The following is a 48,948-nucleotide window of genomic DNA, read 5'->3' as shown; positions in this document are numbered from 1 at the left end:
GAGGATCTGTAATTGAATTAAAATGTTTCAGAAAAGTAGTGCTCATATTTATGCGACCAAGTAATTATTATGCCTTGATCTGATCACTACTTGCTCTATAAGTTCAATTTATAATGATCTTGCCGTGAGCCATTAGCTTTAAGTGAGATTTTATTAGTAATTATTATAAGACTTCTTTGAAGGGAGTTATGTTGGATTGCTTCTAGCCTTTCAGGTAGGAAGATATCAGAGGTGTTATTTTAGTGCACTGTAATTTTTCAATTCCCAGATTTAATTTGAAATAATGAGCCTATGAATAATATGGAGCTCAAAGATGGAACACCGAAAATCACTAGACCTATGGCTTATCGATAGGCCTTTAGATCATTTCCGTAAGTATTACTTATTAGCGCTACTTTCGTTGATCGCTTCTGCTTGGCTGGTTAACCAGTGCATACCATTACTCATTGACGTTTTGCAGGTTATAAACATTGATTATAGCGTTCTTTTTGTATCAGCAGGATTAGGGTGTGCAGTTATATTTATATCCTTTATAGCAGCACAAATATTCGCATTAACTCAAAATTATGAAGGTAAATAAAGCCAATTTATACGGGAAAGAAGGAAATATGTTGAAAGACAAGCTATATAAATACGGGGCTGCATTTTGCATAGCTTCTTTAGTTGGGCTTGGTGCTTTTGTATATTATGTCCCTACTACAGATATACCTACCTTGACGTTTAGTGTGGACGGACAAATCAAGCAAAGGCTAAGGGATTTAACTCCTATTAGTGTAGAAAAAAACACGGCTTATTTTTCTATAGAATGTAGAAATTATAATACTGGTGCGCGTAGCTACTACGTAACATCGAAAGGTACATCAAGGTATGATGAAAAAGCCATGCTAGATTGCCCACGCGAGATGCACTACCTAAACTGCCCTAACTTTACAGTCAGTTTCAAAGATGACTCTGCGGTAGTCAACGTTTTAAGTGGATACAAATCTCAATTTTCGTCTCAGGCAGTTAAAAGCTGTGCTACCAGCGCGATCCTTAATGCTCCGGTTATTTATAGCTACCGGAATAATGAAGATAATTTAATACAGGAAAATATTAATAGTTGGAATTAGCTCCAGAGATAGATGGGCCACGTTGCACTAAACATTCGATAACAAAATAAACGAACCAAAATTTGCTTCTCATACAATTGAATCATAGAATAGCTGTATATTAAAACAGTGGTATTTGTATGCAACCAATTCCAGTTATGAAATCGAATAGCTTATTTTCTCTCTCCGAGTTTAAAGCAGCAGCAGGCTTTCCAAATCCTGCAGAAGATTGTTTATCCAAACCAATTAGCTTGGATACATTGCTGATGGCGCGGCCAAATAGTTCATTTTTGTTCAAGGTAGCTGGGGATAGCATGATCCCCGACATTCAAGACGGCGCAATTATCGTCGTTGATAAATCTTTAAAAGCCACTACCGGTCGAATAGTGCTTGCAACACTTGATAATGAGTTTGTTGTTAAGCGTTTAAAGTTAGAGCCCGAAAACAACAGGGCACTATTTGTAAGTTCGAACACAGAGTACGATCCAATCGTGGTCGAATTTGATGATGAGAATAATTGGGATGAAAATGTTATATGGGGCGTTGTGACCAGCGCTCTCAGTATTTTTTAATGTGGGTCCTCTGTGATATTAACGCTGCATATGTTTCATTTATTCAGCTATTCAACCCTCAATATGACATTAATTCCACTCCGCTTGGTGTGTTAAGTTCAAACCAAGGCAATGTTATAGCGCGAAATCAGCCTATGAAAGCGCTAGGCATAAAAATGGGCGAGCCCCACTTTAGAATAAAAGAATTGATTCAAAGCAGTAATGGCCATGTGTGGGGCAGTAATTTCACTTTATTTGGTGATATGAGCAACCGGTTTCACACAGAACTAGAAGAACTAATGTTTGACTGCCACCGCTACTCAATTGATGAAAGCTTTGGTCGTATTGATTCAACCATGGCTCCAAACCCTAAATCATACGCATTACATATTAAAAATACGTTGGCTAAGAACCTGGGCATTGGTGTTGGTGTCGCTCATACGAAAACACTTGCCAAGTTAGCTTCTCATGCTGCGAAACTTAACGAATGGAAAGCTAAAACAAATGGGGTTGCTGTGCTCGATACACCCCTTAAAGTTGATTGGGTACTGCAAAGAGTTAAGACCAGAGATGTTTGGGGGGTAGGTTCTAAAACAGCCGAAAAGCTCTCTTCACTGGGAATAACGTCGGGATTAGAATTAAAGAATTTAAACGTAGTAGAAGCAAAACGTAAATTCGGTGTTGTTTTATCTCGGACTATACAAGAACTCAATGGTGTGAATGCAGTGGAGCTTAAGGACCTAAAAGAAGGTCGCGATAGTATTTGTGTTTCTAAAAGCATGGGTAAGCTTGTTTCTGATTTAAATGAGCTTAAAAGCGCACTTTCTTCACACGTTTCAACAGGATCAATGAAATTAAGACGGTTTGAATTATTCACCAACAGCATGACAATATTTGTTTCGACGGATGTTTTTAGGTCTTCTCAGCCACAACTGAGTAAGAGTATACAAGTAAACTTGCCGTTCCATTGTACTGACTGTGATGTGTTGATCAAATACGCAATGTTTAGCTTAAGTCAGATATACCAGGAAGGTTATTTATTCAAAAAAGTTGGTGTGATCTTCAACCAGTTATTGTCAAAGAATGACCACCAGCAACTCAATCTGTTTAATGATTCAGGTATTTCAAACGTCAATAAAAAGACTACCGTAAGTGATGAAATAAACAGTAAATTTGGCAACAATGTTATCAGATTTGGCGTGCAGGGCTTTAAGCAGGAGTGGAAGCCAAAAGATGGTTTAGCGCCAAAGAGCTACACAACAAACTTAAAAGAATTACCGGTTGCACTTGCTAAGTGATAGTACGTGGCCAATTAACAGGAGAAAACCGATGCTACTCAATTTCATTAGTAAGTTATTCGATAAACCAGCAGCTAATGCTGTAGAAGTTGAAAACAAAATTAACTATCAAGAAGCAACTCAATCTATGGCAGAACCTACACCTATCAATGAAATGTTATATGAGCATTTTTCAAAGCTTTCAATGTACCAAGGTCAACAAGCTTCAAACTTATACCATGGTGGAGCGCATAAACCAGGATTGCCAGTTAAGGGTACATTGTGGCTTAGTAACAATCACGCTGAGGCAAATAGATACGCGAACTTTGGGTGTAGCAATATACCTAACCTTGAGCCTATTGTTTTTAAAACTCAACCAAGAAGAGCCTTAAAGCTATTAAGTTTTCCGGGGAATCATGTAGACATCTTTATGGAAATTTATGGTGGAACATGGTCTCACTCAGAGTTACATAAAGACATTGTTCAAATCTATAATGCAGGGAAAATAGATTTTGATGGTTTTTATAGGCCTCGTACAAATGAATATTTTGTAATAAATGTAGAAGATAATTTGGACTTTATTGAGGAGCAATGCATAAAAGATTAAAATATCGTTTTTGGTTTTGGCGCTTATTTTGTCTTCGCAGGCTGCGCCAGAACCATTCTATCTAATTCTAAAAATCCATCCAATGCCATCAGTAGGTACTAATCTAGGTCGCATTTAATTTGTCCCTTCCGTGTCTATAGAAGTGGAAAAACTGCCAGGCGTATATTGCTTAGCTGAAAAATTGCAACCAGGATAGGGGCATGAGTAGCGTTCTCTCTCTCCACCAACACCGTTTGGATTATATTCTGTTAGCAAAAAATCTTCTCGACAGCCGGGGCATGTAATCTTCTCTTCGCTGGTTTCCATAAATAATACTCTGTTAATAAATTTGGATGTAATAGTACCAAATAATTCAATGGGTACATAAATAAGTGCTTCTTATAAATAATAAGTTTTACTACAGCTTATTAGCTAGTCTATTTGGATAAACAAAGTCAGAACAATCAATGCATTTTATTTTACGTGCATCAGGATGTTGCGGGTTGATAATAAAATTATATTCTTGCGGGCATAGGCTTGATGGTACTTGAAGCACTGCAGAGTCTCCATTCATTAAAAAGTCACTTCCAAGTGACTGAGTATCTGCAGCATAAGGGTACGCGTTCCAACCGGTAGGAAGCTCACCCTCCACTAACCTTAGTACCTTTAACGTATCTGGTATTTGAATAAGAACGACACTCAAGTTTTCTTTTAGTATTTCTTGTGAATCATTAACTAAGCGTTCAAGCATACCAAGCGACCGCGTTGAGGCGGTATAAACGATAGGGGCACCTGCATAATGCCACCGGCCTTCTGCGACCATGCCGCCTAATCCAGAAAGGCAGTTGCTGACATTGTTATATTGTTTGGGGCCGATACGGTACACAATCATTAAGCAGTGAATCCATACTGTAGCCCGTTAATAACTCTGCGTATCAATTCGCGGCCACGGATGCTGTTCATCATTGAACGCGGTGGTTGGTTATCAAATTGGACGTTCGGCGTGTCTAGCCACGTATTCCAGTTGTCGATATTACCGAAATATGCCGCACCAAAGCTTGATAGCCTTGCGACTTCAAGCGCATTCTCACTGATCTGTTTATTTAAGGGTTTTTCTTTGTTGCGTAATAAAGTGCGTTCAGTCGTTCCCAATGCTTTGGCTATAACACCCATTTCCCAATGCATTAACGTAGAAAATGCACGTAAACCGGCTGTTGTGATCCCGATTTGTGCTGTGGCTATTTCAGCCATTGGGTTTGAGTGCGTATTTAATTTGCCAAGCGTCACGACATTGAGAAAGTCTGGCCGTGTGCTCTTTTGTTGTAGCTCGCTCATTATAAATTTACCACTTAAGACATTTGTCTTTAATTGTAGTGACAAGTGTCTGCTTTGGCAATGTGAAAATTTATATATGCCTAGGTGATAGATAAGAATATTACTTTAAACCACTATTCCAATATGACCAATAAAAACAATGCTTATAGTTTTTGGTGATTATTTAATATACCATATTGGAATTGGGTGTTGTTTGGAAATTATATGCCATTTGAGAAAGGTCATAAGCCTGTTAGACGTAGGCCAATATCAGAAGCAGTAAAGCGACTTGAAGCAGGCAGAAAAGGCGCAGGGAAAATCGAAAGTAAAGCGCAGCTAAAACACATACTTGCTAATGCTAATCGTGGTGAAACCGCAGAGAGAAACGTAGCGTTAATTTGGTTCTTGTTCGGCTCACTAACGCGCATTGGTGAAACTTGCCAGTTGCTAGTTAAAGATGTTTTTACTAAATCAGGCGAGCTAAAATCTATTTTTAGAATGAGAGCTGATTACACCAAAACGAATCAAAGCCGTGATTGCGCTCTGGTTTTAAAGCAACAAAGGCAAGCCGTTTTAGCTTGGCGGGATAGACGCATTAGAGATAAAGCTATGCTATCTGTAGATGGTAGTTATGGTGGCTTAAATGGAGATAGCCCTTTATTTTTAGCTAGAAGCGGAAAGCGCTGGGTAACTTTGTCTTTTAACGTCAAAAAGTATCAAACTCAAGACGGGCAAAAAGAAACGCTAGTTTGCTCAAGCATGGAGAACTACGTTAGAAACCTGTTTAAGAGTTGCGGCTTTAAACAAGGCTCAAGCCACTCAGGGCGTAAAAGTACCGCCAGCCTACTATCTGATGCTGGTGTCGATTATGACGTTATACAAATGGCTATAGGCCATGTTAGTGATGATATGACTGATACATACATCATCCCTGATCCACAGCGATTAACTGATGCACTGAATAACTTGTATAAGTCAGTGCCGCCACTAGGAATAAAAGAATAAATGATATTAGAAGGACATTAGCCAGTTGAAAAAGTTTAAGTTTATAAACAATCAATCAAAAAAAGAGTTTCTAGCGTTGCCTGATAAAATTCAAAAGCGCTTTGCAAATGATTTAAACGCAATCTGTCAAAACAAAGAGCCATTTAGCAAGTTTAAGCACTTAAAGGAAAGTGTAGGTATTGGCGCGGTTGAACTAATAGAAAACGGCAGACCAGCATACAGAACGATTTATGTTGCTAAATTTGCTGACACTGTTTTTATTTTGCACTCATTTACCAAAACCACTAACGGAGTAGATAGGCAGGCAATGGACACTGCGAAGAAACGATACAAATTAATGGAAAAAGAAATTAAGTGACACATATCACCACTTGTATATATATCAATGCTGATATATAGTGATTATAAGTTAAACAATAAGGTTATTAAGATGACTCTTGAATACTCAAATATCTTTGATGCAATCACAGAAGATAAAGCAGAAGCCTCTGAACTACAGACGCGCTCAGATCTGATGATTGTTATTCGTGACATTATCAATGCTAAAAACTGGTCACAGGCCGATGCAGGGGTTAAATTAGGGCTAACTCAACCTCGCGTAAGCGATTTGGTAAATGGCCGAATTGATAAATTCAGCATTGATAAATTAATGACTTGTTTGTTTCGAATTGGTTTTCGCTTTAAACCGTCCTTTGCAGATGACCAGTTAACAATGGCTGTTGAAGCTGTTAAAGCACACTAGTTGAAGAATTTTAAGGATAAATAATGGATGACAAAGAGCCTGTTTGGGCTGCATCTTGTATGGTATGCGGTTTTGATAAGAGTTATACCGAAGAAGCAAATATACCTGAGTCTTGCCCTAAGTGTGGTGAGCATAAAAATTTTGACATAGTGCATTTACCATCACTCTATGAGTAAAGCGGTAACTAGTTGGATAAACAAAATATTGGAATGTGTTGCAAATATCAGAGGCTATTAATAATGTCTATTCAAGAATAAAAGTAACAGGGCAATAAGGTGTGTTTCAGAATTTATTGTTCGTCAGAAACAAGTGAGCCACCCCAATTGGGATGGCTCTTAAACTCGCTACCTGTTGTCAATACTCATAGAGCGTAAGAGGACAGGGCTATCACAACAAGAGGCAATGCCTCAGTTGTTGTAATAATACCTAATAAATTTAATAAGGGCAAATAATTTGGATCTTGCAGAAATAAAAAAGGGTCTATCTACGGAAAAGCTTGAAACATATCGTCAAGTATTCTCCTGTAAATCTGACCATGAATTAATAGCTGTTTATATGTCAATGCAGAGTATTATGAGTCATTTTTTCACAGTAGTTCAACTACTTGAAGTTACATTAAGAAATTCAATACATCAGTCTGCGTCAGAGCAGTTTGAAGATCCAGAATGGTTCAAAACAAAGGCAATTAGTGACCAATCAAAAAATCAAGTGACCCAAGCAGAGCAGCAGTGCTTGGATGAGGTGGGAGCTAAATACACGACAAATGATTTAGTGTCGCGGCTACCATTTGGGTTCTGGGTTCATATGTTATCGAGAGACTATAATAATTCAAGAGATAAAGATCATAATTTATGGCAGTTCAAATTTAATCAATGCTTTCCCAACGCCAAAGCAAGTAAGGTTTCCTTGAATACCATTTTTCAAAATTTTGGTACTTTAAATAAATTTAGAAATAGATTGTTCCACCACGAGCCAGCTTGGAAAGGACGTTCTACTAGAAATAGGGAGCAGGCAATAAATAACATTATCAAAAAATATAAGGAGCATTTAGAAGTAATTAGGTATTTGTCCTCTAGTAAGTATCAGTTAATAACCGCGCTAGGGTTTGAGGATAGATTTCTAGCGGAATGTGATATTGCTAACTTAAAAAAATTTGAGAATATATTGTTATCACCGGAGACTCAAAATGATTAGCATTAAAAATAATTTTACAGAGTTATTAAATGACGCATAGTAAAACAAAAACTAGCTTATATAGGCGAGCTTACGTGACTTGGTTGATTAGCACAGGTGTTAACACTGTGCCAGCAATTATAGAAGCTACTGGAATGCCAAGGCGAACGGCTCAAGACACATTAGCGGCAATTCCAGAGCTTTCTATAGCGCTTGAAAACAAAGGCGGTTCGTACTCGGTTGCAGATTGGGGAATGCTGAATAAAACTTGGCTAAAAAACAACTTAAGGCACGTTAGAGACGTGCTATCATATCCATAAGTTAAGAAATCTTGGAATAATTTTTAAAATCTATATAACCCAAATAAACAAAGGCTGAATTGAACGTCACGTTTTACTAAAGAAGATCTGTTTAAAGATGAACAAAGCTGGTCAGGGTTACATGATGTGATCGTTAATGTAGTCCACATCGCTCCGTCAAAAGAGCAGGCCGAAAATATATTTGATGACCTGCCAGAGATGGTAAAAGAGTTGGCTTATAAATGGGGCTTAAATGATACCGATTTTCGCGAAGAAGCATTTGAAGCCATCGAGCTGGAAGTAGATCCGGATGGCGAATAAGAAAAACCCCAGCAGTATATTGGAAAAATAGCTATGGCGCTTGAATGGTTGTACGAACACTGGAAGTCTGAGTTTTTAGCCAACGGCTTTAATGAAGATGTAGCTGAAGAAGAGTATCAAACATGGTGCGAAGGTTTGGGTGGCGAACTGGATAATGAATATCAGCAAACAGCGTATTCGGTAATGATGGCCGCCAAAGAAACTGTTATCGAGTTGCAGCAAATCTACTAATTGGAAATCAGCTTTTGCCAGTGGCGTTTAATTAAGTGCTACTCACAAAAGTAAAATGTTCAACTGGCTTAAAGGGAAAAATAATGGCTGTAATAACGAAGAAAGATGAAAAAATCGAAAATGTGGTTGGTGAGTTAAACGAAGGATATTTATTTGATGACTTCATTAATAAGTTTCAAGAGCTTTACCCGAAGGATTGGAGCAAGATTGAGCGTGAACATGCGAAACATGAACGCAAAACCAAGCCAGGGAAAACACATCCTATGCCTGAGCCAATTCAGTACCTCAAAAACGCTCTGAACGTATGGAATAAAAAGAACAAATAGTTTAATTGGAATACAGGAATAACGAGGAATTAGAAAATTATGGCAAGTAACATTAAGTTCTTTGAAGCTAAAGCAACGTTTGTTTACACAGTAGGTAAGCAACAGGGCAGTATTACAGTTGGTGCTAAATCATCAATTTCTAAAAATGAAGATGACTGGAAAATAAGTTTGGCATTACAAGCTGGTCAAGAGGTGTCAGAAAAGTTAGATACTGTGCTTAGTGCTATTTCACTGTCTTTTCAGTCTATGGAGCTTATGGACGAAGACGATTAACTAATATTGGAATGAGGAGAGCGTAATGGTGGTAGAAAGCCGAAAATATGGTTCAGTAGTCTGTGGTATTAACGGCAATGTCATAGCTCTACATGGCAAGGTTGCTATTGGTGATAAGGTCGAGTGGCTTGGTCGCAAAGAAGGTAGCTGCATAAACGATGATAAGTTTGTTGTCGGCGAGCACTATATTGTAGCAGCCATTTGTCCAATCAATTTCGATCTGGAATTACAAGGTAGTGAGGACGAATGCACTATCAGAGCAGGTAAAACTGAATACAAGTTAGTGAAATTGGATTAAGGGTTTATATGGATGGTTCGTTTGCACAAATGAGTCATTGCTATGAGTTCATTGAGTCAAGACAGAGTGATGAATGCAGTTGTCCAGAAGAGGACTGGATCGTAGGTAATCGTCTAGCAAAGTGCACCTGCCAGTAATTCGTCAAACCGATTAAGCTATTTCTTAATTTCAATTAGGAGATAGCCATGAGAAAAACACGTAGCCTTGAGCAGTGGCGTAACATTATCGAAGAACAACAAGCCAGCGATTTAACTATTACTGAGTTTTGCCAGCAACATGCCTTATCTAAAACAAGCTTTTATGCGGCACGAAGTAAGCTTAATACTGAATCCAGTCGTTTTGTTCAAGCAAAAGTCACTAAACACGTCGCCCCCACTGAACAGCAACTGCCGATCATGCTTACTATCGGCAGCGTGAAAATTAGCTTCCCACCCACAATGCCTGTCGCTTATTTGAGTCAATTGTTGCGTGAGCTTGCCTTATGAAAATGTTTGTTGAACCCGCGCGTATTTACTTGCATCGTGACGCCGTGGATTTTCGAAAGTCCATTGATGGTCTGGTCGCACTCGTTGAAAGCGAGCTTGAACGTGACGCTTACACTGGCGCATTATTTTTGTTCTGCAATAAATCGAAAGATAAACTCAAGCTGGTTTACTGGGATAAAACGGGGTTTGCTTTGTGGTACAAGCGTTTAGAAAAACAAAAGTTCAAATGGCCAAGTAAAGTCAGTTTGCAAGAATTTGAACTCAGTCCTGGGCAATTGGATTGGTTGTTGTCGGGATATGATGTGCTTGGTCATGAAGAATTGCAGTATCAATCGATCATATTGACAGTAAATGATCGTTGCCACACCGCCTGCTTTATCTTTGCGTCAAACAAGAAAACAACGTCAAATTCTGTTAAATTGCGAACATGAAAATTGATGCACACTTACTTCCTGACGACCTAGAACAACTCAAGCGCATGGTGCTTGAGTTGTTCTAGGTCGTTGCTGAAAAAGATGCGCAAATTCACGAATTACTGCAAGCTTATAACGCGAAGCTTGCCAAAGAGTATGCGAAGAAATCTGAAAAGATGCCCGGTGCTGGAGAGCGCTTCAATGAAGCAGAAAACATTCTTGATGAACATGATAAAGCGCTATTGGCCACATCGCCCTTAGTAAAGAAAGAAAAAGCCAAACCGAAACGCCGGCCACTGCCAGCACAGTTACCACGAGTCGAGGTGGTTGTTGACCTTGATGAGGATGAAAAAGTGTGTGATTGCTGTCAAAGCCCACTTCACAAAATGGGTGAAAGCAGCAGTGAAACACTCGAATTTGTGCCAGCGCATATCAAGGTTGTCAAAACTATTCGCCCTAAATATACGTGCCGTCACTGTGAGCGTGAAGGGATTGAAAGTGTAGTGAAAACGGCAAAAATGCCCGCAACACCTATTCCAAAAAGTATCGCCACGCCCAGTTTACTGAGCCAAATAATCATGTGTAAATACCAGTTTGGCTTGCCGCTTTATCGCCAAGAAACGTTATTTTCTGATATCGGTATTGAGTTGAGCAGGCAAACCATGTCGAGCTGGATGTTACGCTGTGCTGAATTGTTGTCACCGCTCTATCAGCGTTTAAAAGAAATCTTGTTATCTCAAGCAGTTATTCATGGCGATGAAACCTCGTTAAACGTTATTAACGCAGAGAAAGCGACCAGCTATATGTGGCTGTACTGTTGTGGCGATGATAAGCCGGGTAAAGACACTAATATTGTCCTGTTTGATTATCATAATAGTCGCGCGGCCCACTGTGTAGTTGGTTTTCTTGACGGTTATCAAGGCTACATGCACGTTGACGGCTACAAAGCATACGAGCAAACGAAGGCAACACTGGTTGCGTGCTTAGCTCATATACGCCGTAAGTTCATCGAGGCCAAAGGCAATAATAAAAAAACCGTTAAAGCGGATGTAGCACTTAACCTTATTCGCAAACTCTATGGTATTGAGCAAGCCATCAAAGGTAAATCGGTCAGTGAAAAATTCACCGTTAGGCAGCAAAAAGCCAAACCAATCGTTGATGAATTGTATCAATGGTTACTCAAACACAAAGATAAAATCCCTCCCCAAATGGCGCTAGGGAAAGCAATTACCTATGCGATAAACCAGTTTGAGAAATTCAGGCGTTACCTCGATGATGGCAGGCTCAGTATTGATAATAACCGAGCAGAGCGAGCCATAAAACCGTTCGTAATAGGGCGGTTTTATGGCTGTTCTCAAATACCAGTAATGGCGCGCATGCCAGCGCCATACTCTATAGTCTTGTTGAAACCGCAAAGGCAAATGATCTTGTAGTGCATGACTACATCTCAATGTGCTTGCAACATATTGCAGAGCAGCCAAGTAACCTTGAGCCACTGCTACCTTGGAATATTAAGCAAGGCTAGGTGTCGTTAGCTATACGCTTACAGCAGAAGTTACTATTTGAGTGTTTTGGCTAAAAATGTTTGTATTTTTTGATCTATAGCGGACATGGCTGAAAATATTCTTAATTGTCTAACATAGAGTATTAGATTAAATATATTTTTGAATTATTATACATTCTAATAACATTTACACTTCATAAGCTCAAGTGCTGAATAAATACACCAGCCCATATTAAAGTTGCGATGATAACGCTCACCATCACAGCCAAAGAGCCTAAGTCTTTCGCTAAACCTGACAGCGGATGAATTTCCGCGCCAATTCTATCGACTACTGCCTCAATAGCGGTATTGAAGATTTCTGCCAACAATACGAATAATAAAGCGCACCAAAGAAACACGTACTCAAAAAGTGAAAATGGAAAGAATAAACAGCCCACAACGAGAAGAACTGACAGCCAGAATTCTTGTTTAAACGCTGCTTCATTTGCTATCAGCCATTTAAACGCTCTGAGTGAATGCCCCGCTGCTAGGTATATTCGTTTTATTCCCGTCGGCTTTTGCTTAGTACCCATTGATTGGCTCCTGTTGGCTATTCTTAGCATTAGGTTTGGAATTAGGAAAGTGTAAGGTACGAAACACTACCGCGGCTATCAAACAAATGATTAACCATGACAACGTCATCGTTGTTAGTGTGTGACTTAAAAAATGGTCACCTATCGCCATCTTATAACTCCCCATAATCCAGCCAGTAGAAACAGCAAACGCTATCGCAATACATTGGTATTTCGGACGATAAAACAAAAAGAATAATGACATTAAGGCAAAACCACCGCTGGCATGACCCGCAGGAAAGCACTTGTACTTTTTAGTTGACTCAAACGATTCAGGCATTAATTCAAACGCCTTAACATAAGGGACATCGCCGCCATATAGTTCAAGCTGCGCAGGACAAGCACCATTGGTTGTTGCTTTTAAACCGCCGATGACTGACGGCACTAACATCAAAGAGAAAATAACCACTAATAATCGCTTTTGAAAGTGCTTAGAGTACTTGCGTCTACAAGCGATAACGTAAAAAGCAATGAGCGACAGTGCCAACAAAATAATGCTGTATTTAGGCAACAAGTAAAAAATAAAACGATAAGGCTCTTCATATTTATCAATTAACCACGTTTGGTTGGATGCATTGAATAACAAATTTTGAAGCCAAATATCGCTATTTGTTGTTTCAAATAAAAAAGCAATAAGCGTTAATGCATACATTGAATAAAGCAGGTGTTTACTCAAGTTCAAAACAATTCTCCATTTGCAAGGTGTTCCCTACTACCACTTCTATGGTCGAGTGGTGAATACCGTATTGAGCTGCGAGCAAATCTTTAATTGGCTTAAGATCTTGGAATTGTTCCATCGTTTTTAAGTTAACACTGGTTTCTAAATACACTTCGCTATCATCTAATTGCCACACATGAATGTGTCTTACTTTTTCAACATTCTCCATTGATTCGATATCCTTACAAATCTTATCGATATCGATATCAACGGGGACCGCTTGCATTAAAATACGAATACTTTGCTTAGCTAAAATAATACCGTGGTACACCACATAAACCGAGATAAGTATGGTTGCCAATAAATCGACAACATACCATTGATATAAAATGATCAAACTACCCGCAACAATGACAACGACAGAAGCAAAGGCATCAGATAAATTATGAATAAATGCCGCTCTGAGATTCAAGTTATTCTTCGCGCCTGCTTGATAAGTCAACCACGCGGTTATGGAATCAATCGCTAAGGCTATTGTCGCAATCCAAACAACAATCCAACCATCAATAGGTTGAGGGTTAAAGTACTTCTCAACTGCGGCATAAATGAGATATATACCAAGAATAATAAGGGTAGTAGTGTTGATTAATGCCCCGATAATTTCAGCCCGTTTAAAACCAAAAGTCATTTGGCTATTAGCGGGTTTTCTTGCAATTTTTCTCGCAACAATCGCAATAACGATAGCGCCTGCATCACTGAGGTTATGAAGCGCATCAGCAATCAAGGATAAACTACCTGATAAAACCCCGCCGATAACTTGGGCCACAGTAAGTAAAATATTGATAAATACTGCCATGCTTAATTTTCCGTCATGGTTATGTGCATGGCTGTGCGTATGGTTATTATTTGACATTTACTCTTCCTCTTGCATAACAAATAGTGGTGATGGCGCTTTTTCAGGCAATGACATATCTGTGCTGATATTTAACGCATGTAGTAAAGAAAAAGAAAAAGCATCGTGAGAACTTTCTTTTTTACTTTGTTTGACCGTACTTTCCATATCAACGTGTGATGAAGAGCCGAACCAAGCAATTAAAGGTACATGAGTCTGTTCTTCAGGCGCCAGCATGTAAGGCATACCATGTAAGTAGAGTCCGTTCTTACCTAACGATTCACCATGATCGCCAATATAAAACATGGCAGTTTCAAAGTTGGTATTGTTCTCTTCTAATAAATTAATGGTTTCATTGATAAAGTAATCGGTATAGAGAATGGCATTATCATACGCATTAACAATTTCGCTAGTTTCACAGGCGGAGAGTTCGCTTGTTTGACAGGCAGGAGTGAACTTCTCAAAGTCTTTGGGGTATCGTTTGTAATATGCCGGGCCGTGGTTGCCCATTTGATGAAGCACTATGAGTACACTACCTTCTTGATCATCAATATACCCCTGTAAACCGTCTAACATACCAATGTCACGACACTCTATATCGCACACTGAATTTAGCTCAGGTGATTTGAAATTTTGGTATTCGACACGATCTGCGACGCCTTTTGAACTAGAGTTATTGTCTCGCCAAAGGACACTTACCCCGGCTTTGGAAATAACATCTAATACGTTTTGTGTTCGCCGTGCTTTTTTATTATCAAATGACTCTCGGTTATCGAATGAAAACATACAAGGGACCGAAATCGCGGTTGATGTGCCACAAGCATAGAATTTATCAAAACTAATTAAATCATCTCTTTGAGCTAATAATGGTGTAGTTTCTCGTTTATAGCCATTTATAGAAAGATTACCCGCATGGACAGTTTCACCGACAATGACAATGTAGAGTTTTTTATGCGACTCTTTATCAATATCATTGGCAGAGTTTACTACCATTAAAAATTCGTTATTTTCTTGCTGTTCAAGCACGTCCTTGAGGAAAAATCCCGTAGAGTAAATGGGATAGATAGGATTTAAGTAAAATCTTAATGGCTTGTGTTCTCTAAAGAAATTAGTGAATTGAGCACTAAAAATATAAAGTGAAACAGTAATTACACCAAGTGCCATGATGGTATTACTTATTTGTAGCCAACAGTTTTTTGTCCATGACGATTTATCTATTTTGACCATAAAAAGGCAAGCTATAGGTACTATGGCTAACAACAAAACAGTTAAAAAATACTCAAATGACAGTAAGTCAGTTGCTTCATCGATATTCGTTTCAGCAATGTTTTGAATCATTACATTATCAATGATGGTGCCAAAGCTATCGGTATAATAACCAGCCATGGCAGATAAGAGTAAAAGACTGCTCAGTACTATTCGAACGGGAATGATAATACTGAAAAATGACACAATAATGGTTAATACACTCATTACCACAAGAGTCAGCGCGATAATAAAACCTTGATTATCTTGCCACGGGTATACCGAATTAACTTGTTCAAAAAATGTAGAATTGCCCGTCACTATAATAAATAGCACGGTGGCGATAATAAGGAGGTTTGGCGAATAATTGAAAAACGACAGCTTTTTCATCATTATTCCCTAAATTTAGGATGCAAAAATTCGAAGCTAATAAAAGCCTACTATTGAATCTCTGCATCGAGTGAAAATGACTGGCTAAGCCCTGCTTTTGACAAGAGCTTAGCTAGTAGCGATTTATAGTGCTATCAAATTAGTTACTTACTTTATTAATTTGTAAGTTAATGAGTAAGTCACTAAGTTATCTAGCGCGTTAGTCTCTAAGATCTTTGATTTTGGCTTTTGAGAACCAAGCATATAAAACCGGTAACACAAACAAGGTGAGTAACGTTGCAGTAACCAAACCGCCAACAATAACACTCGCCAGTGGTCGTTGAATTTCAGCGCCAACTCCATTGGACATCAGCATTGGAATTAAACCTAACGCAGAAGTAATGGCGGTCATTAATACTGGACGTAAACGAGATACTGCCCCATCAAAAACAGCTTTTGAGGTGTCTATACCATCTTTTACCAGCTGGTTAATGCTTTCTACCATGACTACACCATTAAGCACGGCGACACCAAACAAAGTGATAAAGCCGACTGAACTTGGCACTGACAAGTATTGACCTGAAATATACAGTGAGAAAATACCACCTATAACGGCCAAGGGTACATTCACTAAAATAAGCATCGCTTGACCAACAGAGCCAAAGGCGAAATAAAGTAGCAAGGCAATTAGTGCCAATGATAGAGGCACTACCACTGATAGTCGCTGCTGCGCACGTTGTTGGTTTTCAAATTGACCACCAATCACTACAGAATAACCTGCAGGTAAATCTACTTTGCTATCAATAACTGCACGAATGTCGCTAACAACACTTCCCATGTCTCGACCTTGAACATTGGCTTGAATTACCACGCGTCGCTGTACATCATCACGTCGCACTTGTGGTGGGCCAGATTCAAAACTGACGGTAGCAATATCGCCTAAACGTACCCAAGCACCCGTAGGTGATTGTATTCTCAGATCTGCAATAGCTTCTTGGTTATCACGGTATTTTTCTTCAATGCGAACATAAATATCATAACGTTCATTGCCATTGATTATTTGGCCAGCGCTAACGCCACCGATACCGTTTTTAACCACTTCCATGACATCGCCAACTGAAAAACCAAAACGTGACAATTGCTGTCTTTTCGGTTTAATCACTAACTGTGCTTCACCAGCGATTTGCTCTAAGGCTACATCTCTTGCGCCATCAATTTGTTTGATTGCCGCTTCAATTTCTTGACCTTTGCTCGCCAACATATCTAATTCTGGTCCAAACAATTTAATGGCAAGTTGCGCTTTAACTCCTGACAGTAATTCATCTACACGAGTCGCTATGGGCTGTGAAAAGTTAAGTAATAACCCTGGGAATTGCTCAAGTTTCTCTTCCATTAAACCTTGTAATTCAACGCGATTTTTGGCACTTGTCCATTCTGAAACAGGTTTTAAGCCAATGTAAATTTCGATGTTATTAACTGGTTCAGGATCACCGCCGATTTCAGCACGTCCAATTCGACTTAGGGTATATTCAACTTCGGGGAACTCCATTAACTTTTCTTCAAGAATTGGAGCAACCGACAAGGCTGTTTCTAAACTTGCTGATGGCGCTAATGTTGCTCTTAGGTTAATGGTACCCTCTTCTAATTCTGGTACAAATTCAGTCCCTATTTGAGGTATTAAAGATGCTGCACCCACAAGTAACAATAATGAAGCAATAATAACTACTTTCGTGTGTTTCATCGCGGCTTTGAGGCCTTTTCGATAAAGCTTATCTAATGGTTTTAAGACAAAACTTTCTCTTTCTTTAACGCCTTTATTAAACATAAAGGTTGCTAAGGCTGGAACCACAAACAGTGCCACAAAAATAGCCGAAATAACCGCTAAAATAATACTGATAGCCATCGGCTGGAACAATTTAGCTTCCACTCCTTCAAAGCTAAATAACGGTGTAAATACCACTAAAATAATAGAGGCAGCAAAAAATACCGGGCGTGCAACTTCTTTTCCTGCTTCTTTTAATCGTAGAGGAATGCCTTCTTTATCATGTTCTACATCGTGGGGATCAGCATCTGTGCCTAACGTTCTCGCTTGCGCATTTTTGTAATGTGTTGAATCAGGTCTATTAAGGTGTTTGAACATGTTTTCAACCATCACAACAGAGCCATCAACCAACATACCAATAGCAACAGCGATACCACCTAACGACATTAAGTTTGCCGATAAACCTATCCAAGACATCACCATTAAGGCGATAGCGATTGAAATAGGAATTGAAATTAACACTAAAAAGGTTGCGCGTAAGTTCATTAAAAACAGAGCAAGTACGATAGCGATAAATATAAATGCCAGCGCTAATGCTTGCACTACAGTATCAACTGCTTTAGTAATTAAATCTGCCTGATCGTAGAAAGGTTCAAAACGTACGCCTTCAGGTAGTGCTTGGTTGATCATTGGAATACGTGCACTTATACCGTCGATTGTCACTTTAGTATTTGCGCCCATACGTTTCAATACGATACCTGAAACCACTTCACCTAAGTTTTCAATGTTACCCTGTGCATCTCTGCGCGTCATAGTAACTGCGCCTTGGCGTATTTCACTACCCAGCGAAACCTTGGCTACATCTTCGATAGTCACCACAGTACCATCAACCGTTTTAACCGGTACTTGTCTAATATCAGCTAAACCTGCTTCGCCACTATTAAACCAACCTGTGCCACGAATAACTAATTGCTCTTGTCCACGGTTCATGTACCAACCGCCAACATTGGCATTGTTGTTATCGAGTGCAGTAACAATATCGTCTTGCGTTAACTCATATGATAATAATTTACTTGGCTCAATGTTGACTTGATACTGTCTGACGTTGCCGCCAAAAGATAAGACGTCGGTAACACCATCTACCGGCATAACCAATAACTTTACTATCCAATCGTTCAAGCTCCTTAAGGTCATAGAATCATAACCAGAATCTTTATCTGCAATTAACAAATACTGAAAAACTTGACCCAAACCTGAGGTGTTAGGTCCCATTGCTGGTGTGCCCACGCCTTGCGGAATTAACTCTTTTGCCGCTTGTAAACGCTCAAATACTAACTGGCGAGCAAAGTAGATGTCTGTGCCTTCTTTAAAGACAACAGTAACACCCGATAAACCCGTTTTTGAAATAGAGCGTACTTGCTCTACATCAGGCAACGCATACATTACTGCTTCAATGGGATAGGTTATTAACTGCTCTACTTCTTCAGCGGCTAAGCCCGGTGCTTCAGTATTAACCGCTACCTGAACATTGGTTACATCAGGAAAAGCATCTAAATTTAGTTTTGGGATCACCATAACAGAGCCTGCCATAGTAGCAATTAGGGCGATAATTACTAAGAGTCGATTATTGATCGACCAATCAATTATTTTATTAAACATAATCTTATTCCCCTAGTGGCCGTGCGGATCAAATCCGCCTTTTGCTATTTCTGACGCAACAAAAAAGGCACCTTTTGTTACCAAACGGGTATTAGGCTCAATACCGATAATTTGACGGTAATTGCCTAATGGCTGACCTAATTCAACTTCAACGGCTTTAAATTCACCAGGATGGTCTTCAACAAATACCGTCCAATCACCATCGGCACCACGCATTAATGCTGTTTCTGGTACTGCTATTACAGGGCTTTGCGTATCAAACTGAAAATTTACATTAACAAACATGCCTGAATGCAAACTGTCATCAGTATTTTCAACCGACAGTCTAACGATTCGGGTACGCGTACTTGGATCAATGGTATGTGCTTCTTGAATGACCTTGGCAACATGCACTTGCCCGGCAAACTCAACTTTTGCAATGGTGCCAATAGGAAGACTTAATTTTTTATTTGGCGAAACACGCGCTTCAACCCATAAGTCTTTTTCATCAGCCAATACCATGATTTTTTCACCGGCAGGCACACGTTGTCCTTGAGAGAAATCATCACTTAAAACCACACCAGAGCGCTGAGCGACTAAGGTATATTCACCAAGATTTGATGAGTTGTTTTTTACAATATCTTTAATGGCTGCTTTGGTTAAACCAAAGGCAGTTAATCGACCATAAGCTGAAATGTAATCTGTTTCACTGGCTAATAGGCGGCTTTCACTGACGGTGCCAAGGCCCAATTTTTTAGCTCGTTGCCACTCACTGTAAGCAACACGATATTGTGCTTGTGCTTCGGCCATTGATTCACTAAATAAGGTAACTAAAGACTGACCCTTAGTCACATGTTCACCTAAAATAGCATGACGACTGATCACTACCGATTCAGTACGTGAAGAGACAATGTAACTGGTATAACCGTTCGCTTTTATTTCTCCTGGTGCATAGATACTTTTAGCAAAAATTGCCGGCTTTAAGTTAGTCACTTTGATATTGGCGAGTGCCATTTTTTCTGGACTAAAACTTATGCCTTCTTCATGTTCTTCTTCAGCTGTTTCTTTACTCGCTGTTTCACTACCATGGTCATGACCGTCATCAGATTTCTCCTCCGCAGCATGGTCGTCTTTGCTTTCATCACTACCATGTTCATGACCACTTTCGTCATGCACTTCTTCACTTTCAGAGTCATGATCATGGTCAGTTTTTAATACGATGGATTGCTCTACTGCTGGCGTTTTTTCTAGAGCGGCATCGTTATATGATAATGCCGTAGTTGACACGACAGCTAAGCCAGTAAATAAACTACTTAGGGTAATGAGTTTTATTTTTTTCACTATTTTATGAGATGTTTTATCAGTTATTTTATTTTTCATTTTTAATTCCAAATTCTGTAACAATTCACGCTCATCAAGCCGCGTAAAGTGATATAATAGGTTTAGTTTAATAGCTTAGTTGCCGCATTTAATTGGCCTACATCGAGTAGCCATTGCACTTCGCTTATTTTGAACTGGGCTTGTAATTCAATGCCCGCGTATAAACCTTCCGCTCTTTGTTGTAATGCCAATAAATAATCCGAGGTATTTAAATCACCTACTTGCCATTGTTTTTGCAATAACTGCGCGCTGTGTTCGCCGCGTCCTTGCATTAACTGTTGCCAACGGCCAAGGTATTTTTTATTAGAGATTAGTGAGGCAGTACTTGCCTGTATCAAATACTTTTGCTTACGCATTACTGAACGAAAATTTGCTTCTGCGGCGATAGCTTGTTGGTTTTGTGCTTTGGCATTAGCTTGGTAATCATTACGAATATTTAACGGCATAGAAAAAGTAACTCCGACAACATTATCGACATCATTTTTTCCGGTACTAATTCCAATGGTAGGATCGGCTTTGGTTTCAAGCATGGCATATTGAGCTTTACTTTTTTGCATTTGCCACAGTGCTTGAGAGGCTAATACTTGCGGGTGCTGCGTTAACCACTGCTCAGCTACTTGAAAGTTTGTAACGCCTAAGCCCTGCTCTGGATATGCTTGTGTATCAGGACGCCAATCAGGCAACAACTCATTAACCTTGGCTTGAGCTTGTGTTAACTGTGCTTGTATTTGGGCCGTTTTATTAAGCATTTGCGACAAATTCAAGAAAGTTAACTCAGCATCAACCTGACCAAGATCGCCAGCTTTCTGCCTTTTAGTTACAATTTTAAGCAAGGTTTCTAACTGTTGCTCTTGTTCAAAAGCAAGTGACGACTTATCCATGGCAAGTTGCCAATTAATAAGTGCTTTTAAGGCTTGTGCTTTTTTCTGCTCTATCGCATAAGTGAATTGTTTACTGGCCGCCGTTAATATTTTATCGCCGATAGCAGCATTAACAGCCTGCTTATCCCACAAGTCAATCGTTTGGCTAATACCAATATTGTAATTATTTCCGTCACCTTCACGCTCGTAACCTGTCGATAGTTCTGGGTTGTAAAGTGGTAACTTACTGCCCTGTGCTTTGGAAAATTCAGCATTCATGAGTTCACGTGCTGAGACAATATCAGGGTGTTTATTGATTTGCCGATCGAGCCAGTCACTCGATAGCGTTGGCTTAGCAAAAGCGAAGCTACTAACAGATAAACTTGCTGAAAAGCCGATAAATAATGCGATTCCAGTAGATTTTGCTGAGAAAAATTTCATAATAATCTCTTAATTTAATAATAAAATGCCGCAACTAAACCAACTAGGCTACATTAAGCGCTAGTTAAGAATAAATTTGTTACGAATATAGCTTTAAAACTAAATTAAACGATTGGGGGGCGTATAGGTTCTTCAGTGAATATTTTATCTACATGAACAGCATAAAAATATTGATTTGTAATAATAAGTTTAGGGGTCTGTAGTGTAGATTTATTACTGGCAACCCACTGTGTGTGAGTGCCTTGACAGTGACCACAATGATGGCAATCTTTAATATTATGTTCAGTGTCAGATGATTCATCGAAAAGTTCAATATCTTCACTATCATGGGAATGTTCTGTTTGAATATGTAGAGAGTCAATCTGATGACTTTCATTTGAATTAGCCACAGAAGCAAACGACTGCAATGCAATCGATAGTACTACTAACAAACTAATCCAAGTATTTTTCATTTTTACTCTAACATCAAAATTTTAAAAAACATGGTAGTCAAGAAACCCACTCAAGTCAATCAAATTAAGTAGTTTATACAGGACAATCCACGGCAAGATCATTATAAATTGAACTTCTAGAACAAGTAGCGATCAGATCAAGGCATTATAATCACCTTGGTCACTTAATATGAGCGCTACTTTTCTGAAACACTTTGATTCAATTACCGATCCTCGCATTGAACGCTGTAAAAAGCATGAACTTATCGATATTCTCCTCTTAGCCATTAGTGCTGTACTCTCCGGCGCAGAAGGATGGGAGGATATTGAAGATTTTGGGCATCTAAAACTTGATTGGTTAAAAAAATATGGCGCTTTCAAAGAGGGTATCCCAAGACACGACACCATTGCCCGTGTCATTTGTCGGTTAAAATCAGATGAAATAGAGCATTCATTTCAATCTTGGATATCATCACTTATTGAAACCACTGGTGCTGATATCATTGCCATTGATGGAAAAACAGCACGTCGTTCATTTACAACCAAAGATAGAAAAAGTGCCTTACATACCGTCAGCGCATGGAGCTGCCAACACCAATTAGTGTTAGGGCAAACAGCCGTTGATAGCAAAACAAATGAAATCACCGCAATTCCTGAATTACTTACCCTGTTGGATATTGAAAATAGTATTATCACGCTTGATGCAATGGGGTGCCAACAAGAAATTGCTAAACAAATAATTAAGCAGAAAGCGGATTATATTCTGGCGCTAAAGGGCAACCACTCGGGTATGCAGATTGAATTATAAGCTTGGTGGCATAAGAATGAGCGCGAAGGATTAACCAAGAGTAACTATGATAAACATGCCGAAATCAGCTCAGGGCATGGGCGCATTGAAACAAGAACTTGTCAGCAATTACTTATTGATAAAAGTTGGTTAGGCAAAACTTACCAATGGTATGGTTTAAAGAGTGTTATTCAAGTCACCGCACAAGTTCACGATAAATCGGCGGGTACAGACACTATAGAAACCCGTTGGTATATTAGTTCGTTGGCACTAGATGCAGAGCAATCGCTCAATGCGGTACGTAGCCACTGGCAGGTTGAAAGTATGCATTGGATGTTGGATATGAATTTTAGGGAAGATGAATCGAGAATACGTAAGAAGCAAGGACCGCTTGTGTTTAACGTCATGAGAAAAATAGCCATGGCGTTATTTAAGCGAGATACAACTAAATCAGCAAGTATGGCGAGGAAAAAGAAAATGGCAGGGCTAGACGATGATTATCGTTCAACCCTGTTAGAACCTGGGATTAAAATGCGCCAGCCGTGGAAATAATGCCTAAAAAAGTTCATCAAAGTAGCATTCGCAAAGCACTCATAAATTTAATTATGCTTATTACAGCTATTTGCTTGTCGCTATCTATTTCGATATCTACTTATTTAAGCGTAAAAGAGCAAAAGCAATTAATCATTAATAAACTCGTCATACTTTCTGAAATTGTAGCTTTTGATGCTGGTAAATCAGTAGTTGAAGATGATAGAAAAACAGAAGAAAAACGCCTTAAGTCATTTGAAAACATCCCTCTTGTCAAAAACATACATATTTATTCAATAGAAAAAGCATCAAAAAAACCTGTTTTTTTTATTAGCTTTAATGCAAAAAAAACGCCTCCAGTGCCGTTAAGAATAGACAGTGTTGATAAACTAAAAACACCACGAATTACGAGCGATAATATTGAACTAACCCGCCCTATTTACGATAACGAACAGTTGGTCGGTTATGTATACATGCGAGGAAGTCTCGAAAGCTTAGAAACTTATATTGAAAGGAAAATATTAATAGATGTGCTATTAACGCTATTAATTTTGATAGTTGTTTACTTTATTGCTATAAAAGTTCAAAGACGTATAGCTAAGCCAATAGAACAGCTAAGCATGCTATTGCAGGATGTATCTAAAAATCATAACTATGATACACGCGCGCCAGGAACCGATGTAAAAGAAATAACCGCTCTTTCAAATAGTTTAAATATCATGCTTGCACGTACCAAAAAGCAGCTTGAGCGCCACGAAAAAGATAAACAAGAAATAAAACAGCTCAACCAAAGTCTTGAAGAAAAAGTAAGTCAACGAACTATTGCTCTCAGAGAGGCAAATCAAGAGCTATTATCAACCCTTGAGCGAATGCACCAATATCAAACACAAATTGTTGAAAACGAAAAAATGGCGTCTTTAGGGCAAATGGTGGCAGGTGTTGCACATGAAGTGAATACACCAATAGGGCTTGGTATTACAGGTTCTACATTACTACGAGATAAGCTAGCAGATATACAACAAAGCTTTAATGATAAAAAACTAACCTCTAACCACTTAAAACGATTTATAGATGAAGGTATTGAAAACTTAGATTTAATCTATCGTAATCTAAATCGCGCCGCAGACCTTATATCCAACTTTAAAAAAGTAGCCGTAATCCAAGACGACGGTGTTAATACCTATATTAATGTACATACATTAATAACTGACGTTTTAACATCAATTCAATCTGATTTACTGTCTAAAAAGCCTATCGTTACTATTAACTGTCCGAACGACTTAATCATTCACAGTAAGTCAGAACCTCTACAGCAGGTGTTTCAACAGTTACTTATAAACTCTGTAATTCATGGATTTATAGGTAAAGAAAACAACGAAATTCGCTTTGACGTAGAGCTGGTAGGGAAGGTATTAACAATCGTTTATTCTGACAATGGCCAAGGCGTTGATAAAAACATTAAAAATAGAATTTTTGACCCTTTTGTAACTTCAAAGCGTGGACAAGGTGCAAGCGGCTTAGGGATGCACTTGGTATACAACCTAGTAACACAGGCACTTGGTGGAAGAATTATGTTTGATCTTGAAGAAGAACACGGTGCTCGCTTTATAATTACTATTCCTTAAATAAAGATCACTAAAAAGTACATATATTTAAAATTTATCCTTGAATTAGCATTTAATGACCTCATTAATGAGGCATGTGATAAGCGCGTAACATTATTTAATTACCTTAAATAAATATTACCAAGCGATTTATGAACTTTTTTATCTTTGCTGTATCACATATATTGATGAAAAGTTAGAAAGTGATATAGTTTTGCTTTGAATTAGTCTGATTATTTTAAATACCTTGCTTGATTGAATGATGTATCAATTATTAAAGGGAAATGGCTTCGACTTTATGATTCAAATGACTACATCTACGTATATATCAATTAAACAGTAGTTTTTGCACTGCCCTTTTTAGTAGACTTTGGACACCCTGCTGTTTTATTTTTATCCAATTTGTTTTTTCCTTGTTAACAAATGGGTATAATCCTATAATCTCTAGTAATCGGTTATAAGTTCATCACCGGTTTTTTATAAATAAAATATTCCAAAAGGTTAATTAATAATGCAAACGCCAGTCATTCTAATCGTAGAAGATGAAGACGTAACTCGACTGAACCTAGTTAGTTTATTTGAAGCTGAAGGGTACAAAGTTATTGAAGCCATTGATGGCGATGATATGCATGACAAGCTTACAAATAACGATGACGTTAATCTTGTAGTTATGGATATCAACCTTCCTGGTAAAAACGGTCTTATTTTAGCCCGTGAATTACGCCAAAAGCGTAAAGTGGGCCTTATATTCCTAACAGGTCGTGACAATGATGTTGACCGTATTTTAGGTCTTGAAATTGGCGCAGATGACTACGTTACTAAGCCATTCAACCCACGTGAATTAACTATTAGAGCTCGCAACCTTATTACTCGTACTGCTTTAGGCGGTGAAGAGTCAGCACTAGAAACAAATGGTGTTATTACATTTAACGGCTGGGAACTTGATGAAAATAGCCGTTGTCTTACTTCTCCAAATGGCGACGCTAAGCGTTTACCAAAAGGTGAGTACAGAGCACTTCGTTTAATGCTTGATTCTCCAGGTCGTATCTTTAGCCGTGAGCAATTAATTAAACACATGACAGGACGTGAGCTTCGTGCAAATGACCGTACTGTTGATGTTACTATTCGTCGAATTCGTAAGCATTTTGAAAGTGATAACTCAACGTCAGAGTTAATCAGCACCATCCATGGTGAAGGTTACCGTTTCATTGGTAAAATTGACGCTTAATTAGAGCTAATTAGTTTCACTCTAATTGCTGTAAAAATAAATGAAGGGCTTTTTGTCCTTCATTTATTTTATCTGCTAGAACATCTAACCACTTCTTTAAAACTTCATCAGATTCATCTATTGCACCATGCTCCATTACTTTGGCATGAAGCTGCACATCATTAAGACCTACTGAGCCAGCCGCACCTTTAAGTTTATGTGCCACTGATTCATATTCTTCTCTATCACCGGCAGTTAATGAAGTAAGTAATTCTTGCTGATATTGTGGACTTAGCTTTTCGAATAACTGACTACTGCGCCTAAATACGACCAAACCCATTGAATTTACAAAGTCTTCTATTGTTTCAATATCTAATAGGTGTGCATCAATACCTTCAAGTGCTTCTTCACTCACTTTAAGTTGTGGTTCTGAGCATTCACTTTGCTTAATGCCAAATAAGTCAGCCAGCATTTTATCAAGCTTGACTGTATTAATTGGTTTAGCCAGTGCGCCTTGTATTGATATACCCTCAAGCTCTTTTTCAGCACTACGTACATTAGCTGTTAAAGCAACTATTGGTAATTTATCAAAATGGCTATCTGAACGTATTTGCTTAGCAACCACGTCACCGTTTATATCTGGTAACTGCATATCAAGTAGAACTAAGTCGAGATCATCTTCGGTTTCAACAAACGAAAGTGCATCCTCACCGGTTTCAGCCCATAAAACTTCATGGCCGCGTTGCTCTAATAAGTTTGTAGCAATTTCGGCGTTAAGAGGCACATCTTCCACTAGTAAAATATACAAGCCTCGGCCAACATAACTTTGCTCTGTAGGTGCAATACATAAACTAAGCGGTATTTGCACTGTAAAACAACTTCCCTCACCTTCAGTACTATTGACTGTGATTATCCCTTTCATTGCACTTACAAGTGCCTTGGTTACAGCTAAACCAATACCTGAGCCTATCGCGTTAGTCCCTTTTAAATCCGGTGCTTTGTAATACATATCAAATATATGGGCAAGCTGCTCGGGTGGAATACCTTGACCAGTATCCGATACCTTAATAACTAACCATGGGCCTTCTACACGATTTTCTCGGCTACATTCGAGTGTTACTTTTCCTTGTTGAGTAAACTTAACTGCGTTGTTAATTAAGTTCCAAACAACTTGGCGTAGTCGAGTTGGATCGAGCTGAGCATAAATATCAAGCATGCCATTGCGCTTAATATCAAACTCAAGTTCTTTCTGCTCTGCTATTAAACCCGCAAAGTTAACTACATCGTTTATAAAGTCTGACACATTTATAGAGTTGGTCGCTATATCGAGCTGATCTCTATCTATTTTATCTAAATCAATAATATCGTTAAAAATATTACCGAGTGTCTCAGCACTCGAAAAAATAGTATTACCCCAACTACGCTGCTGCTTATTCAAATCAGTATCAAGCAGCATTCGTGTTAAACCAACAATACCATTAAGCGGAGTACGCAGCTCATGGCTTAGCGTAGCAATAAACTTACCTTTATCTTTGTAGGCAGTTTCAAGTGCTTGAGCTGCTTCTTTACGGCTAGTAATATCACGACCAAAACCCAGTAAACCAATGTAGTCACCGTCATCATTTATAAAAGGTAATTTACGAAGCTCAAACCAACGTGTTTCACCGTCCACTTCATAGCCTACATCTATAGTCAGCGCTTTATGGCTTTGCTCTACTTCTTTATCGGTTGCTAAAACCTCAGCTAAAAAATGACTCGGGAATATCTGTTCAACCGTTTTGCCAATTAGTTCGCTACTTGATTTTCCCATTACTTCTTCAAACATTTTATTACAACCGGCAAATACACCGTTGTTATCGCGGTAATAAAATAAATCAGGAGATGAATCAACTATTGAGCGTTGCAACATACTTTGTTGAGCAAGTTCTTGTTGAGTTTTTTTACGTTCAGCAATTTCTCGTCGTAACTCTTCAATAGCACGGTGCTTGGCATGAAACGCCATTTTACGTTCATCAATTTCAATATTTAGACGACTAATATTATCTTTTAAGGTTTGATTTAGAAGCTTTTCTTGTTTGGTTGCGCTATCTAAATAAGCATACGATGCATCTAATTGGCGAATTGAATTAAGCAATACACTTATAATTAAAGGGGAAACCACAGCAGTAAAAAACACCACAGCCAAAATATCAACAAGATGCAATTCACCAATCGCTACATAATAAAACATGCTCGATAAAATAAGAGATACAGTTAAAAATAAGGTGTAACAAATAGCTGCGGTTTTAAATTCACCAAATCGCGTTATTGAGCTGGAAAGTACCCGAGCCCATGGGCTCAAAGAATAATCGGTCATACGTAATTTTATCTCTTAGCTGTGTGCTTAAATATAAAGAAGGCAATGCGCATGTATAAACATACCATTTACCCAGATTTTAGCATTTTTCTTCTCCCTATATTCATGTTGTGCGATAAAAACAGAATTTTTCATGTTTGATTTTGCTTCTCTCCTCAACTCATCATTTCAGCAATAAATTATTTAGTGTAAAATGCCCCGCTTTATTATCTCCAAATACGAGTAGCGCACATGCAAACCAATATGCCAGATATAGCAGACACAGCACCCGCTTTACAAACAGGTAAATTAGACTGGGTTGGCATGGGCGAAATCGAACTGCCATTTATTTTTGAATCGCGAGACTTATCACCGGTAACAGTAAACGCTAAAGCCCGTGCATTTGTTAATTTGCATAAAGAAGATGCCAAAGGCATTCATATGTCACGCCTATTTTTGGCACTTGACCTGCTTTCAACCGAGCAGCAAGTTAATCCGCAAACAATAGCGCAAGCACTCGATACCTTTATAACTAGCCACGAAGGGCTAAGCGATAAAGCACAAATTGAATTTAAATTTGAATTACCGCTACGCCGTAAATCACTATTAAGTGGTAAAGCGGGCTGGAAAAGCTACCCAGTTGTACTTACCAGTACAATTGAAAATAACATTATTAGCTACGAGCTAACCGTAGATGTTACCTATTCTTCAACGTGCCCATGCTCTGCGGCACTTGCGCGCCAGCTTATACAAAATGCGTTTAACGAAAAGTTTAATCAAGAAACCTTAAGCCAAAAAGATGTCCACGAGTGGCTAGGCACTACACAAGGTATTGTAGCGACACCTCACTCGCAGCGCTCTATTGCAAACGTAAAAGTAAAGCTTGATAGCAATATTCAAGAATTTGACGTTGTGACGCTAATTAATACCCTTGAAGCAGAACTTAAAACGCCTGTACAAGCGGCAGTAAAACGCGAAGACGAGCAAGAATTTGCCCGTTTAAATGGTCAAAACCTGATGTTTTGTGAAGATGCCGCACGTAAAATAAAAGCATTGCTGGAGGATGGTAATTACAGCGACTACTGGCTGCAAATAAACCATTATGAATCACTACATGCACACGATGCTGTAGCTATTGCGGTTAAAGGCATTGAAAGTGGCTACAAAGCTTAATTGCTGCGTAGTTTTACTTTTAAAACAAACGGTATTTATTTTATAACCCATACTTTTTAGGCACGTAAATTGCTTTATTTGAGCAGTGTCAATTTGTTGTTATGGAGTTACCGTATGGAATTCGCTTTATTATTAATCTTAGTGTTAGTTGTCGGGGCCTCTGTTGTTGCGTCAAAATTTAATGACGATGGCGGAAACCCGTATCCTTTTACCCGCAAGCAAACTGTTTTTACTCAGGTTGAAGGCGCTTTTTTAAATCTTCTCGAGCGTGCTGTTGGCGATCAATATAAAGTTGTTAGTCGCGTTAAGTTAATTGACGTTATTGACTGTAAGCAAGGTCTTTCTGTTAAATCTAAACGTGCTGCTTTAGCTAAAGCTAAAAATAAGCAACTCGACTTTGTATTAATCGACAAAGAAAAACTAACTATTGTTGCGGCTGTTGACCTAGTTAACAATGCCAATAAAGATGGCCACAAAGCTCAACGCGATTGGTTTGTAAACGGTGCATTAGAGTCTGCGGGTATTCCACATATTCGTATGAAAGTTAAATCGGGCTACCGTCCTTCTGAAGTACGCGATGCAATTATGTTTAAACTTGGTAAGCCTGCAGCAACACAAACGCAGCGCCCTGTTCGTAATCGCTCACATAAGCCAGCGGTACTTTCACCTTCTCAAGCTAAAGCACAAACAACTGCTTTAGCTGAAATTTAAAAACCAAATTAAATACTCTCCTAAAAAGTATTTAAAGCGAGCTCATAAACAAGCTCGCTTTTTTGTTTTTTATTACTAACTTCACGTATAATCAAGTGATTCAAACTCAGGAATTAAACATTATGAATGTTGGTATTATTGGCGCAATGGAGCCAGAAGTTAAAATTTTACGTGAAGCGATGCAAAACCCACAAATTTTAACTAAAGCAGGTTTCACTTTTTATACTGGTGAATTGGCTGGTAACACAGTAACACTTGTTCAATCTGGTATTGGTAAAGTAGCATCAACGATTGCAACCACCTTACTGATTGATAACTTCAAACCTGATTGCGTAATTAACACAGGCTCTGCCGGTGGATTCGATCCATCACTAAGTGTTGGCGACGTAGTAATTTCGTCAGAAGTACGTCACCACGATGTAGATGTTACTGCTTTTGGCTACGAAATTGGCCAAGTACCTCAAATGCCAGCAGGCTTTGCAGCTCACCCAAAATTAGTAGAAGCAGCACAACAAACAATCGAACAAATCAGTAATGTTAAAACACTTGTTGGCTTAATTTGTACTGGCGACACCTTCATGTGTGATCCAGTACGTATTGATAAAGCACGCAGTGATTTTCCTACAATGCTTGCCGTTGAAATGGAAGGCGCTTCAATTGCACAAACGTGTTTTACGCTTAACACGCCATTTGTTGTTATTCGCTCAATGTCTGATATTGCAGGTAAAGAGTCACCACAATCATTTGAAGAATACCTAGAAACAGCATCAATCAACTCATCTAAAATGGTTGTCGCACTTTTAGAAAAGCTAACTGCAGTGTCTCTTTAAATGCTTAGCAATATTGTTCAAAACCACTTGGACTTTATTGCCTTCATACTAGCGCTCCTTGCTGAGCGCTTTATTCCTCTTGTTAGCTGGTATCATCCTAATACAGCGTTAAGCGCGGTTTTTAGTGCTATTGGCAAGCGTATATACAAACGCAAAGAACCTAAAAGCTATCAATATTTAGCAGCTATACTCGCAAGCACGCTCATTTTAAGTGTTATTCTCATTATAGTAGTGTTATTGCTTGAGTTTGCTTTTTACCCTGAATTACTCGCAGGTCTTATTTTATACTTATGCTTAGAAAGTAAGAGTATTGATAAAAAAGCGCTCCGTATTGCAAAGCTAACTAAACAAAATCAAAAATCGACGGCACGCGAATTACTAAAACCACTGCTTGCCCGTGAAGTTAATAGGCTTTCATCTCCTGGTATTATCAAAGCATTAATTGAGAGTTTAATACTGCGCACTGCTCGATACTATTTCGTAATTATATTTATATTTTTAGCCTTTGGCCCTATTGCTGCTCTCGCCTATCGATTACTTACTTTAATACAACAAGCCTGGCGTAGTGATATATCTCCAAATAGCTACTTTTTAAAACCGCTTAAAATTCTCTTGTTTATTATTGAGTATATTCCAATGCGCTTGCTGGCTTTAACTATTGCAGCAAGTAGAGCGAGCAAACAAAGCATGCACTACATAAAACATTACGGCAGGCACTTTTATCAAACTAATACTGGTTGGCTACTCAGTACATGTTCTGCATCACTTGGTGTACAACTAGGCGGGCCTGCGGTTTATTTGGGTACTCGCTTTAATAAAATGCGTATTGGTACTGATAGACTACCTACCCCCGAGGATGTGCCCGTTATAATTAATAGGTTAAATCAGGCCCGTGCATTTTGGTTGTTAGTAATTGTAAGTATTGAAATATTAAAAATGATTTAGTGACTATTTAGTGACTACCTCGTATCTATTTACAGACCCAATATACAAGCACAAAAAAACCAGCCTAGGCTGGTTTTTTAGTTTCATACTGTATTTAAGCTACAGTGATGTTTGCAAACTTACGTTTACCTACTTGGTAAATAGCCGTTGTACCTTTTGCTACTTCAAGTTTGGTATCAGTGATTTTATCTTCACCGTTAAGTTTAACTGCACCTTGCTTAATCATGCGCATTGCTTCTGACGTACTAACTACTAAATTTGCTTCTTTAAGCAAGTTAGCAATTAAAATAGTATCTTCTGAAATAGTGATTGTCAGCTCAGGGATTTCATCTGGTAATGCTTTTTTCTGAAAACGCTGAATAAAATCATCATGTGCACCTTGTGCATCAGATTCACTATGAAAACGAGCAATTAACTCTTTAGCTAGCTCTATTTTAATATCGCGCGGGTTAGTACCTTGCTCAACACGCTCTTTTTGAGCTGCAATTTCTTCAATAGAAAGCGCGCTTAATAAATCGTAATAACGCCACATTAGCACATCACTAATTGACATTATTTTACCAAACATATCGTTTGGCACATCAGTAATACCAATGTAATTACCAAGTGACTTAGACATTTTTTGAACGCCGTCAGTACCTTCAAGTAATGGCATCATTAATACTGTTTGCGGCCTTTGGCCTTCAACTTTCTGTAGCTCACGACCCATTAGTAAGTTAAAGCGCTGATCAGTACCACCTAGCTCCACATCAGACTCTAGTGCAACCGAATCCCAACCTTGTACCAGAGGGTATAAAAACTCATGAATTGCAATTGGTTGACCGCTGCCATAACGCTTTTTAAAGTCATCACGTTCAAGCATGCGCGCTACGGTTTGGTTTGCAGCAAGTTTTATCATACCTGCAGCGCCTAACTTTTCCATCCAAGTAGAGTTAAATGCAACAGTGGTTTTAGCAGGGTCGAGAATTTTGAATACTTGTTCTTTATATGTTTCAGCATTGGCTAATACGTCTTCGCGAGTAAGTGGTTTACGCGTTACGTTTTTACCTGTTGGGTCGCCAATCATGCCAGTAAAGTCACCAATTAAGAAAATAACCTCATGACCTAGATCCTGAAAGGTTTTCATTTTATTAATTAGTACAGTGTGCCCTAAGTGTAAATCAGGTGCTGTAGGATCAAAGCCTGCTTTTATTTTTAGCTTTTTGCCCGACTTTAGTTTTTCAACTAGTTCGTCTTCAATTAATATTTCTTCAGCACCGCGTTTTATCTCTGCTAGAGCGGTTTGTAAATCCACTTTGTATTACTCCAAAATTCTGCCTACGAAGGGGCGACTAGTTACTTGTAATCACGGTTTTTATTAAGGTTTAAACCGAACATATATATGTAGCTAACATAACAAATTTCTATCTAATTAAAATAACTTTTTAAGTTATTAGGGCAACTAAACTAAATGAATTGAGTCTTAGTTAGATAGGACGTTAAAAAAGGCTTTCTACCCTTGATTTTAGCGTAGTTTAAATCTACAAAACACTAGTATTCGCACATTATTAAGTATATCCTGCAATATTACGTATTTATTATCTTGACAGCAGAAAAAGGCACGTTATGGTTCACGTGGTTCACACGCTCCCCAAAAAACACAAATTGCTTATTCTAGGTTTGGTTTCTGCTATTGTTGGCTTAGCCTTTCTTCCTTCTGAAAAAGCCACTGCATCCAAAGACAATAGTGCAAATGCACTAGAAATTGGTAAGCGCTATGAGTTACAAGTTAAAGTTGATGACAACGAAAAATTAACTGAGCTAAATTCAGAGCAAGCAGCAGAAAAGTTACCAGAATACGACTTTGTCGATCATAAAGTTAAAAATGGCGACAATTTAGCAATTATCTTTAAGCGTGCTGGTTTTTCAGCTCAAACGCTTCATAAACTAATTAACACTAATGCAGAGACTCGCAAGCTAACTAAAATTCATCCAGGTGAAGTACTCAGTTTTGCTACTGCTGAAGATGGCTCTTTGGCTCAACTGCGTTATGTAATTTCAAAAACAGATACTTTATTTGTTACCTTAAACGACGAAGGTAATTACGATACAGCTATCGATAGTAAAGAAATTGAAACGCTAACTAAAACCGCTGGCGGCGAAATATCTAATAACTTTTGGACTTCAGCAATTGCGGCAGGTTTAAGCGAGCGCCAAATAATGAACTTTGCTGACATATTTGGTTGGGATGTTGATTTTGCAAATGATATTCGTAAAGGCGATTTATTTGGCTTAATTTACGAGTCTCATTATGTTGATGGCGAGTTTATTGGTACCGGTAAAATTATTGCCGCTGAATTTGTAAACCAAGGTCAGCGCTTTGCAGCGATTCGCCATACCGACGGCAATTTTTATACGCCTGAAGGGCGTAGCATGAAAAAAGCATTTTTACGTGCACCTGTAAGCTTTAAGTATATTAGTTCTAGCTTTAATCCTAAGCGACTTCATCCTGTTACTGGGCAAGTTAGAGCGCACCGTGGTATCGACTTTGCAGCACGCACTGGCACACCAGTAGTCGCATCAGGTAACGGTAAGGTAGTAAAAGCGGGTTACAGCAAGTACAACGGTAACTACGTATTTATCAGCCATGGCACACAATATGTAACTAAGTACTTACACCTAAATAAGAAACTAGTTAAAACAGGCCAAAAAGTTAAACAGGGCCAACAAATTGGTACTGTAGGTTCTACTGGTCGTGTTACTGGCGCGCATTTACATTATGAGTTTTTAGTAAATGGCGTTCACCGTAATCCTAAAACCGTTAAGCTTCCTAAGTCAGAGCCATTACCTCGCTCAGAACTTGCTAAGTTTAAACCGATTGCAGATAACTTTATTGCCCAACTTGAGCGCAATCGCGAGCTACAGTTAGCACTAAAATAAAGCTTATTAATAAACATTAAAAAAGCCTTTGCAGGTTAAATCTGCAAAGGCTTTTTTGTATACGCTATAAACCATCAATTCATTAATACATAAATGAGCTGAATAACTAAAGATACCATCACTAGCGGCCAAATATATTTACTGTATTTGGTTGCGCCATCAAGCCCTATTTTACTTTGATATTTTTCAAGTAATGGAATGAGTATCGCCAGCGCGACAAACAATCCAATTAAAATAACGAATATATTCATATTAGCGCCCTACTTATGGTAACTCATGCCCTTTAGCGCTGACATAAAGTGCATACCAATGCTCACGAGTTAGCTCTACGTTGACAGCATCACAAGAGGCTTTAATACGCTTGGCATTAGTTGTTCCAATAATAGGCTGAATAGATGCGGGGTGGCGAAGTAACCAGGCAATTACAATCGCCTCAGCAGAAGTATCATAAAGTGCAGCCAGTTTATTAACTAAAAGACTGGTGTTTATATCGGCCTGCGATGCGTTTGATAAATCACTACCACTGTATAAACCTTGGCATAAACTGCCCCAGCTTTGAATTTGAATTTCAAAATGGCGACAGTACTCAATACTACCTGGTGTAAAATTAAGATCTTTACCGTCACTGTTACCGGCATATACACCTTCATCAACAAACTGATGCTTTTGCAAACTAGCCTCAATTTGATTAGCCACAATAGGCATATCAAGTGCGTGTTGTAAAAAATTCATTTGGTGCTGCTGCATATTAGATACTGCAAAATTGCGCACTTTACCGCTTTCTTTTAAGCAACTAAATATACGAGCAATTTCGTTAACTTCCATGAGAGGATCAGGACGATGTAGCATAAGTACGTCTAAATACTCTGTATTTAATCGCTTCAAGGATGCTTCAACTGATTGCTCAATCCACTTTGATGAAAAATCATAGCGCTTTGGTCCTAAGTCATCTTCAAAACGAATCCCACACTTAGATTGAATATACATGTGCTCTCTAAGCTCTGGTCGCTCACTTAATGCTTTACCAAAAACCTGCTCAGCTTTACCAAAAGTATAAATATCAGCATGGTCAAAAAAGTTAATGCCACCTTCAATAGCATTATCTATACATTCATGAGTTTGCTTAACATGTGCATCAGTAATTGCGTCTTTATTCCAACCGCCGCCCAGACCCATGCATCCGAATACAAGTTTACTAACATGAGGTAAGTGCTTTGCTAAAGGTGTGTGAAGCATGATAACTATCCTTAAAATTTTGAAGAGCTGTTACTGTAAACAAAAAGCGCTGAACAAGAAACCATTTAGCGGCGAAGAAATTAAGAACAATAAAAAGCGCAGTAAACTGCGCTAATCGGTTTGATTAAAATTAATTTAACCAACAAGTGCTAATAAAATACCCGCAGCAACTGCACTACCAAGAACGCCCGCAACATTTGGTCCCATTGCATGCATAAGTAAAAAGTTATGAGGGTTACTTTCAAGGCCTACTTTGTTTACTACTCGTGCCGCCATTGGCACAGCCGATACACCTGCCGCCCCTATTAATGGGTTTATAGGTGTTTTAGATATGCGATTAAGTCCTTTTGCCATAAATACGCCAGATGCCGTACCAATTGCAAACGCGAGTGCGCCAAGTACTAAAATACCAATCGTCTCAACAGTTAAAAACTTATCTGCAGCAAGCTTTGAGCCTACAGCTAAGCCTAAAAATATAGTTGTAACATTGATGATTTCGTTTTGAGCACTGTTACTTAATCTATCAACAACACCTGACTCTCGCATTAAGTTACCTAAACAAAACATACCTACCAGCGGTATAGCAGCCGGTAAAAACATAGCCGTTAAGCTAAGCACCATAAGAGGGAAAATAATCTTTTCCTTTTTAGATACTTTACGAAGCTCTGGCATTTTTATTTTACGTTCTTCTGGTGTTGTTAACGCACGCATAATTGGCGGCTGAATAATTGGCACAAGTGCCATGTATGAGTATGCGGCTACCGCTATTGCACCAAGTAAATCTGGTGCCAGTTTTGACGCTAAAAATATTGCAGTAGGTCCATCTGCTCCACCTATAATCGCAATAGCCGATGCATCCTGTAAAGTAAACTCAAAGCCTGGCACATAGTTTAATAATATCGCGCCAAACAGAGTCGCAAAAATACCAAACTGTGCAGCCGCACCTAATAGCAACATACGTGGATTAGCAATAAGCGCACTAAAATCGGTTAGCGCCCCTACTCCCATAAATATCAATAACGGAAAAATTCCCGTATCAATACCCACATAATAAACGTAGTACAAAAGCCCACCAGGGTCTGACAAACCTGCCACTGGTACATTTGTTAAAATCGCACCAAAACCAATAGGTAGTAATAATAGTGGTTCAAAGCCTTTAGCTATCGCTAAAAACAGTAATAAACACCCTACCGTAATCATTATTAACGATGGGATTGTAAAGTTAGCAATGCCTGTCGCATTCCAGAGGTTTAAAATACCTTCCATCCTCTATTTACTCCTAAGCTAATGCAATCATAGCGTCGCCGGTAGTTACAGCATCGCCTTCACTAACTAACACTTCAGCAATTGTTCCGGTATGCGTAGCGCGTATTTCAGTTTCCATTTTCATGGCTTCCATAATAATCACTACATCGCCCTCGTTAACAACCTGCCCAGCTTTTACTTTAATCTTAAAAATATTACCGGCTAGAGGTGCGTTAAGCGTTTCGCCTGATGCTACCGAAGCCGACTGGGGAATGTGCTCAGAGTCTTTTAAGGTTACTTCTTTAAGTTCACCACCTTGCGCCACTACTACGTCGTAAACTTTACCATCTACTTTTACGCTGTATTGCTCAGCTTTAACGCTGTTATTATTTGATCCCGATTTTGGTGCTGCCTTATTGCTCTTATCTTCAACGGTAGGAATAGGCTCAAATGCACCTGGGTTGTTGCGGTTTTTAATAAACTTCAAACCAACTTGTGGAAACAATGCATAAGTTAGTACATCATCAATTTGATCATCAGCAAGTGTTAAACCTTGCTCTTGCGCTTCTTTTAATAATTCAGCTTCAAGCGTTGCAAGCTCTGGTGCAATGTTATCTGCAGGGCGACAAGTAATAACCTCAGCTCCATCAAGCACACGCTCTTGTAGCTCTTTATTCATTGGTGCTGGTGTTAAGCCATATTCACCTTTTAATACGCCAGCAGTTTCTTTAGTAATTGTTTTATAACGCTCACCGGTTAGCACGTTAAGTACAGCTTGAGTACCTACAATTTGCGACGTGGGTGTTACTAAAGGTAAAAAGCCAAGATCTTCACGTACACGTGGGATCTCAAGTAAAACTTCATTAAGCTTATCTGCCGCGCCTTGCTCTTTAAGTTGGTTTTCCATGTTTGTAAGCATGCCACCAGGTACTTGAGCTAGTAAAATACGACCATCAACCCCTTTTAAGCTACCTTCAAATGCCGCATATTTTTTACGTACATCTCTAAAGTAAGCAGCAATTTCTTCTAGGTGATTTAAATCAAGGTCAGTATCGCGCTCGGTACCTTCAACTATCGATACAATAGTTTCAGTAGCAGTGTGTCCGTAAGTCATACTCATAGATGAAATAGCGGTATCAAGCATATCAATGCCTGCATCAATCGCTTTTTGATAAGTCGCAGTACTTAAACCAGTTGTAGCATGGCACTGCATAGCAATAGGAACCGATACAGTTCCTTTAAGTGCTTTAATTAGTTTTTCAGCATCGTATGGCTTTAATAAACCCGCCATGTCTTTAATACAAATTGAGTGACAACCTAAATCTTCTAATTGCTTAGCAAGAGTCAGCCACATTTCAAGCGTATGAACAGGGCTAACTGTGTACGAAATAGTACCTTGAGCATGTGCGCCTACTTTTATAGCCGCTTTAATAGCTGTTTCAAGGTTGCGTACATCGTTCATTGCATCGAATATACGAAATACGTCAACGCCATTTTTATGTGCGCGTTCTACAAATTTTTCAACTACGTCATCAGCGTAATGGCGGTAACCCAATAGATTTTGACCGCGTAATAGCATTTGTTGTTTAGTATTAGGCATCGCTTTTTTAAGCGCACGAATACGCTCCCAAGGATCTTCGCCTAAATAACGAATACACGAATCAAATGTAGCACCGCCCCACGATTCAATAGACCAATAACCTGCATCATCTAGCTTGCTAGCAATAGGTAGCATATCGTCTAGGCGCATACGTGTTGCGAGCAATGATTGGTGCGCATCGCGTAATACCAATTCTGTTAATTTTAATTTAGCCATGTGTGTGCCCCTTATTTGTTATTTGATTTGTACTGAGCAATGGCAGCACTAATAGCAGCGATGTGCTCATTAGGCACACCTTGAGATTTAAAAGACGGTGATTTAGCTGGTGATGCCTCTGGTTCGCTAAAGCGCGTCACCAAATTAGACATAAGCGTTACTGCACCAATTAATATCGACAGAAATACAAACACCCCAACCATACCAGTTAGCATTAAGCTACCAGCCGTTGTGAGTAGAGCACCTATATCCATTTTTCTCCCCCTTGAAACCCATATCGAAAATAAAAAATCGATTTAATTAAATATTTATTCACTGGATGATAACAAAACTAGTCGCTTTGTCTACATCTTGTAAATTGGTAAAACCAATTAAACTATAAACAACATAACACTCAACTTATTTACATGCCATAACCCAGCAACCATACGCCATATAATACACGTAGGAAATAACGACTATAGCTAATAGTTATATAGAAGTTGTTAATTAACTATTCAACTTAATAAAAATACACACCAAACTTTATAATAAGTACAAAAACACACACTAATTGTTAATTGGTCTTACCAAAAAAATATTCTCAGTGGATTTTTGCCAGCAATTTGTAACAGTGTGAATAACTTACATAACAAAGCGTAAAAGTTACTAACTAACAAATAACTAAAAACATAACCAAAAAACATAAGCTATTGATATTAATAAAAAATAAACTTTGGCATGTAACTGGCATTAGTTATTATGAGCAAATTTGATAACCAAGGAGAAAACAATGTTACGCTGGACAATTACATTTTTAGTTATTGCTTTAATCGCTGCAGTGTTAGGTTTTGGTGGCATCGCAGGTGCCGCAGCTGGTATAGCAAAAATTATATTTTTTATCTTTTTAGTACTTTTAGTGATTTCATTAGTTTCAGGTGCACTACGTGGTAAATCGCCCAGGTAGATAAAGCATTCAACTAACACACTAAAATTTAATTAATACTTACAAGGAATTACATTATGAATTCAACAACTGTAAAAGCAGCACTAATCGGTCTATTCGCAAGTTTTTTCATCATGGGTTGTGAAGACAACCATGCAGAAGACGCAGGCGAACGTATTGACGAAGCAGTAACTGACGTGCAAAACAAAGTAGAAGATGCATGTGAAAATGTTAAAGAAGGCGTAAACGCTGAAGAAACTAACTGTTAATTCTTCTTTTATCGCTAAAAAACGGCCTTAGGGCCGTTTTTTTGTGTCTGTAATAAAATCACTGACTATAAAGCTGCTCATTTAGCGGTTAGCTTGTTAAAATAAAAAAAACGATATTTAAAGCAAGGCAATATGGCATTTACAACAACCTACACGCTAGATAAACCCTACTTTTATGAGTGCTTTGATGAGTCACTCCCGTACAGTAAACGCGCCAAACCTAAGTACTTTTTACTTGTACTACTGGTTGCGCTTGGTTTATTTGGCATTTATGTTTTAAACGATCATTACTTAGGATCGTTTATGATCATGCTAGGTGTACTAGAGTGCGTCGCTTTTTACTATCGCAGACCTTGGTGGGTAACCAGACAAATGCTCAGCAGAGCATCAGGCTCAGAAGTAACACTTACCTTTGATGAAGAAGGTATTAAATCAGCTAATCATTACAAAAGCTTTCAGCTAACTTGGCAAGACATAAGCGAAGTAATAGATACGCAGCAAGGTATTATTATTAAAAATAAAAGCGGCATGCAGTATATTTCAAGACAAATATTAACCCCAGAAACACTCGCTTTTATAAACAAAAAAGCCACTCAGTGAGTGGCTTTTGACTAGTTGAGTTAATTACTCAACTACGTATACGTGTTGATTAAGCATTGCCCGGATTAGGGTTCGACTTTTCAGCTTGTATGCGCATGTAAATCTCTTCACGATGCACTGATACGTCTTTTGGTGCATTAACACCGATTCGAACTTGATTTCCTTTAACACCTAGAACAGTAACTGTTACTTCGTCACCAATCATTAGGGTTTCACCTACTCTACGAGTTAGTATTAGCATTCTCTTGCTCCCATGTTCCAATAAAAATTATAAGATTCCGCTTAAACATACTAATGAAAATTAGACTGAAAAGTAAGTAAAAACTCGCAATCTATCCATTTTCTGTTAAAAATGCTTTGTGTAATGCACGAACAGCCAACTCTAGGTACTTTTCATCTATTAAAACTGAAATTTTAATCTCTGAAGTCGAGACTAAAACCACATTAATATTTTCCTGCGCTAATGCATCAAAAAATAAACTAGCGACACCAGAATGTGATTTCATACCCATGCCAACAGCAGAAACTTTAGCTACTGCTTGCAATCCGCTTATATTTTGAGCACCGAGCTGAGTTTGATCTTCACTCAATAATTCAAGTGCTTGCAGATAATCATTCGAGTGCACAGTAAAGGCATAGTCTATTTTTTCAAAGTTATGATTAACTTGATTAATCATATCTATTTCGATGCCATTTTCGGCAAAAAGTTTCAATATTTTTGAAAGATATTGCGTGCCCGTTGGCACACCTTGTACCTTAATTAAACATTCGTCACGATTAAACGCAATCCCCGATACAACCTTGCTTGGCATATCGTTCTCCTCAAAACTTATTAATGTACCTTCATCGGGATTAAAGCTCGAAAGCACCCTAAGTGGCACATTATGTTTTCCTGCGGCTTCTACTGAGCGAATATGCAAAACTTTCGCCCCTAAACTTGCCAGCTCTAGCATTTCGGCAAAGGTAACTTGGCTCATTCTGCGCGCGTTAGGTTCAACACGAGGATCTGTAGTATATACGCCGTCAACGTCTGTATAGATCTGGCATTCGTCAGCTTTTATAGCCGCTGCTATTTCTACAGCCGATGTATCGGTGCCGCCGCGCCCAAGCGTTGTAATGTTGCCCTCAACATCACGCCCCTGAAACCCAGCAATAATAGCAATCCGATTATGCTCAAGCTCATGCTTTAAACGCGTAGCAGCAACCTCTGCAATACGAGCTTTACCAAACATGTTATCGGTTAAAATATTGACTTGATCGGCTAATAGGCTCACAGCAGAGTGGCCACGTTTTATAATAGCCATAGCAAGTAGTGATACAGAAACCTGCTCTCCGGTGCTAATTAGTACATCTAGTTCACGGCTACTCGGGCGAGTATCGATTTGTTTGGCGAGATTAATTAAGCGGTTGGTTTCTCCCGACATAGCCGAGAGCACCACAACCACTTGATGTCCTTGTTGTCTGGTTTTTACAACAAGGTCGGCGACTGCTTCAATTCGCTCTATTGAGCCGACCGAAGTGCCACCGAATTTTTGAACAATAAGCGCCACTTAGGCTTAAGTACGCTCAGTTAACCAAGCTGTAACGCTATCTAGTGCAGCAGCAAGGTTTTGTGGCTCACTACCACCAGCTTGTGCCATATCTGGACGACCGCCACCTTTACCACCTACTTGGCCTGCCATGTGGTTAACTAACTCACCGGCTTTTACTTTGCCTGTTAAGTCTTTAGTAACACCAGCAATTAGGCTTACTTTGTCGCCACTGGCAACACCCAGTGCAATAACACCTGAGCCAATTTTGTTTTTAAGGTCATCAACCATACCGCGCAGTGCTTTAGATTCAGTACCTTCAACATTTGCTACAAGTAGCTTAACGCCGTTAATTTCAACAATCGAATCAAGTAAAGATGCACCCGCCGCACTTGCTAACTTATCGTTAAGCTGGGCAACTTGTTTTTCAAGCCCTTTCGACTTTTCAAGTAAGGCAGTTACTTTTTCAAGCACTGACGCATTGTCACCTTTTACAAGCGCTGCAACATCAGCTAATTGTTGCTCTTGCTCGCTTACATAAGCAATTGCCTCTGCACCTGTTACCGCTTCAATTCGACGAACACCAGCAGCAATACCGCTTTCAGATACAATTTTGAATAAACCAATGTCACCCGTACGCTCTACGTGTGTACCACCACAAAGCTCGATTGAGTAATCACCAATAGTCACAACGCGTACTTCGTCATCGTACTTTTCGCCAAACAGTGCCATTGCACCTTTGGCTTTAGCATCATCAATTGCCATTAGCTCAGTGTTAAGAGCAAAGTTACGACGAATTTCGTCATTCACTACGCGTTCAATTTCGCGCAGTTCTTGTTTGGTCACCGCTTCAAAATGTGAGAAGTCAAAACGCAGACGATCTGGCTGCACAAGTGAGCCTTTTTGCGATACGTGCTCACCTAAAAGCTGACGCAGTGCTTCATGCAAAATATGCGTAGCGGTGTGGTTTTTCTTAATACTGTCACGGCGCGCATCGTCAATAGTCGCATCCACTTTATCGTTAACGCCAATACGTCCTTGAACTGTTCCATGATGAGCAAAAGCATTACCCAATTTAGTGGTATTCGTTACATTAAACTCACCACCGGCAACAGTAATTGTTCCGCTATCACCAATTTGGCCGCCTGATTCAGCGTAAAACGGAGTACGGTCTAAAACAATAATACCTTGTTGACCATCTTCAAGTAACGATACCGATTCGCCACCGGCAAAAATTTCTACCACAGTGCCACGGTAATGATTACTATCATAGCCTTTAAAATCAGTGTGCTTTTCTGATTTTAATTGCTCGTTGTAATCAGCACCAAATTTACCTGCTTGTTGCGCTGTTTTACGTTGTACAGCCATGCATTCTTCAAAGCCTTGATGATCAATCGTCATCTGGCGCTCACGCGCAACATCGGCCGTTAAATCAGCTGGAAAACCATACGTATCGTAAAGTTTAAATACTAAGTCGCCCGGTATAATATCGCCTTTAAGGTCACTTAAGCTTTCTTCTAAAATAGCTAAGCCACGTTCAAGTGTTTTACCAAACTGTTCTTCTTCAATGCGCAGTACTTTTTCAATAATTTCTTGTTGCTTAGCAAGTTCTGGGTACGCTTGACCCATTTGCTCAATAAGTGCAGCAACCAATTTATAGAAAAACGCGCCTTTAGCACCTAACTTATTACCGTGACGTACTGCACGACGAATAATACGACGCAATACATAACCGCGACCTTCGTTAGATGGCATAACACCGTCAGAGATTAAAAACGCACACGAACGAATATGATCCGCCACTACGCGTAGTGACTTATCGTCCATATCTTGCGCGTTAGTTACACTTGCAGCTGCTGCAATTAAGCCTTGGAATAAATCGATTTCGTAGTTTGAATGCACACCCTGCAAAATTGCAGAAATACGCTCAAGGCCCATTCCCGTATCAACAGATTGCTTAGGTAGAGGCAACATAGTACCGTCGCTTTGACGGTTGTATTGCATAAATACAAGGTTCCAAATTTCGATGAAACGGTCGCCATCTTCCTCGGGAGTGCCCGGAGGTCCGCCCCAAATATGCTCACCATGGTCATAAAATATTTCAGAACACGGACCGCATGGACCGGTATCGCCCATAGACCAAAAGTTGTCAGAGGTCGCAATACGAATAATACGATCTTCACTTAAGCCAATATCTTTTGACCAATACTCAAACGCTTCTTCATCATCGTGATAAATAGTAACAAGCAGTTTTTCTTGAGGTAATTTAACAACCTCAGTTAAAAACTCCCACGCAAACTTAATCGCGTCTTGCTTAAAGTAATCACCAAAGCTGAAGTTACCTAACATTTCAAAAAATGTATGGTGGCGAGCAGTGTAGCCTACGTTTTCTAAATCGTTATGCTTACCACCAGCACGTACACAGCGCTGCGAACTTGTCGCACGTGTATAAGGGCGGCTTTCTGCGCCTAAAAATACATCTTTAAATTGCACCATGCCGGCGTTGTTAAATAACAACGTGGCATCGTTACCCGGAATAAGCGAGCTAGAAGGTACTATTTGATGTTGCTTGCTGGCAAAAAAGTCTAAAAACTGTTGCCTAATTTGTGCGGTAGTCATGTGCTGCATTTGAAAGTCTCACCTGTATTTACTGTGCTTGCATTGCAAAATTAATTTCATCGTAGCTAAAACCCCGATACATTAAGTAGCGCACGCGCTTAGCTTTATCTTTGTAATCGAGGTCTGGCGGTGTATTCGAATATTTTTTATTGTACGCATCCTGCGCAAGCTCAAACCAATCTATTTCAAGCTCTTCAACTACCATTTCAAGTAGCGAACGATCAATCCCTTTGCCCATAGCTTCGCTTTGTATTCGCTTAAGCCCGTGGCATTTAAATATGTGTTTTCTTACAAAGCCTTCACAGTATCGCTGCTCGTTAATAAAATTGTGCTTTTCGCACCAATCAAGCAGCGTTTCAATAAACTCTTCTGTCGCTTCTTTTTGCTGTAATTTGAGCGTTAACTCACGACGCGAATATTCTTGGCGCCCTAGTAACCAAAGTACATAGTTTTTTAGTTTTTGCTTTAATTTATCATCCATTAAGCGTCAAAACGTCCGCTTGTTTCACTGCTAAGTGGCTTAACATTAATGTCGTCACTTAATGGTACAACAGGCATAAAAATGGCTTGATAAGATACAAAAAAGCTAATGTAGCAAATCGGCATTAAAATCAACAGTGGTAAGAACGATAAGAACATCGAAAGCGCCATAAATAATGCGCAAATAAGGCCAAAAACGCCAAGTGGCAAAATGTTATGATAAAACACCATTAACGATTTTTTAAGCGCCGTTAAAATGCGTGTTTCTTTACTAAAATAAACAAGTGGCACAGCGTACGCAAATGCCGTTAAATAAATTAGCATTGCCATAAAAAATAAAATTACATTCGCGCCCGAAATACTCTCAAGCATTTGTTCTAGCGCCACGTTTGGATCAAGTCCTGGTTGGCTCATAACAGCCACTGCATCGGCAAATAAGCCATTAGCAAGTAACGCCATTAAAATACCCGCACCCATTTGATAAAGTGCTAAACGCAATAACCCTAAACGATTTCCCTTAGCCGTAAATGGCTTGAGAATATCGGCTAGCATAATTTTTCCGCCCTGTTGCTTACTAAGCACCGCTTGGTAAAACCCTGCGGTTAAAAATGGCGTGGCGAGAGCTGCTACTACTTGCAGCAGCGGTAAAAATAAAGACAGCAGCCCTACAATGCCAATAAATAAATGCATAAAAATAAAGGTTGCTGGCTGGGTTTTAAAAATAAGCCATCCGGCTTTTAACCACTTTAGCCCTGCATCGGCTTTAAAAATTCGTAATTGTGTAGACATACTTGCTCTTAATTTAAAACGAAACACGCCAAGTATAACTTGGCGTGAGGGGGGATTAATAGACGAAACGTAATTAAATGATTAAGGTTTTTTAATTTTCTTAATATCTAACATATGCGCGCCATGCTTAATTTTTGTTTCTAGGTACGATTTATTACCCGCAACACCCGCTTTAATGTGCGCATGTGTGCCCACAACCGAGTCAACATTAATACCGGCATCTTTTAATGCATTAAGCTTTTTAGGATTATTAGTCATTAATTTAACGTGACTTAAATTAAGCGCATTGAGCATTAATACCGCATCCGAAAAGTCACGTAAATCATCAGCAAAGCCTAAATGATTATTAGCTTCGTAGGTGTTCATACCTTGCGATTGCAATACGTAAGCGTCTATTTTGTTGTATAAACCAATGCCACGGCCTTCTTGGCGTAAATACAATAAAATACCGCCTTGCTCGTGCATCATTTCAATACATTCATTTAGCTGCTCACCACAATCACAACGCGATGAGTAAAATACATCGCCCGTTAGGCACTCAGAATGCATACGAATAAGCGGTACATCTTGCTCTGTATCAGCGTTGTTAAACACCATAGCAATATGTTCTTTACCATCTTTTAAATCAGTAAATGAGATTATTTCTGCAGGGATATCACTATTTCTGCCAACTTTAAGCTGGACTCTTGCTCTTACTTGCGCCACGACAAATCCAAATATTTAAATAACTACGACACGACAATAAAGTGATAGTATCACAAAATAGGATAAATACACCGTAGTACAAGACTGTTTATGGCAATTATATGGCGACGACAGGCGTTATTTTCAATGATTGTTAAGCAATAAATTAATACAAATAACCGCCAATATTATTTACGTTGATTTACCTTAATCAGTGACACCTACAGGCACGTTTGGTATTTTGTATTTTAAACAACGATAGGGATTATTATGAAACGTCAGCAACTCGCTTTATTTATAGGTTTAAGTTTGTCTGCTTTAAGCGCAACCACTTTAAGTACTACAGTACTTGCAAGCCAAGCAAGCGATCCTCAAACGGTATTTAACCAAGCATACCAAAGCTATTTAGCAGCAGTTAAAGCAGACAAAAACGTACAACAAACTGCCAAACTTGCTTACACATCAGGTAAAGCTGTTTATGGTGAAAGCTCAGATAACACCGCTAACTTAGCTATTAACTACGCTAAAGCTATTAAAGGCTACGGCGATGAGCTAAACGAACAACGTTTTGCACTTTATGATGAAGCCCATACTATTTTAGCGGCTAATCACGGCAAACAATCAATAGAAACAGTTGATGCACTGCTCGGAAAAGCTAACTACACAACATCAGCTTACAAAGCAGCTAACTTTTTAGAAGAAGTAATAGGTATAGCTAAAACACAAAATAACCCTAAGTTTGTAGCCGACATGAAACTTGAAGCTGCAACGCTACTGGCTAAAAAGTTTAGTTCTAAAAAATATCGTGAGGCTAAAAACTACCTAGAAGAAGCCGACGAATACTACCAAGAAAACTTACCTGAAAACTCACTAGAGCGCATAAAAGCCGATTTTTTAATGGCCTCATTCGCAGAGGGTCGTAAAAGATACAACCAAGCGATTGAAAGGCTAAACCGTATAGTTACTGTATTCGATAGTAACTTAAACTTTGATCACAGTGCAGAGCTAACAGCTCATTCAAAGCTTGTAGGTCTGTACGAAAAGCAAGGTAAAAGCGAAGAAGCAACTAAACATTGCCTAGCTATCGCTCAAATGGTGCCATGGAAAGAATCGCAAGTGCAAACGCCGCTTTATCGTGTTAATCCTAAATACCCAGTTAACAAAGCCAGATTTAGTACCGATGGTAGCGTTGTTATGGAGTTTGAGGTAGACGCAGCTGGCTTTGTAAAAAACCCAAAAGTACTTAGCTCTGAAGGCGGCAGCGCATTTGAAAAATCAGCCAAAGCAGCGCTTGAGCAATGGCGTTACGCGCCAAAGTTTGAAAATGGCAAACCTGTTAGCGCTATTTCTCAGGTACAACTCGACTTTAAAATTAACCGCCACTAAAAGCGGCTCATTAAAAAGGCGCTTTTAGCTGTCTCTTATACACAAATCCCTGCTAAGAAATTAGCGGGGATTTTTTTGAACTAAATCTCAATGTCATGATCAGATCTTCAAATCTTGTTTGAGGGCACATTATGATTAACGAACATACTCATTGG

The 48,948-nt window shown here is 39.0% G+C and carries 52 protein-coding genes and 2 pseudogenes; 31 read left to right on the top strand and 23 right to left on the bottom strand.

Annotated elements, in window-relative coordinates; genetic code table 11:
* Positions 1 to 313: 313 nt before the first annotated feature.
* From QL998_RS11420 to QL998_RS11400, 5 genes are all read left to right on the top strand, one after another.
* Positions 314 to 580, top strand: coding sequence for a hypothetical protein (locus QL998_RS11420; protein WP_290192707.1), 267 nt, complete (start codon positions 314 to 316; stop codon positions 578 to 580).
* Between the two features lie 28 nt (positions 581 to 608).
* Positions 609 to 1,109, top strand: coding sequence for a hypothetical protein (locus tag QL998_RS11415; RefSeq protein WP_290192706.1), 501 nt, complete (start codon positions 609 to 611; stop codon positions 1,107 to 1,109).
* Between the two features lie 119 nt (positions 1,110 to 1,228).
* Positions 1,229 to 1,660, top strand: a complete 432-nt coding sequence (locus tag QL998_RS11410) for a S24 family peptidase (protein WP_290192705.1) — start codon at positions 1,229 to 1,231, stop codon at positions 1,658 to 1,660.
* Complete coding sequence (locus QL998_RS11405; RefSeq protein WP_356948110.1) at positions 1,624 to 2,937, top strand: Y-family DNA polymerase; 1,314 nt, start codon at positions 1,624 to 1,626, stop codon at positions 2,935 to 2,937. Before QL998_RS11410 ends, QL998_RS11405 begins: the two co-directional genes overlap by 37 nt.
* A 31-nt stretch (positions 2,938 to 2,968) precedes the next feature.
* Positions 2,969 to 3,523, top strand: a complete 555-nt coding sequence (locus QL998_RS11400; protein WP_290192704.1) for a hypothetical protein — start codon at positions 2,969 to 2,971, stop codon at positions 3,521 to 3,523.
* 397 nt (positions 3,524 to 3,920) lie between these two features.
* Here QL998_RS11400 and QL998_RS11395 read toward each other — a convergent pair whose 3' ends face one another.
* Together QL998_RS11395 and QL998_RS11390 are read right to left on the bottom strand one after the other, a co-directional pair.
* Positions 3,921 to 4,394, bottom strand: a complete 474-nt coding sequence (locus QL998_RS11395) for an RES family NAD+ phosphorylase (protein WP_024589336.1) — start codon at positions 4,392 to 4,394, stop codon at positions 3,921 to 3,923.
* Positions 4,394 to 4,789, bottom strand: coding sequence for an MbcA/ParS/Xre antitoxin family protein (locus QL998_RS11390; RefSeq protein ID WP_225305783.1), 396 nt, complete (start codon positions 4,787 to 4,789; stop codon positions 4,394 to 4,396). The genes QL998_RS11395 and QL998_RS11390 overlap by 1 nt, the downstream gene beginning before the upstream one ends.
* Positions 4,790 to 5,041: 252 nt before the next feature.
* Here QL998_RS11390 and QL998_RS11385 point away from each other — a divergent pair, with 252 nt between their 5' ends.
* The 14 genes and pseudogenes from QL998_RS11385 (at position 5,042) to QL998_RS11320 (ending at position 11,907) form a co-directional block, all read left to right on the top strand.
* On the top strand, positions 5,042 to 5,821 hold the full coding sequence (locus QL998_RS11385; RefSeq protein ID WP_182721273.1) for a tyrosine-type recombinase/integrase: 780 nt from the start codon (positions 5,042 to 5,044) through the stop codon (positions 5,819 to 5,821).
* Positions 5,822 to 5,846: 25 nt separating this feature from the next.
* Positions 5,847 to 6,179 carry a type II toxin-antitoxin system RelE/ParE family toxin gene (locus tag QL998_RS11380; RefSeq protein WP_182721272.1) on the top strand — a complete coding sequence of 111 codons (333 nt, stop codon included), beginning with the start codon at positions 5,847 to 5,849 and terminating at the stop codon, positions 6,177 to 6,179.
* Positions 6,180 to 6,251: 72 nt separating this feature from the next.
* The gene (locus QL998_RS11375; protein WP_290192703.1) at positions 6,252 to 6,563 is read left to right on the top strand and encodes a helix-turn-helix transcriptional regulator; all 312 of its coding nucleotides are present in this window, start codon (positions 6,252 to 6,254) and stop codon (positions 6,561 to 6,563) included.
* Positions 6,564 to 6,586: 23 nt separating this feature from the next.
* Positions 6,587 to 6,739 (top strand): hypothetical protein, encoded by a 153-nt coding sequence (locus QL998_RS11370; RefSeq protein ID WP_182721270.1) that lies wholly within the window; start codon positions 6,587 to 6,589, stop codon positions 6,737 to 6,739.
* Positions 6,740 to 7,016: 277 nt separating this feature from the next.
* Positions 7,017 to 7,757, top strand: coding sequence for an Abi family protein (locus tag QL998_RS11365; RefSeq protein ID WP_182721269.1), 741 nt, complete (start codon positions 7,017 to 7,019; stop codon positions 7,755 to 7,757).
* 29 nt (positions 7,758 to 7,786) lie between these two features.
* A complete protein-coding gene (locus QL998_RS11360) occupies positions 7,787 to 8,056 on the top strand; it encodes a helix-turn-helix domain-containing protein (RefSeq protein ID WP_024604264.1) in 270 nt (89 codons plus the stop codon).
* Between the two features lie 126 nt (positions 8,057 to 8,182).
* Positions 8,183 to 8,356 carry a hypothetical protein gene (locus QL998_RS11355; RefSeq protein ID WP_158000934.1) on the top strand — a complete coding sequence of 58 codons (174 nt, stop codon included), beginning with the start codon at positions 8,183 to 8,185 and terminating at the stop codon, positions 8,354 to 8,356.
* Between the two features lie 33 nt (positions 8,357 to 8,389).
* A complete protein-coding gene (locus tag QL998_RS11350; protein ID WP_024604266.1) occupies positions 8,390 to 8,587 on the top strand; it encodes a hypothetical protein in 198 nt (65 codons plus the stop codon).
* An 83-nt stretch (positions 8,588 to 8,670) separates the two neighbouring features.
* A complete protein-coding gene (locus tag QL998_RS11345; protein WP_024604267.1) occupies positions 8,671 to 8,913 on the top strand; it encodes a hypothetical protein in 243 nt (80 codons plus the stop codon).
* Between the two features lie 39 nt (positions 8,914 to 8,952).
* A complete protein-coding gene (locus QL998_RS11340) occupies positions 8,953 to 9,186 on the top strand; it encodes a hypothetical protein (protein ID WP_290192702.1) in 234 nt (77 codons plus the stop codon).
* A gap of 25 nt (positions 9,187 to 9,211) precedes the next feature.
* Positions 9,212 to 9,484 (top strand): hypothetical protein, encoded by a 273-nt coding sequence (locus tag QL998_RS11335; protein ID WP_290192701.1) that lies wholly within the window; start codon positions 9,212 to 9,214, stop codon positions 9,482 to 9,484.
* 185 nt (positions 9,485 to 9,669) lie between these two features.
* Positions 9,670 to 9,969, top strand: a complete 300-nt coding sequence (locus QL998_RS11330; protein WP_002963294.1) for a hypothetical protein — start codon at positions 9,670 to 9,672, stop codon at positions 9,967 to 9,969.
* Positions 9,966 to 10,400 carry an IS66 family insertion sequence element accessory protein TnpB gene (tnpB, locus tag QL998_RS11325; RefSeq protein WP_024596287.1) on the top strand — a complete coding sequence of 145 codons (435 nt, stop codon included), beginning with the start codon at positions 9,966 to 9,968 and terminating at the stop codon, positions 10,398 to 10,400. Before QL998_RS11330 ends, tnpB begins: the two co-directional genes overlap by 4 nt.
* Positions 10,397 to 11,907 (top strand): annotated as a pseudogene (locus QL998_RS11320) (IS66 family transposase). The gene tnpB and the pseudogene QL998_RS11320 overlap by 4 nt, the downstream one beginning before the upstream one ends.
* A 173-nt stretch (positions 11,908 to 12,080) precedes the next feature.
* Here the strand turns inward: QL998_RS11320 and QL998_RS11315 are convergent.
* The 8 genes from QL998_RS11315 to QL998_RS11280 form a co-directional block, all read right to left on the bottom strand.
* Entirely contained in the window at positions 12,081 to 12,458 is a 378-nt protein-coding gene (locus QL998_RS11315; RefSeq protein ID WP_008467350.1) for a diacylglycerol kinase, read from the bottom strand.
* A complete protein-coding gene (locus QL998_RS11310) occupies positions 12,448 to 13,179 on the bottom strand; it encodes a phosphatase PAP2 family protein (RefSeq protein WP_002962876.1) in 732 nt (243 codons plus the stop codon). The genes QL998_RS11315 and QL998_RS11310 overlap by 11 nt, the downstream gene beginning before the upstream one ends.
* On the bottom strand, positions 13,166 to 14,068 hold the full coding sequence (locus QL998_RS11305) for a cation diffusion facilitator family transporter (protein WP_016899514.1): 903 nt from the start codon (positions 14,066 to 14,068) through the stop codon (positions 13,166 to 13,168). The genes QL998_RS11310 and QL998_RS11305 overlap by 14 nt, the downstream gene beginning before the upstream one ends.
* Entirely contained in the window at positions 14,069 to 15,682 is a 1,614-nt protein-coding gene (locus tag QL998_RS11300) for a phosphoethanolamine--lipid A transferase (RefSeq protein ID WP_016899515.1), read from the bottom strand.
* 199 nt (positions 15,683 to 15,881) lie between these two features.
* A complete protein-coding gene (locus QL998_RS11295; RefSeq protein ID WP_290192700.1) occupies positions 15,882 to 19,082 on the bottom strand; it encodes a CusA/CzcA family heavy metal efflux RND transporter in 3,201 nt (1,066 codons plus the stop codon).
* 12 nt (positions 19,083 to 19,094) lie between these two features.
* Positions 19,095 to 20,441: an efflux RND transporter periplasmic adaptor subunit gene (locus tag QL998_RS11290; protein ID WP_024603825.1), complete on the bottom strand. Its 1,347-nt coding sequence runs from the start codon at positions 20,439 to 20,441 to the stop codon at positions 19,095 to 19,097.
* A gap of 62 nt (positions 20,442 to 20,503) precedes the next feature.
* The gene (locus QL998_RS11285) at positions 20,504 to 21,742 is read right to left on the bottom strand and encodes a TolC family protein (RefSeq protein WP_165724380.1); all 1,239 of its coding nucleotides are present in this window, start codon (positions 21,740 to 21,742) and stop codon (positions 20,504 to 20,506) included.
* A gap of 104 nt (positions 21,743 to 21,846) precedes the next feature.
* The gene (locus QL998_RS11280; RefSeq protein ID WP_016899519.1) at positions 21,847 to 22,194 is read right to left on the bottom strand and encodes a hypothetical protein; all 348 of its coding nucleotides are present in this window, start codon (positions 22,192 to 22,194) and stop codon (positions 21,847 to 21,849) included.
* A gap of 169 nt (positions 22,195 to 22,363) precedes the next feature.
* Here QL998_RS11280 and QL998_RS11275 point away from each other — a divergent pair.
* The 3 genes and pseudogenes from QL998_RS11275 to arcA all read left to right on the top strand — a co-directional run bounded on the left by QL998_RS11275 (position 22,364) and on the right by arcA (position 26,323).
* A pseudogene (locus QL998_RS11275) lies at positions 22,364 to 23,512 on the top strand (ISAs1 family transposase).
* The gene (locus QL998_RS11270; RefSeq protein WP_182197495.1) at positions 23,512 to 25,116 is read left to right on the top strand and encodes an ATP-binding protein; all 1,605 of its coding nucleotides are present in this window, start codon (positions 23,512 to 23,514) and stop codon (positions 25,114 to 25,116) included. Before QL998_RS11275 ends, QL998_RS11270 begins: the two are co-directional and overlap by 1 nt.
* Before the next feature lie 490 nt (positions 25,117 to 25,606).
* Positions 25,607 to 26,323, top strand: a complete 717-nt coding sequence (gene arcA, locus QL998_RS11265) for a two-component system response regulator ArcA (protein ID WP_002962549.1) — start codon at positions 25,607 to 25,609, stop codon at positions 26,321 to 26,323.
* 16 nt (positions 26,324 to 26,339) lie between these two features.
* On the opposite strand, the gene arcB is transcribed toward arcA, so the two are convergent.
* Positions 26,340 to 28,658, bottom strand: coding sequence for an aerobic respiration two-component sensor histidine kinase ArcB (gene arcB, locus QL998_RS11260; RefSeq protein WP_182197494.1), 2,319 nt, complete (start codon positions 28,656 to 28,658; stop codon positions 26,340 to 26,342).
* Between the two features lie 231 nt (positions 28,659 to 28,889).
* Between arcB and folE2 the strand changes: the two genes are divergently transcribed.
* The 4 genes from folE2 (at position 28,890) to ampE (ending at position 32,296) form a co-directional block, all read left to right on the top strand.
* The gene (gene folE2, locus QL998_RS11255) at positions 28,890 to 29,810 is read left to right on the top strand and encodes a GTP cyclohydrolase FolE2 (RefSeq protein ID WP_076925249.1); all 921 of its coding nucleotides are present in this window, start codon (positions 28,890 to 28,892) and stop codon (positions 29,808 to 29,810) included.
* 114 nt (positions 29,811 to 29,924) lie between these two features.
* Entirely contained in the window at positions 29,925 to 30,521 is a 597-nt protein-coding gene (locus QL998_RS11250; RefSeq protein ID WP_024600757.1) for a DUF2726 domain-containing protein, read from the top strand.
* 122 nt (positions 30,522 to 30,643) lie between these two features.
* Positions 30,644 to 31,351 (top strand): 5'-methylthioadenosine/S-adenosylhomocysteine nucleosidase, encoded by a 708-nt coding sequence (gene mtnN / locus QL998_RS11245; RefSeq protein WP_290192699.1) that lies wholly within the window; start codon positions 30,644 to 30,646, stop codon positions 31,349 to 31,351.
* Entirely contained in the window at positions 31,352 to 32,296 is a 945-nt protein-coding gene (ampE, locus tag QL998_RS11240; protein WP_182197490.1) for a regulatory signaling modulator protein AmpE, read from the top strand.
* Between the two features lie 94 nt (positions 32,297 to 32,390).
* On the opposite strand, the gene tyrS is transcribed toward ampE, so the two are convergent.
* Positions 32,391 to 33,590 (bottom strand): tyrosine--tRNA ligase, encoded by a 1,200-nt coding sequence (gene tyrS / locus QL998_RS11235; RefSeq protein WP_182197489.1) that lies wholly within the window; start codon positions 33,588 to 33,590, stop codon positions 32,391 to 32,393.
* A 311-nt stretch (positions 33,591 to 33,901) separates the two neighbouring features.
* Between tyrS and QL998_RS11230 the strand changes: the two genes are divergently transcribed.
* Positions 33,902 to 35,215 (top strand): peptidoglycan DD-metalloendopeptidase family protein, encoded by a 1,314-nt coding sequence (locus QL998_RS11230; protein WP_024600761.1) that lies wholly within the window; start codon positions 33,902 to 33,904, stop codon positions 35,213 to 35,215.
* 74 nt (positions 35,216 to 35,289) lie between these two features.
* Here QL998_RS11230 and QL998_RS11225 read toward each other — a convergent pair whose 3' ends face one another.
* From QL998_RS11225 to QL998_RS11205, 5 genes are all read right to left on the bottom strand, one after another.
* Positions 35,290 to 35,466 carry a hypothetical protein gene (locus QL998_RS11225; RefSeq protein ID WP_170072950.1) on the bottom strand — a complete coding sequence of 59 codons (177 nt, stop codon included), beginning with the start codon at positions 35,464 to 35,466 and terminating at the stop codon, positions 35,290 to 35,292.
* 13 nt (positions 35,467 to 35,479) lie between these two features.
* The gene (locus QL998_RS11220; RefSeq protein ID WP_182197487.1) at positions 35,480 to 36,451 is read right to left on the bottom strand and encodes an aldo/keto reductase; all 972 of its coding nucleotides are present in this window, start codon (positions 36,449 to 36,451) and stop codon (positions 35,480 to 35,482) included.
* A 135-nt stretch (positions 36,452 to 36,586) separates the two neighbouring features.
* A complete protein-coding gene (locus tag QL998_RS11215; protein ID WP_182197485.1) occupies positions 36,587 to 37,717 on the bottom strand; it encodes a sodium ion-translocating decarboxylase subunit beta in 1,131 nt (376 codons plus the stop codon).
* 13 nt (positions 37,718 to 37,730) lie between these two features.
* Complete coding sequence (gene oadA, locus QL998_RS11210; RefSeq protein ID WP_290192698.1) at positions 37,731 to 39,512, bottom strand: sodium-extruding oxaloacetate decarboxylase subunit alpha; 1,782 nt, start codon at positions 39,510 to 39,512, stop codon at positions 37,731 to 37,733.
* An 11-nt stretch (positions 39,513 to 39,523) separates the two neighbouring features.
* On the bottom strand, positions 39,524 to 39,766 hold the full coding sequence (locus QL998_RS11205) for an OadG family transporter subunit (protein ID WP_076925244.1): 243 nt from the start codon (positions 39,764 to 39,766) through the stop codon (positions 39,524 to 39,526).
* Between the two features lie 518 nt (positions 39,767 to 40,284).
* Here QL998_RS11205 and QL998_RS11200 point away from each other — a divergent pair.
* The 3 genes from QL998_RS11200 (at position 40,285) to QL998_RS11190 (ending at position 41,306) form a co-directional block, all read left to right on the top strand.
* Complete coding sequence (locus QL998_RS11200) at positions 40,285 to 40,458, top strand: DUF1328 family protein (RefSeq protein ID WP_002961939.1); 174 nt, start codon at positions 40,285 to 40,287, stop codon at positions 40,456 to 40,458.
* A gap of 56 nt (positions 40,459 to 40,514) precedes the next feature.
* Entirely contained in the window at positions 40,515 to 40,706 is a 192-nt protein-coding gene (locus tag QL998_RS11195) for a hypothetical protein (RefSeq protein ID WP_007378921.1), read from the top strand.
* Between the two features lie 132 nt (positions 40,707 to 40,838).
* Positions 40,839 to 41,306, top strand: coding sequence for a YcxB family protein (locus QL998_RS11190; RefSeq protein WP_290192697.1), 468 nt, complete (start codon positions 40,839 to 40,841; stop codon positions 41,304 to 41,306).
* Positions 41,307 to 41,355: 49 nt separating this feature from the next.
* Here the strand turns inward: QL998_RS11190 and csrA are convergent, their stop codons facing one another.
* From csrA to ribA, 6 genes are all read right to left on the bottom strand, one after another.
* Positions 41,356 to 41,547: a carbon storage regulator CsrA gene (csrA, locus tag QL998_RS11185; RefSeq protein ID WP_004587515.1), complete on the bottom strand. Its 192-nt coding sequence runs from the start codon at positions 41,545 to 41,547 to the stop codon at positions 41,356 to 41,358.
* A gap of 91 nt (positions 41,548 to 41,638) precedes the next feature.
* Entirely contained in the window at positions 41,639 to 42,856 is a 1,218-nt protein-coding gene (locus QL998_RS11180) for an aspartate kinase (RefSeq protein ID WP_138489621.1), read from the bottom strand.
* 6 nt (positions 42,857 to 42,862) lie between these two features.
* Positions 42,863 to 45,463, bottom strand: a complete 2,601-nt coding sequence (gene alaS, locus QL998_RS11175) for an alanine--tRNA ligase (protein WP_290192696.1) — start codon at positions 45,461 to 45,463, stop codon at positions 42,863 to 42,865.
* A 19-nt stretch (positions 45,464 to 45,482) separates the two neighbouring features.
* Entirely contained in the window at positions 45,483 to 45,935 is a 453-nt protein-coding gene (locus tag QL998_RS11170) for a regulatory protein RecX (RefSeq protein ID WP_002961933.1), read from the bottom strand.
* A complete protein-coding gene (locus QL998_RS11165) occupies positions 45,935 to 46,723 on the bottom strand; it encodes a BPSS1780 family membrane protein (protein WP_024595741.1) in 789 nt (262 codons plus the stop codon). Before QL998_RS11165 ends, QL998_RS11170 begins: the two co-directional genes overlap by 1 nt.
* A gap of 81 nt (positions 46,724 to 46,804) precedes the next feature.
* A complete protein-coding gene (ribA, locus tag QL998_RS11160; protein ID WP_002961931.1) occupies positions 46,805 to 47,428 on the bottom strand; it encodes a GTP cyclohydrolase II in 624 nt (207 codons plus the stop codon).
* A 249-nt stretch (positions 47,429 to 47,677) separates the two neighbouring features.
* On the opposite strand from ribA, the gene QL998_RS11155 reads away from it, so the two are divergent.
* Positions 47,678 to 48,793 carry an energy transducer TonB gene (locus QL998_RS11155; RefSeq protein WP_290192695.1) on the top strand — a complete coding sequence of 372 codons (1,116 nt, stop codon included), beginning with the start codon at positions 47,678 to 47,680 and terminating at the stop codon, positions 48,791 to 48,793.
* Positions 48,794 to 48,948: the final 155 nt, after the last annotated feature.

Source organism: Pseudoalteromonas sp. APC 3691 (genome assembly GCF_030408135.1).
GTDB lineage: Bacteria > Pseudomonadota > Gammaproteobacteria > Enterobacterales > Alteromonadaceae > Pseudoalteromonas.
The sequence above is the reverse complement of the archived record's forward strand: the minus strand, read 5'-3'. Positions and strand labels throughout refer to the sequence as shown.

What these genes read in the sequence shown, in the direction of transcription:
- QL998_RS11420 (WP_290192707.1), top strand. Translation starts at nt 314, where the DNA reads ATGGAACACCGAAAATCACTAGACCTATGGCTTATCGATAGGCCTTTA.
- QL998_RS11415 (WP_290192706.1), top strand. Translation starts at nt 609, where the DNA reads ATGTTGAAAGACAAGCTATATAAATACGGGGCTGCATTTTGCATAGCT.
- QL998_RS11410 (WP_290192705.1), top strand. Translation starts at nt 1,229, where the DNA reads ATGCAACCAATTCCAGTTATGAAATCGAATAGCTTATTTTCTCTCTCC.
- QL998_RS11405 (WP_356948110.1), top strand. Translation starts at nt 1,624, where the DNA reads ATGGGGCGTTGTGACCAGCGCTCTCAGTATTTTTTAATGTGGGTCCTC.
- QL998_RS11400 (WP_290192704.1), top strand. Translation starts at nt 2,969, where the DNA reads ATGCTACTCAATTTCATTAGTAAGTTATTCGATAAACCAGCAGCTAAT.
- QL998_RS11395 (WP_024589336.1), bottom strand. Translation starts at nt 4,394, where the DNA reads ATGATTGTGTACCGTATCGGCCCCAAACAATATAACAATGTCAGCAAC.
- QL998_RS11385 (WP_182721273.1), top strand. Translation starts at nt 5,042, where the DNA reads ATGCCATTTGAGAAAGGTCATAAGCCTGTTAGACGTAGGCCAATATCA.
- QL998_RS11375 (WP_290192703.1), top strand. Translation starts at nt 6,252, where the DNA reads ATGACTCTTGAATACTCAAATATCTTTGATGCAATCACAGAAGATAAA.
- QL998_RS11370 (WP_182721270.1), top strand. Translation starts at nt 6,587, where the DNA reads ATGGATGACAAAGAGCCTGTTTGGGCTGCATCTTGTATGGTATGCGGT.
- QL998_RS11360 (WP_024604264.1), top strand. Translation starts at nt 7,787, where the DNA reads ATGACGCATAGTAAAACAAAAACTAGCTTATATAGGCGAGCTTACGTG.
- QL998_RS11350 (WP_024604266.1), top strand. Translation starts at nt 8,390, where the DNA reads ATGGCGCTTGAATGGTTGTACGAACACTGGAAGTCTGAGTTTTTAGCC.
- QL998_RS11345 (WP_024604267.1), top strand. Translation starts at nt 8,671, where the DNA reads ATGGCTGTAATAACGAAGAAAGATGAAAAAATCGAAAATGTGGTTGGT.
- QL998_RS11340 (WP_290192702.1), top strand. Translation starts at nt 8,953, where the DNA reads ATGGCAAGTAACATTAAGTTCTTTGAAGCTAAAGCAACGTTTGTTTAC.
- QL998_RS11335 (WP_290192701.1), top strand. Translation starts at nt 9,212, where the DNA reads ATGGTGGTAGAAAGCCGAAAATATGGTTCAGTAGTCTGTGGTATTAAC.
- QL998_RS11330 (WP_002963294.1), top strand. Translation starts at nt 9,670, where the DNA reads ATGAGAAAAACACGTAGCCTTGAGCAGTGGCGTAACATTATCGAAGAA.
- tnpB (WP_024596287.1), top strand. Translation starts at nt 9,966, where the DNA reads ATGAAAATGTTTGTTGAACCCGCGCGTATTTACTTGCATCGTGACGCC.
- QL998_RS11315 (WP_008467350.1), bottom strand. Translation starts at nt 12,458, where the DNA reads ATGGGTACTAAGCAAAAGCCGACGGGAATAAAACGAATATACCTAGCA.
- QL998_RS11305 (WP_016899514.1), bottom strand. Translation starts at nt 14,068, where the DNA reads ATGTCAAATAATAACCATACGCACAGCCATGCACATAACCATGACGGA.
- QL998_RS11300 (WP_016899515.1), bottom strand. Translation starts at nt 15,682, where the DNA reads ATGAAAAAGCTGTCGTTTTTCAATTATTCGCCAAACCTCCTTATTATC.
- QL998_RS11295 (WP_290192700.1), bottom strand. Translation starts at nt 19,082, where the DNA reads ATGTTTAATAAAATAATTGATTGGTCGATCAATAATCGACTCTTAGTA.
- QL998_RS11290 (WP_024603825.1), bottom strand. Translation starts at nt 20,441, where the DNA reads ATGAAAAATAAAATAACTGATAAAACATCTCATAAAATAGTGAAAAAA.
- QL998_RS11285 (WP_165724380.1), bottom strand. Translation starts at nt 21,742, where the DNA reads ATGAAATTTTTCTCAGCAAAATCTACTGGAATCGCATTATTTATCGGC.
- QL998_RS11280 (WP_016899519.1), bottom strand. Translation starts at nt 22,194, where the DNA reads ATGAAAAATACTTGGATTAGTTTGTTAGTAGTACTATCGATTGCATTG.
- QL998_RS11270 (WP_182197495.1), top strand. Translation starts at nt 23,512, where the DNA reads ATGCCTAAAAAAGTTCATCAAAGTAGCATTCGCAAAGCACTCATAAAT.
- arcA (WP_002962549.1), top strand. Translation starts at nt 25,607, where the DNA reads ATGCAAACGCCAGTCATTCTAATCGTAGAAGATGAAGACGTAACTCGA.
- arcB (WP_182197494.1), bottom strand. Translation starts at nt 28,658, where the DNA reads ATGACCGATTATTCTTTGAGCCCATGGGCTCGGGTACTTTCCAGCTCA.
- folE2 (WP_076925249.1), top strand. Translation starts at nt 28,890, where the DNA reads ATGCAAACCAATATGCCAGATATAGCAGACACAGCACCCGCTTTACAA.
- QL998_RS11250 (WP_024600757.1), top strand. Translation starts at nt 29,925, where the DNA reads ATGGAATTCGCTTTATTATTAATCTTAGTGTTAGTTGTCGGGGCCTCT.
- mtnN (WP_290192699.1), top strand. Translation starts at nt 30,644, where the DNA reads ATGAATGTTGGTATTATTGGCGCAATGGAGCCAGAAGTTAAAATTTTA.
- ampE (WP_182197490.1), top strand. Translation starts at nt 31,352, where the DNA reads ATGCTTAGCAATATTGTTCAAAACCACTTGGACTTTATTGCCTTCATA.
- QL998_RS11230 (WP_024600761.1), top strand. Translation starts at nt 33,902, where the DNA reads ATGGTTCACGTGGTTCACACGCTCCCCAAAAAACACAAATTGCTTATT.
- QL998_RS11225 (WP_170072950.1), bottom strand. Translation starts at nt 35,466, where the DNA reads ATGAATATATTCGTTATTTTAATTGGATTGTTTGTCGCGCTGGCGATA.
- QL998_RS11220 (WP_182197487.1), bottom strand. Translation starts at nt 36,451, where the DNA reads ATGCTTCACACACCTTTAGCAAAGCACTTACCTCATGTTAGTAAACTT.
- QL998_RS11215 (WP_182197485.1), bottom strand. Translation starts at nt 37,717, where the DNA reads ATGGAAGGTATTTTAAACCTCTGGAATGCGACAGGCATTGCTAACTTT.
- oadA (WP_290192698.1), bottom strand. Translation starts at nt 39,512, where the DNA reads ATGGCTAAATTAAAATTAACAGAATTGGTATTACGCGATGCGCACCAA.
- QL998_RS11205 (WP_076925244.1), bottom strand. Translation starts at nt 39,766, where the DNA reads ATGGATATAGGTGCTCTACTCACAACGGCTGGTAGCTTAATGCTAACT.
- QL998_RS11200 (WP_002961939.1), top strand. Translation starts at nt 40,285, where the DNA reads ATGTTACGCTGGACAATTACATTTTTAGTTATTGCTTTAATCGCTGCA.
- QL998_RS11195 (WP_007378921.1), top strand. Translation starts at nt 40,515, where the DNA reads ATGAATTCAACAACTGTAAAAGCAGCACTAATCGGTCTATTCGCAAGT.
- QL998_RS11190 (WP_290192697.1), top strand. Translation starts at nt 40,839, where the DNA reads ATGGCATTTACAACAACCTACACGCTAGATAAACCCTACTTTTATGAG.
- csrA (WP_004587515.1), bottom strand. Translation starts at nt 41,547, where the DNA reads ATGCTAATACTAACTCGTAGAGTAGGTGAAACCCTAATGATTGGTGAC.
- alaS (WP_290192696.1), bottom strand. Translation starts at nt 45,463, where the DNA reads ATGCAGCACATGACTACCGCACAAATTAGGCAACAGTTTTTAGACTTT.
- QL998_RS11170 (WP_002961933.1), bottom strand. Translation starts at nt 45,935, where the DNA reads ATGGATGATAAATTAAAGCAAAAACTAAAAAACTATGTACTTTGGTTA.
- QL998_RS11165 (WP_024595741.1), bottom strand. Translation starts at nt 46,723, where the DNA reads ATGTCTACACAATTACGAATTTTTAAAGCCGATGCAGGGCTAAAGTGG.
- QL998_RS11155 (WP_290192695.1), top strand. Translation starts at nt 47,678, where the DNA reads ATGAAACGTCAGCAACTCGCTTTATTTATAGGTTTAAGTTTGTCTGCT.